This is a genomic window from Corynebacterium sp. p3-SID1194, assembly GCF_025144155.1.
Taxonomy (GTDB): Bacteria; Actinomycetota; Actinomycetes; order Mycobacteriales; family Mycobacteriaceae; genus Corynebacterium.
The window spans coordinates 1-43,634 of the sequence record NZ_JALXWY010000016.1; the positions used below are offsets into that span (position 1 = coordinate 1).

General features: G+C 64.3%; 40 protein-coding genes and 4 tRNA genes. 22 read left to right on the forward strand and 22 right to left on the reverse strand.

Annotation, left to right across the window (positions count from 1 at the left end; translation table 11 throughout):
- The coding region (locus M3G19_RS09495) for an HNH endonuclease signature motif containing protein (RefSeq protein ID WP_259902365.1) at positions 1 to 435 on the forward strand (435 nt) is incomplete at its 5' end.
- 80 nt (positions 436 to 515) lie between these two features.
- On the opposite strand, the gene M3G19_RS09500 is transcribed toward M3G19_RS09495, so the two are convergent.
- Genes M3G19_RS09500 through M3G19_RS09510 form a run of 3 tightly spaced genes read right to left on the reverse strand, consistent with a single transcriptional unit; the run spans position 516 to position 4,350 of the window.
- Positions 516 to 2,018 carry a succinic semialdehyde dehydrogenase gene (locus M3G19_RS09500; protein ID WP_259902366.1) on the reverse strand — a complete coding sequence of 501 codons (1,503 nt, stop codon included), beginning with the start codon at positions 2,016 to 2,018 and terminating at the stop codon, positions 516 to 518.
- 56 nt (positions 2,019 to 2,074) lie between these two features.
- Positions 2,075 to 3,433 (reverse strand): M20/M25/M40 family metallo-hydrolase, encoded by a 1,359-nt coding sequence (locus M3G19_RS09505; protein WP_259902367.1) that lies wholly within the window; start codon positions 3,431 to 3,433, stop codon positions 2,075 to 2,077.
- Positions 3,430 to 4,350, reverse strand: coding sequence for a hypothetical protein (locus M3G19_RS09510; RefSeq protein ID WP_259902368.1), 921 nt, complete (start codon positions 4,348 to 4,350; stop codon positions 3,430 to 3,432). The genes M3G19_RS09505 and M3G19_RS09510 overlap by 4 nt, the downstream gene beginning before the upstream one ends.
- Before the next feature lie 50 nt (positions 4,351 to 4,400).
- On the opposite strand from M3G19_RS09510, the gene amn reads away from it, so the two are divergent.
- From amn to M3G19_RS09525, 3 genes are read left to right on the forward strand one after another with little or no spacing between them, the layout of a single operon-like run.
- Positions 4,401 to 5,783 (forward strand): AMP nucleosidase, encoded by a 1,383-nt coding sequence (amn, locus tag M3G19_RS09515; protein WP_210573572.1) that lies wholly within the window; start codon positions 4,401 to 4,403, stop codon positions 5,781 to 5,783.
- Positions 5,780 to 6,748: a Sir2 family NAD-dependent protein deacetylase gene (locus M3G19_RS09520; protein WP_259902369.1), complete on the forward strand. Its 969-nt coding sequence runs from the start codon at positions 5,780 to 5,782 to the stop codon at positions 6,746 to 6,748. Before amn ends, M3G19_RS09520 begins: the two co-directional genes overlap by 4 nt.
- A 47-nt stretch (positions 6,749 to 6,795) precedes the next feature.
- Positions 6,796 to 8,061, forward strand: coding sequence for a glycosyltransferase 87 family protein (locus M3G19_RS09525; RefSeq protein ID WP_259902370.1), 1,266 nt, complete (start codon positions 6,796 to 6,798; stop codon positions 8,059 to 8,061).
- Between the two features lie 11 nt (positions 8,062 to 8,072).
- Here M3G19_RS09525 and M3G19_RS09530 read toward each other — a convergent pair whose 3' ends face one another.
- Complete coding sequence (locus tag M3G19_RS09530) at positions 8,073 to 9,152, reverse strand: ROK family transcriptional regulator (RefSeq protein WP_259902371.1); 1,080 nt, start codon at positions 9,150 to 9,152, stop codon at positions 8,073 to 8,075.
- Positions 9,153 to 9,299: 147 nt separating this feature from the next.
- Here M3G19_RS09530 and M3G19_RS09535 point away from each other — a divergent pair, with 147 nt between their 5' ends.
- The gene (locus M3G19_RS09535) at positions 9,300 to 10,952 is read left to right on the forward strand and encodes a DUF885 domain-containing protein (protein WP_259902372.1); all 1,653 of its coding nucleotides are present in this window, start codon (positions 9,300 to 9,302) and stop codon (positions 10,950 to 10,952) included.
- A 3-nt stretch (positions 10,953 to 10,955) separates the two neighbouring features.
- Here M3G19_RS09535 and M3G19_RS09540 read toward each other — a convergent pair whose 3' ends face one another.
- Positions 10,956 to 12,011: an AbrB family transcriptional regulator gene (locus M3G19_RS09540; protein ID WP_259902373.1), complete on the reverse strand. Its 1,056-nt coding sequence runs from the start codon at positions 12,009 to 12,011 to the stop codon at positions 10,956 to 10,958.
- A 26-nt stretch (positions 12,012 to 12,037) separates the two neighbouring features.
- Here M3G19_RS09540 and M3G19_RS09545 point away from each other — a divergent pair, with 26 nt between their 5' ends.
- Both M3G19_RS09545 and M3G19_RS09550 read left to right on the forward strand, forming a co-directional pair.
- On the forward strand, positions 12,038 to 12,787 hold the full coding sequence (locus M3G19_RS09545) for a TSUP family transporter (protein ID WP_259902374.1): 750 nt from the start codon (positions 12,038 to 12,040) through the stop codon (positions 12,785 to 12,787).
- Between the two features lie 76 nt (positions 12,788 to 12,863).
- Entirely contained in the window at positions 12,864 to 13,190 is a 327-nt protein-coding gene (locus M3G19_RS09550) for a hypothetical protein (RefSeq protein ID WP_259902375.1), read from the forward strand.
- Here the strand turns inward: M3G19_RS09550 and M3G19_RS09555 are convergent.
- Positions 13,165 to 14,646, reverse strand: coding sequence for an amino acid permease (locus M3G19_RS09555; RefSeq protein WP_259902376.1), 1,482 nt, complete (start codon positions 14,644 to 14,646; stop codon positions 13,165 to 13,167). The genes M3G19_RS09550 and M3G19_RS09555 overlap by 26 nt on opposite strands.
- A gap of 82 nt (positions 14,647 to 14,728) precedes the next feature.
- Here M3G19_RS09555 and M3G19_RS09560 point away from each other — a divergent pair, with 82 nt between their 5' ends.
- Entirely contained in the window at positions 14,729 to 14,998 is a 270-nt protein-coding gene (locus M3G19_RS09560; protein ID WP_259902377.1) for a ribbon-helix-helix domain-containing protein, read from the forward strand.
- Between the two features lie 53 nt (positions 14,999 to 15,051).
- On the opposite strand, the gene M3G19_RS09565 is transcribed toward M3G19_RS09560, so the two are convergent.
- Together M3G19_RS09565 and M3G19_RS09570 are read right to left on the reverse strand one after the other, a co-directional pair.
- Positions 15,052 to 17,313 carry an ATP-dependent RNA helicase gene (locus tag M3G19_RS09565; protein WP_259902378.1) on the reverse strand — a complete coding sequence of 754 codons (2,262 nt, stop codon included), beginning with the start codon at positions 17,311 to 17,313 and terminating at the stop codon, positions 15,052 to 15,054.
- A 17-nt stretch (positions 17,314 to 17,330) separates the two neighbouring features.
- Positions 17,331 to 17,924: a sugar O-acetyltransferase gene (locus tag M3G19_RS09570; protein ID WP_259902379.1), complete on the reverse strand. Its 594-nt coding sequence runs from the start codon at positions 17,922 to 17,924 to the stop codon at positions 17,331 to 17,333.
- Between the two features lie 62 nt (positions 17,925 to 17,986).
- Here M3G19_RS09570 and M3G19_RS09575 point away from each other — a divergent pair, with 62 nt between their 5' ends.
- From M3G19_RS09575 to M3G19_RS09595, 5 genes are all read left to right on the forward strand, one after another.
- Positions 17,987 to 18,697 carry an SDR family oxidoreductase gene (locus tag M3G19_RS09575; protein ID WP_259902380.1) on the forward strand — a complete coding sequence of 237 codons (711 nt, stop codon included), beginning with the start codon at positions 17,987 to 17,989 and terminating at the stop codon, positions 18,695 to 18,697.
- Between the two features lie 100 nt (positions 18,698 to 18,797).
- On the forward strand, positions 18,798 to 19,118 hold the full coding sequence (locus tag M3G19_RS09580) for a heavy metal-binding domain-containing protein (RefSeq protein WP_259902381.1): 321 nt from the start codon (positions 18,798 to 18,800) through the stop codon (positions 19,116 to 19,118).
- A 23-nt stretch (positions 19,119 to 19,141) separates the two neighbouring features.
- On the forward strand, positions 19,142 to 19,429 hold the full coding sequence (locus M3G19_RS09585; protein ID WP_259902382.1) for an RNA-binding S4 domain-containing protein: 288 nt from the start codon (positions 19,142 to 19,144) through the stop codon (positions 19,427 to 19,429).
- 3 nt (positions 19,430 to 19,432) lie between these two features.
- Positions 19,433 to 20,212: a VOC family protein gene (locus M3G19_RS09590; RefSeq protein WP_259902384.1), complete on the forward strand. Its 780-nt coding sequence runs from the start codon at positions 19,433 to 19,435 to the stop codon at positions 20,210 to 20,212.
- Between the two features lie 44 nt (positions 20,213 to 20,256).
- Positions 20,257 to 21,081 (forward strand): hypothetical protein, encoded by an 825-nt coding sequence (locus tag M3G19_RS09595; RefSeq protein ID WP_259902385.1) that lies wholly within the window; start codon positions 20,257 to 20,259, stop codon positions 21,079 to 21,081.
- A 22-nt stretch (positions 21,082 to 21,103) separates the two neighbouring features.
- Here M3G19_RS09595 and M3G19_RS09600 read toward each other — a convergent pair whose 3' ends face one another.
- The 7 genes from M3G19_RS09600 to M3G19_RS09630 form a co-directional block, all read right to left on the reverse strand.
- Positions 21,104 to 21,913: an alpha/beta hydrolase gene (locus M3G19_RS09600; protein ID WP_259902386.1), complete on the reverse strand. Its 810-nt coding sequence runs from the start codon at positions 21,911 to 21,913 to the stop codon at positions 21,104 to 21,106.
- Positions 21,910 to 23,838: a M13 family metallopeptidase gene (locus M3G19_RS09605; RefSeq protein ID WP_259902387.1), complete on the reverse strand. Its 1,929-nt coding sequence runs from the start codon at positions 23,836 to 23,838 to the stop codon at positions 21,910 to 21,912. Before M3G19_RS09605 ends, M3G19_RS09600 begins: the two co-directional genes overlap by 4 nt.
- Positions 23,839 to 23,906: 68 nt before the next feature.
- The gene (locus M3G19_RS09610; protein WP_259902406.1) at positions 23,907 to 27,311 is read right to left on the reverse strand and encodes an arabinosyltransferase domain-containing protein; all 3,405 of its coding nucleotides are present in this window, start codon (positions 27,309 to 27,311) and stop codon (positions 23,907 to 23,909) included.
- A 143-nt stretch (positions 27,312 to 27,454) separates the two neighbouring features.
- On the reverse strand, positions 27,455 to 29,458 hold the full coding sequence (locus M3G19_RS09615; RefSeq protein ID WP_259902388.1) for a galactan 5-O-arabinofuranosyltransferase: 2,004 nt from the start codon (positions 29,456 to 29,458) through the stop codon (positions 27,455 to 27,457).
- A gap of 38 nt (positions 29,459 to 29,496) precedes the next feature.
- The gene (locus tag M3G19_RS09620; RefSeq protein ID WP_259902389.1) at positions 29,497 to 30,261 is read right to left on the reverse strand and encodes a decaprenylphospho-beta-D-erythro-pentofuranosid-2-ulose 2-reductase; all 765 of its coding nucleotides are present in this window, start codon (positions 30,259 to 30,261) and stop codon (positions 29,497 to 29,499) included.
- 33 nt (positions 30,262 to 30,294) lie between these two features.
- Positions 30,295 to 31,710 carry an FAD-binding oxidoreductase gene (locus M3G19_RS09625; protein WP_259902390.1) on the reverse strand — a complete coding sequence of 472 codons (1,416 nt, stop codon included), beginning with the start codon at positions 31,708 to 31,710 and terminating at the stop codon, positions 30,295 to 30,297.
- Between the two features lie 114 nt (positions 31,711 to 31,824).
- A complete protein-coding gene (locus M3G19_RS09630; protein WP_259902391.1) occupies positions 31,825 to 32,046 on the reverse strand; it encodes a hypothetical protein in 222 nt (73 codons plus the stop codon).
- 44 nt (positions 32,047 to 32,090) lie between these two features.
- On the opposite strand from M3G19_RS09630, the gene M3G19_RS09635 reads away from it, so the two are divergent.
- From M3G19_RS09635 to M3G19_RS09645, 3 genes are read left to right on the forward strand one after another with little or no spacing between them, the layout of a single operon-like run.
- The gene (locus tag M3G19_RS09635; protein WP_259902392.1) at positions 32,091 to 32,576 is read left to right on the forward strand and encodes a hypothetical protein; all 486 of its coding nucleotides are present in this window, start codon (positions 32,091 to 32,093) and stop codon (positions 32,574 to 32,576) included.
- Positions 32,577 to 32,596: 20 nt separating this feature from the next.
- Positions 32,597 to 33,520 (forward strand): plasmid pRiA4b ORF-3 family protein, encoded by a 924-nt coding sequence (locus tag M3G19_RS09640; protein WP_259902393.1) that lies wholly within the window; start codon positions 32,597 to 32,599, stop codon positions 33,518 to 33,520.
- Positions 33,521 to 33,526: 6 nt separating this feature from the next.
- The gene (locus M3G19_RS09645) at positions 33,527 to 33,985 is read left to right on the forward strand and encodes a GtrA family protein (RefSeq protein WP_259902394.1); all 459 of its coding nucleotides are present in this window, start codon (positions 33,527 to 33,529) and stop codon (positions 33,983 to 33,985) included.
- Positions 33,986 to 33,993: 8 nt separating this feature from the next.
- Here the strand turns inward: M3G19_RS09645 and M3G19_RS09650 are convergent, their stop codons facing one another.
- From M3G19_RS09650 to M3G19_RS09660, 3 genes are all read right to left on the reverse strand, one after another.
- Entirely contained in the window at positions 33,994 to 34,956 is a 963-nt protein-coding gene (locus M3G19_RS09650) for a glycosyltransferase (RefSeq protein WP_259902395.1), read from the reverse strand.
- A 477-nt stretch (positions 34,957 to 35,433) separates the two neighbouring features.
- A complete protein-coding gene (locus M3G19_RS09655) occupies positions 35,434 to 36,237 on the reverse strand; it encodes an ABC transporter ATP-binding protein (RefSeq protein WP_259902396.1) in 804 nt (267 codons plus the stop codon).
- A gap of 17 nt (positions 36,238 to 36,254) precedes the next feature.
- Positions 36,255 to 37,103 carry an ABC transporter permease gene (locus tag M3G19_RS09660; protein WP_259902407.1) on the reverse strand — a complete coding sequence of 283 codons (849 nt, stop codon included), beginning with the start codon at positions 37,101 to 37,103 and terminating at the stop codon, positions 36,255 to 36,257.
- Positions 37,104 to 37,258: 155 nt separating this feature from the next.
- Between M3G19_RS09660 and M3G19_RS09665 the strand changes: the two genes are divergently transcribed.
- Both M3G19_RS09665 and M3G19_RS09670 read left to right on the forward strand, forming a co-directional pair.
- Positions 37,259 to 38,509 (forward strand): aminotransferase class V-fold PLP-dependent enzyme, encoded by a 1,251-nt coding sequence (locus tag M3G19_RS09665; RefSeq protein ID WP_259902397.1) that lies wholly within the window; start codon positions 37,259 to 37,261, stop codon positions 38,507 to 38,509.
- 78 nt (positions 38,510 to 38,587) lie between these two features.
- Positions 38,588 to 38,672, forward strand: a tRNA-Ser gene (locus M3G19_RS09670).
- A 9-nt stretch (positions 38,673 to 38,681) separates the two neighbouring features.
- On the opposite strand, the gene M3G19_RS09675 is transcribed toward M3G19_RS09670, so the two are convergent.
- The 4 genes from M3G19_RS09675 to hisC form a co-directional block, all read right to left on the reverse strand.
- Positions 38,682 to 39,593 (reverse strand): GDSL-type esterase/lipase family protein, encoded by a 912-nt coding sequence (locus tag M3G19_RS09675; protein WP_259902398.1) that lies wholly within the window; start codon positions 39,591 to 39,593, stop codon positions 38,682 to 38,684.
- Positions 39,594 to 39,808: 215 nt separating this feature from the next.
- A complete protein-coding gene (locus M3G19_RS09680; protein WP_259902399.1) occupies positions 39,809 to 40,192 on the reverse strand; it encodes a phage holin family protein in 384 nt (127 codons plus the stop codon).
- Between the two features lie 73 nt (positions 40,193 to 40,265).
- Positions 40,266 to 40,694, reverse strand: coding sequence for a hypothetical protein (locus M3G19_RS09685; protein WP_259902400.1), 429 nt, complete (start codon positions 40,692 to 40,694; stop codon positions 40,266 to 40,268).
- Between the two features lie 33 nt (positions 40,695 to 40,727).
- Positions 40,728 to 41,759: a histidinol-phosphate transaminase gene (hisC, locus tag M3G19_RS09690; protein ID WP_259902403.1), complete on the reverse strand. Its 1,032-nt coding sequence runs from the start codon at positions 41,757 to 41,759 to the stop codon at positions 40,728 to 40,730.
- A 79-nt stretch (positions 41,760 to 41,838) separates the two neighbouring features.
- Here hisC and M3G19_RS09695 point away from each other — a divergent pair.
- The 4 genes from M3G19_RS09695 (at position 41,839) to M3G19_RS09710 (ending at position 43,628) form a co-directional block, all read left to right on the forward strand.
- Positions 41,839 to 41,928: transfer RNA gene (locus tag M3G19_RS09695), tRNA-Ser, on the forward strand.
- A 1-nt stretch (position 41,929) separates the two neighbouring features.
- Positions 41,930 to 42,005: transfer RNA gene (locus M3G19_RS09700), tRNA-Arg, on the forward strand.
- A gap of 119 nt (positions 42,006 to 42,124) precedes the next feature.
- Entirely contained in the window at positions 42,125 to 43,486 is a 1,362-nt protein-coding gene (gene mgtE, locus M3G19_RS09705) for a magnesium transporter (protein ID WP_259902405.1), read from the forward strand.
- A 69-nt stretch (positions 43,487 to 43,555) separates the two neighbouring features.
- Positions 43,556 to 43,628: transfer RNA gene (locus tag M3G19_RS09710), tRNA-Arg, on the forward strand.
- The last annotated feature ends 6 nt before the right edge of the window (positions 43,629 to 43,634 follow it).

Genomic DNA, 43,634 nt, shown 5'->3' on the forward strand with positions numbered 1-43,634 from the left:
CTGTCGGATGGCACCACGATGACTGGTGCGGAGTACCTGGCCCACCATCACTCCAAAGACCTTGAGGTGGCACTCTTCCACCCGCAGGTAGGTCCGGTGAACCTGTACAGCACGAAACGGTTCGCTAATAAGAAACAACGCGACCTCGCCCGGGCAACACTGACGACGTGTCCGGTGCCGGATTGCCGGCATGCTGCTGATAACTGCGAGGTCCACCACATTGAACCGTGGGCCCGCGGTGGGCAGACGAACATGAACAACCTGTCGGTGTTGTGCAGGTATCACAACCGCACCAACGATGATGACCCCGACAGGCATAACAGGGGTCGAATACAGGTGCGCGATGGGACACCGACATGGGTTTCACCGCGCGGAACACCAGTACCGAACAGCACACACCAATACGGTGCGATGCACCTACTGTTCGGGAAATAGCGAAAAGGCCGCAGACACAGTCTGACCACGCTCATCGCGTGAATTAGGCATGTCCACGGCCACTTCGGCGCGCCCGAAAACTAGCGCATGAGGTCGCGGCCGTATTTGAGCGCGAAGGTCAGGGCCTGAGCCCACCGCTCGGGGGCAATGCCGTCGGGGCCGGCAATGGGAACGATGCGCTGTTCGGAAACCGTGCGGGACTCGGTGTACTTCAGCAGGCCGCCGTCGCCGTGGCGGCGCCCGACACCGGAACGCTTCCAGCCACCCATCGGCGCGCCGATGGAGGACCAGCCGGCACCGTAGCCTTCATTGATGTTCACGGTGCCCGCCTGGAGCTGGGACGCGATCTCGTGGGCGGTGGACGGCTTACCGAAGACGGAGGCGTTCAATCCGTACTCGGTGTCGTTCGCCTTGGCGATGGCTTCTTCGTGGGAGTCGACGACCTCGATGTAGACGACTGGACCGAAGACTTCTTCGCGGTACAGGCGCGCATCTTCGGGTACGTTGAGGAGAACGGTCGGGGCGTAGAACGCGGGCCCGAGGTCGGTGAGGCGCTTGCCGCCGGTGGCAACGGTCGCACCCTTGCTCACGGCATCGTCGACGAATTCAGCGACGGTGTCAGCCTGGTCTTCGTTGATGAGGGAGCCCATGTCGATGTCCCAGTCGTGGCCGCCGCCGATACGCATCTTTTCGACGCAGCGCACGAACGCCGGAATGAACTTGTCAGCCACGGCGCGATGAACGTACATGCGCTCAATGGAGATGCACAGCTGACCGGTGTTGGAGAAGCAGGCGTGGCGAACACCGCTGACGACCTTGTCCACATCGGCGTCGGCCGTGACGATCAGCGGGTTCTTGCCGCCGAGCTCGCCGGAGAATCCGATGAGACGTTCACCGGCCTGCGCAGCCAGTTTCGCGCCGGTGGCAGAGGAACCGGTGAACATCAGGTAGTCGGTCTCTTGCACGAGCAGCTGTCCGACTTCGCGGCCGGAGCCGGGCACGACGTTGAGAACGTCCTTCGGCAGGCCAGCCTCGGCGAACAGTTCAGCGGCGCGCAGCGCGGTCAGCGGGGTAGAGGAGTCGGGTTTGAGCACGACGGTGTTGCCGGCGAGGATCGCGGGGATAGCGTCGGAAAGGCTGAGCACGAGCGGGTAGTTCCACGGTGCGATGATGCCCACAACGCCGACGGGCGCATGCTCGACGCGGGTCTTCGTGGCGATCGGCAGGGCGACTTTCGCGCCCTCGCTCTTGAGCAGCTTGCCTGCGCGGTATGCGTAGTGGCGGGCGGTCAAGGCGCTGTCGAGAACTTCCTCGAAAGCGGAGCGGCGGTTCTTGCCGTTCTCGTCCTGGATGAGGTCGAGCAGTTCCTTCTGGTGCTTCAGCACGAGGTCGTGGTAGCGCAGCATGATCTTTTTGCGCTCTTTGACCGGGGTGGCGGCCCATTCGGGCTGTTTGGCGCGGGCGCGCTCGATGTACTCGCGGGCGGTGTCCGCGGAGTGGTAGTTCGTCGTGCCGACGATGGTGCCGTCAGCAGGGTTTTTGATGGTTTTGGTCGAATTGTCCTGGTTAAGCAGCGTCGTCATAGTCCCCAAAGATAATGCACGGGCACCACCCCGCACAGGTCCTTTGGTGAGAAAAATTAAACGCCCAGGAAGCGCCGCACAAGGCTGCGGTATGCGCGTGCGGTCAGTTCGACGTCCTCGACGTGGACATATTCGTCGTGGGAGTGGAGCTGGTCGAGCACTTCGCCGAATCCGCGTCCGGCGGCGTGGAGGGCGAAGCCGTAGCCGACACCACCGAGTCGTCGACCGAAGCGCAGGTCGGAGCCGCCGGCGGCAATGGTGGGCACGATATCGGCGGTGGGGAAAAATTCGCGGTAGGTGTCCACGATGGCGTCGTAAAGCGGGCCCGATGCGGGCGAGACGGTCGCTTCTTCGGTGATCAAATGCTCGATGTGGACGCGTTCGGCCAGGTCGCCCAGAGCTTCACGCAGCAGCTTATCGACGTCCTCCTGCCCCTGCCCCGGCAACGGCCTGATATCCAGCTCGACGTACGCCGTAGACGGGAGCACGTTGATCGCGCCGCCGGCACGCAGCACGGTGGGGGAGACGGTGAGGTGGCTCATGGCGTGCGAGTACCGCGCCAGCGGGCCGAATGCCTCGTAGTTCTCGCCCGCGATGAGCGCCGCCTCGGTCCCCGGGTCGAAGCGGAAGGAGCGGACGTAGCCCTGCCAGATATCGTCGGACACGACATCAGGTTCGATCGCCGCTAATCGACGCGCCACCTCACCGATCAACCCCACCGTGATCTCCCGGCCGTACGGCGCCGAGCCGTGCCCCGCGTCCCCGTGAATGGTGATGCGCCTTTGAGCTGCGCCTTTCTCACCGACGACGACCACAATCGCGTCGCCGCCGTCTGAACCCTGCACCGGGATATGCGATCCTCCCGTTTCCGAGAGGCAGTTGCGCCAGCTGAAGGCCTCAGGCTCATTCTTCGCGATCCAGCCCGCGCCGAGACCTCCGCGCGCCTCCTCGTCGGCGCAAGCGACGAAGGTGAGGGTGCCGCGCGGCGGATTTCCAGCCTGTGCCTCAAGTGCGACTTCCCTGGTCACAGCGGCCATCGACGCGGTGATGAAGAGCATATCGGTGGCGCCGCGTCCGTAGATCCGGGCACCGTCTTCAGCCTCGACGACCTTGGCCCCGAAGGGATCTTGAGTCCACTTTTCCTCGTCGACGGGAACGACATCGGTGTGGCCGAGCAGCGTCAACGGTTCGGCATCCGGGTCACTGCCGGGGACGGTGAAAGCGACGGAGACGCGGCCGGGGTGCGGTTCGAAGCGGCGCACCTCAACACTGTCGCCGGCGTCCGCGAAGAAATCCTCGAGGGTCTGCGCATTACGCACCTCATTGCCCGAATCCGCGGTGAGATCGTTGACGCAAGCGTTGCGGATGAGCTGTTTCAGCAGCTCGATCGTCGTGTGCTCTAACCCTGGTGTCATTCGTTCTCCTCGTTCTGAATCATCGGCATTTCTTTCATTCCTTCACCGAGTTGGGCCTGGTCGCCCTGCTCGCCTTCGGTGCCCTCTTTCAGATGAAGCTGGTCTGTCGACTCGGCGAGCAACGCAGCCAGCTGGTTCAGGGCCTCCTGGCAATCCTGCTCGGAACCGAGGACGGAGCGGGCGGCGATGGCGATGCCGTAATCGGTGCCGTCGATGGTGAAGAAGCCGAGCTGGCGGACGTGGAAAGAAGCGTCGTCGGCATCGGACCAGCCGCCCTTGAACGGAATGTCGGCGATGGTGCCCAGCCCGTAGCTGTGCTCGGGGTTGATCTTATGCATCTCTTGGATGACGGGGTTGTCGTCGGGCACAGACGCCAAGTATTGGGCGTAGCGGGCCTGAGCTGGGACGGGCCAAGTGGTCACGCCGAAAGCAGGTTCGACGTGGACAGACACGCCAGCCTTGGCGATCTCCTCGCCGACGAGCTGGCTCGCCTCCGCGTCGGTGCCGAGGCAGCGCCAGAGGTAGTAAGCGGCGTCATTATCCGACCACTCGATGGCGGCGGTGGTCTGCTCGAGGACGAAGTCCCTGTCGGGGCAGTGCTCTAAGGCGGTCAGGGCGATAGGGACCTTGATGGTGGACCAGGCGGGAAGGGCGCCGCCGGAGCCGGAATTGGTGGAGGAGGAGCCGTCGAAAAGCGAAAAGGTTGTTTGCGTGTTGGTGGCGGCCTCGATCTCGGCGACCTTTTCGTCGATGCCGTCGAGGTTCGGCCCGGTAGCCTCGGGCGCGGGTGCCTCGGCGGGGGCGGATGGCGGAGCGGGTGCAGCGGGTTCTGACGGCCCAGAGCACGAGGCGAGAACCAGTGGAAACAGGGCGAGCAGAGATGCCAAGCGGGGTTTCCTAGATGCGGTGTTGATCACAGCAAAGAACTTTAGCCCGTCAATTTCTGTGTTTCAGTAGGGTTGGGCGCATGGGAGCGTTAGAGGTTGTGGGAAGCGTTGACGGGGCCGTCGATAAGCTGATCGAGCTGTATGCCGCTGCCTGCGAACGCGCGCGTGGCGGCGGGGACTACGCGCAGGTGCTGTATCCCAAGATCGCGGTCGAGATCAAGGAATGGAAGCCGATCGACCGCTCCGAACCGTTCGGTTATGTCGACGAAGCGGGCGTGTACTCGGCGGCGTTGTCGCGGCCCGACCTCATGTCGAGCTACCTCCGCCATCAACTGCGGTGCCTGACAGATAATTACGACGCGGAGATCTCGGTCGGTTACTCCGACATCGGGATCGCGCCCGAGTACATCCGTGGCGCGAAGCGCGGGACCGACGCGACAATTCCGCGCCCCACGCTCGACGACGTCCACGACGCAATTATCGACGGCGACTGGGATGCCTTCCACGGCCCCGAGAAGCCCCTGTTCCACTTCGGGCCGCAACGTTTCGACATCGCCTGCGCGCGCATTGAGCATTACACCGGCATCGAGGTCGATTCGGTGCAGAAATTCATCCTTTTCACGAACTACGAGATGCACACGCGCGAGTTCGTGAAATTCGGGTTGAGCCAGCTTGCCGACGACGCCACGCGCTACAACGCCCTCATCCTCCCCAACGGCACGCGCATCGAGCGTGGCGACGTCGACGGCATCGACGCTTTGGCCATGAACCTCGCCTCGAAGTACCAGATGCCGCGCTTCGATCTCGTGGCCGACGGCAATAGCGGCGTGACCATGATCAATATCGGTGTCGGGCCGTCGAATGCCAAGACGATCACAGACTGCCTGGCTGTTCTGCGTCCCGAATGCTGGATCATGATCGGCCACTGCGCCGGCCTGGACGCCCGCATGCGCATCGGTGACCTCATCTTGGGCAACGCCTACGAGCGTCGCGACCACGTTCTGCACAGCCACATCGACCCCGAAACGCCCATTCCCGCCGTGCCGGAAATCCAGCGCACCCTGGAGAAATCCGTGAAGAGGATCTACGGCGAAGAAGAGCAGTCGCTCATGCGCACCGGCACGGTGCTGTCCACCGACGACCGCAACTGGGAGTGGCAAGCTCCGCGCGACCTGTGGGAGTGGCTGCGCAATTCGACGGCGGCGGCCGTGGACATGGAATCCTCCACCATCGCAGCGAACGGCTACCGCTACCGCGTCCCGTACGGCACCCTGCTCGCCGTGTCGGACCTGCCGCTGCACGCCGTGCCGAAACTGCCGGCAGCCGCCCAGGCCTTCTACTCCAACTCGAAGGAAGCGCACGTCATGTGCGCGGTGCGCGCCGTGGAGCGTTTGGCCAAGCACCCGGAGCGCCTGCGCACACGCAAACTACGCCGCGCCCAGGGCGAGGTCCCGTTCCGTTGACGCCCCGCAAGGAGGACGCCTCGTTCCCCGAGCCCGAATTCACGGACCCCGCGGTCGAGCTCGCGCACCGCAGCGCGATCCGCTCCATCGAACGCGTCGTGCACGAGACCGCCACACCGACGCCGCCGCAGCAGGCGCTCGACTTCGTCGCGGACCTGTTTCGGAACGGTCCGGCGCTGGTCGTCACGGGTGCAGGGGTGTCCACGGCGTCGGGGATCCCGGACTATCGCTCCCCGGGCGGGCGCTTGTCGAAAGGCCGCCCGATGACGTACCAGGAGTTCGCGCATTCGCGGGCGTCGGTGCGCCGCTATTGGGCACGCGCGTTCGTCGGCATCCGCCAGATGCGCGCGACCTCGCCGAACCGCGCGCATTTCGCGCTCGTGGAGCTGGAGCGAGCCGGGCTGATCAGCGGAATCATCACGCAGAACGTCGACGGACTCCACACCCAAGCCGGCTCGCGCAACGTCATCGCGCTCCACGGAGACATGGAACATGTCGTGTGTCTCGATTGCGGTTTCAAAGAAACACGCACGCTTTTCGACGCCCGCCTCAACCGCGCCAACCCCGGCTACCTGCAAACAGTCCTGGTGGATGACACCATGATCAACCCCGACGGCGACGTCGAGCTGCCCGAGGAAGCAGTCCGCGCCTTCACTATGGTGGAGTGCTCGCAGTGCGGGGGGTGGCGCATGAAACCGGACGTGGTGTATTTCGGGGAGAACGTGCCGAGGGGGCGTCGTCAAGCAGTCGGCGAGTGGCTGGATGCGTCGACGTCGCTGATCGCAGTGGGCACCTCCCTTGCTGTGATGAGCGGGTACCGGCTCGTGCTCGACGCGCGCGCCGCCGGCAAACCCGTCGCCGTCATCAACGGCGGGCCCGGACGCGCCGACACGAAAGCCGATGCCGTGTGGCGCACCGACGTCGGCGACGCCCTCGACGCGATTTTGGATGCCCTCGACATTTAGCGCGCCGTCGACCCATATCCCGGGCCTGCCGGGGTAGCGTTCAAAGAGTGAAACAGCTGGCAGGACGTATGACCGTGATCACAAGCCTAAGTGTGCTTGTGGTACTCATCGCGCTGCGCTACGCAGCCAACTTCGCTGTCCTCCAGAGCGTCTTCAAAACCGACGTGCCGCTCGACCTGTGGATCTACATGCGCGGCGGCGAACGCGTCACCGACGGCGTGAACCTCTACGAAGGCAATATCTTCAACGATCTCCCCTTCACGTACCCGCCGTTCGCCGGCATGATCTTCGCCTGGGTGAGCATGCTTGACGACGCCTCCGTCACCCTCATCTGGCACACCACCACCATCGCGTGCGTCATGGTCGTCATCTGGATGGTCCTGCGGCGCCTAAAAGTGGACATCAACCCACTGTCCTTCCTACTCATCATTCCGCTGCTCACCGCGTTTTTCCTGCTCGGCACCGAGCCGCTCCACGCCACCTTGTTCTGGGGCCAGGTCAACGTGGTGCTCATGCTGCTCGTCTGCCTCGACTTCCTGCCGTTGAAGTACCGCCTGCCCGGCATTGGTGTCGGACTCGCTGCCGGCGTGAAACTCACCCCTGCGTTTTTCGGCGTTCTCTTCCTCATCCAGCGCCGCTGGTGGGCTGCTGCCGGAAGCTTCATCACATTCCTCGTCACCGTCGGCCTCGGCTTCCTCGTCGTCCCCGACGCCAAAGCCTTCTGGACCGACGCCATCTTCAACTCCAGCCGCGTCGGCGACCACTTTAACTCCGGCGCCCAATCCCTGAAATCCGTGCTGGTGCGCAACCTCGGCATCGAATCCGACGACAAGTGGCTTCTCACAGTCCTGCTCACCATCGCCGTGGTCGTCATCGCCGCATGGTTGGCCGTCAAACTCGACTGCCTGCCCATCGCCGTCGGCATCACCGGCTTCGGCGCGTGCCTTGTCTCCCCGTTCACCTGGTACCACCACTGGGTGTGGATCGTGCCTATCGCCGTTAGCGTCTTCGTCGCCGCGAACCAGGCCGCAGCTCATTTCACCAGGGGAAACGCCGCGCGCTGGCAGTTCGCGGGGCTGCTGTCCGTCGGCGCCCTCGTCCTTGTCTGCTCGCCCTTCGTGGGTATTAGCGTCGCCGCGAACCTGCTGTGGGAATTCAACCCCGAGCGAGGCTTCTCCTGGATGTACGTGCCCGCCGCGCTGGCGTTTTTGGCGATCTTCATCATCTACGCCCTCGTGGAAAAGGCGCGGCGCAACCGCGCACGGACCCGCAGGTGGGCAGAGCTGCAGCGCGCTGAACTCGGCGTGGTCTAGGCAGCGCCGAATTACGGCAGCTGCACCTTCAAAGGCTCGCGAAGCACCAGATCGAGGGCGACGGCGCGGGCAATATCGCGCACCATCTCGCGGTGGGTGGGGATGAGACGCAGGCGGGCATTCTCGCCGTCCTGGAGGGTCTGGCGGACGGTGCGAGCGAAACGCGCGGGGGCTTTCTGGTCGTCGATGAAGGCGGAGCCGGCGACGACCAGCGTGGACGCACCGTACTGAGTCATCAGACTCGCGGCGACACCGCCGAGGTGTGAAGCGCGGCGGTCGAGGGCAGCGCGGATGTGGGGGTGGGTGTGGGAGAGCTGGATGGCGTCGATAAGCGAAAGCCCTTGTTTGCTGATGTTGCGGAGCAGACCGTTCGTGGTGAGGTCCTCGCGGTCGACGGCGATGGGCACGACGCGTTTGTCTTCGGTGACGGCCGCGCCGATGGAATCGTCGGCGAAGATCGCCATGATGGGCGCATCGCCGATGATTTCACCGGACTGGATTTCGGAGCCGATGATCGCGGCGACGGCCGACGAGACGGTGACGGGCACTGAGAATTGCTCGTTCAGCTGCGCGCCGATGTTGATGTCGCGCCACCCCAGGTTGGGCGCGTTGACGACGCCGTCGGGGCTGACGGCGCCGGATGTGGTCACGCCGACGGTCGCGAGCGGACGGTCGAGGTCCGCCATGAGGCGGTTGAGTCCGGCCATGATGTGCTGGATGAAGTCGTCCTGGCTGAGATGCGCGACGGGCAGTTCGACGTCGACGTCGCGGATGGTGCGTCCTTTGATGTCGAAGAGCGCGATGTAGGTAGCGGTCGTGCCCACGGAGATTCCGGCGAAGACGGGCTCTAATTCGGCGAGCTCGAGCGGGATGATGGGGCGGCCGCGGCCGGTTGATTTCGACAAGTCCATGCGCTCGTTGACGAAGCCGGCGGAGATGAGCGCGGCGATGGCGCGGGTGACCGTGGGTTGGGACAGACCGGTCGCTTCAACAAGCTCGCTTCTCGACGTCACCGTGTTCAGCCTCACCAAATGCAAGCACTTGGCGGCTGGGTTCTGGGGGCGTGAGAACGCAGACCACGAGGATTTCATGCATTCCATCTTAGAGGGAAACTAGACCATGTTGTCCATAAGGGTGCCTGAAACTCTGAACCAAGCGGACTATTAGCGGGGTTCTGGCAGCGCCGGACCCGCCTCCCGAATGCGGAAACACCCTCGACACGGTTAGACTCTGCACTCATGAGTGAACGCGCCCCATCGCTCCTTGACGCGACGTGCGAAGATTTCGTCTACGACCTCGCCGAGCTCTCGCCGACGCTCGCCACTGAGCTCGGCATCCCCGGCCACGACGACCAGCTGCAGGATTTCAGCCCGGAGCACTGGAACGACATCGCGGACCGGATCCGCGACCTCATCGCGGACGTCGACGCGCTTCACGACGGCACCGACGCCTCCGACGACGACGACGATTTCGACGAGGTGGACTACGTCACCGGCGCGATCCTGCGCGATCGCATGCTGGTGGAGTTGGAGCTGCACCACCGCGGCGAGAATCTGCGCATGCTCAATAACGTCACCTCTCCGGTGCAGGTCATCCGCAACGCGCTCACCGTCATGCCGAAGGAGACGGCAGAGGACCTGGACAACCTGGCGGAGCGCATGCTGCGGGTGCGTCGCTCGCTGGCCGGGTACCGGGAGTCGTTGGCAGAGGCGGCGGGGCAGGGCGATGTGGCGTCGCAACGTCAGATCGATGCTGTGATCAGCCAGTGCGAGGCGCTCGCGGAAGACGGCTCTTTGCTGGAGTCGATGGGGTTGGAATTCGATTCAGAGCCGGTGTCCCACGCGAAGGGCGCTTTCGCGGAGATGGCGGACTGGCTCTCGACGGAGCTCGCGCCGCTGGCCTCCCACGAGGATTCGGTCGGGCGCGACCGTTATGAACTGTTCTCGCAGTACTTCCTCGGCCGCGAGATCGACCTCGATGAGGCGTATGGCTGGTCGCTGGACGCGCTGGCACAGATCGTCGAGAAGCAGCAAAAGGTTGCGCACGAGCTGTTCGGCGAGGAGTGCACGGCGCGCGGCGCTTATCGACGCCTCGACGAAGACCCTGCCTACACCCTCACCGACAACGATCTGCTGGTGGAATGGATGCAGAAAGTCTCCGACCAGATGATCAGCCGCCTCGACGGCGAGATGTTCACCCTGCCGGAGGAGGTCAAGCACCTCGACTGCCGCGTTGACGCCGCCGGCACTGGCGGAATGATGTACACCGCCCCGTCCGAGGATCTGGCGCGCCCCGGCATTTTGTGGTGGTCCGTCCCGCAAGGTCAGGACGGCTTCCACGCCTGGCACGAGCTCGCCCGCATCTGCCACGAGGGCGTGCCGGGCCACCACGTGCAGCAGGGCATTGCGATGACGCAGCGCTCGACGTTGAACCTGTGGCGCCGCACCCTGAATTGGAATGCCGCCCACGGCGAGGGCTGGGCCGTGTACGCCGAGACTCTGATGGAGGACCTGGGCTTTTTCGATGACCCCGGTTACCGCATGGGCCTGCTCGATTCCCTGCGCATGCGTCTGGCGCGCGTGGCTGTCGATATCGGTGTCCACCTGGGCAAGAAGACCCCCGACGGCACCGGCCACTGGGACGCCTCCTACGCCAAGGCTTTCCTGCGCGACAACACCGCCATGAACGAGCAGAACTTAGGTTTTGAGCTCGACCGCTACATGGGGTGGCCGGGCCAGGCCACCTCCTATGCCCTCGGCTACCGCGACTGGATGGACCTGCGCGAAAAGGCCTGCGAGAAGGGCATGACCCTGCGCGAATTTCACGACAGGGCGCTGCGTCTCGGCTCTATGCCGATGGACATGCTGGCGCGCGAGGTACTCTGCCGCTAGCCGCTAGCGACTGTCGATCGCCCGGAGAATCTTCGGCAACGACCCTGCGAAAACCAGAATGCAGAGCAGGCGGATGAGCTGCAGCGACACCACGGCGGGGCCGCCTCCGCCCTCGGAGGATAGTGCCAGCACCGTTTCGATCGCGCCGGGGCTTGTGGCGAGGTAACCCTCGAAGAAAGTGATGTCCAGCCACGCCGACACAACGGCGCCCATCGCGGCGCACGACGCCATGACGACGACGATGAAGGTGACCGTGGCGGGCAGCAGCTTGGCAAAGCGCTTCAGCGCCGGCACGCTCAAACCGCCGCCGCAAGCCCAGCCGATGGACATGAACGCCACCACGGCGAGAGGCTCCGGCGGGGCGATGGGGACGGGGAGCAACGTCGCGATCACAGCGGTGAGGATCAACGGGCCGAAGACCGCCGGTGCGGGCAGGTGGACTTTCCGCGCAATGGGTTCGCCGATCACGGCGATCGCGATGACGAGCAGCCACATCCACCAGGTCACATCGAGTCCGGCGGAGTGGTTCTCGCCGGGACGAGGAAGAAATGACGCGACGAGCGGCAGAGTCATCGACACGGCGAGAAGACGCAGGTATTGGGTGAGGGCGACGTAGCGCATGTCGGCGCCGAGTTCGTCGGCAAGCGACATCATGACGGATGCGCCGCCCGACAGCATGGACAGGACGCCAGTTTCGCGGCTGACGGTCGGCTCGCCGGCGCGGGCCTTCCGCCCGGCATATTGCGCCAGCGAGAGTCCGCCGACGAAGCCGATTCCGATGATCACGCCAGCTGACGCGAGTCCAGGCAGCAGGTAGTGCACCAGCTCGGCGGGCGGCACGCCAGCCAAGGGGAGGGCGGCGAGCACGCCGATGATGCCGCGGCAGAAATTGTAGAACTTCGCGTTGACCTTCAGCTCGCGGCCGGTGCCCAGCGCGGAGAAGCCGGACACCACGATCGCGCCGAGGATCCACGCGGCGGGCACGTGGAGCCGGGCAAGCAGGTATCCGAGGAGCACCGAAAGGGGTGCGACGATCATCCACCGGCTGCGTTGTTCCACGGTTGGTCATAGTAGCGTGGGGGTCCATGTTCGCTATGTTGGTCGCCGCGGCAGCTCTCGCAGGCTGGGTCGATGCGGTGATCGGGGGAGGCGGGCTGGTGCTCATTCCGGTGCTCATGGCGGGCACGTCGATGCCGCCGGCGGCGATTCTGGCGACGAATAAGCTCGCGGCGGTCTCCGGCACGGCGTCGGCCGCGGTCACGCTCGTCCGCCGCGTGGGTGTGCCCCGCCAGACGTGGGGTTACGCGCTCATCGCAGGGGCACTGTCGGCAGCGGGTGCGCTTATCGCATCGCTTATCGACGCCTCCTTTCTCCGCCCCCTCATCCTCATCCTCCTCATTGCCGTGGGAGTGTTCGTGGCGTTGAAGCCGGAATTCGGGACGACACAGTCGGTGGACGATGCCCCGGTTATCACCCCGCGCCGGGTTCTCGCTGCCGCCGGATTGGTGGCCGCGATCGGGTTCTATGACGGGACGTTCGGGCCGGGGACCGGAATGTTCCTCATCATGGGGTTCACGGCGATCTTCGCCCAGAATTTCCTGCGGTCGGCAGCCATGGCGAAGGTGATCAACACCGCGACGAATCTCGGTGCTCTGGCTGTGTTCATCGCGGGTGGGTTCGTCGACTGGCCGCTCGCGATCGCGCTCGCCGTGGCCAATGTCGTAGGCGCGCAGATCGGAGCGCGCACGGTGCTCGGCGGCGGAGCGAAATTGGTGCGGTACGCGCTGCTCACACTGGTGATCGTGCTGTCGACGTATCTGGCGTTCCAGCTCTAAAGCCTGCACAAGCTCTCGGCGGAACCTACACCCGCCCACAGACTTTCCCCAGTCACTGGGATTAGAGTCTCCGGTCATGATCACAACTAAAACGGCTGTGGCGGTGACGGTGGCTGCGGATGAGGGGGATAACGCGGCGGCCGTCGATACGCAAAAAGCCGAAGAAATCGTGGAAGCTGCCCTGAAATTCGTCGGCGGCACCACCATCGAGCAGTTGCATATTGTCGCTGACTCGGACGCGTTGCCCGCGCTCGCTGTAGCCCTGGCGACCAGGGAGGATCTGCCCGATAACCTGACGCTCGTGGAGGCCGGTCACGAACTGGACAATGAGTTCGTGGTGGTGTCCGCTGAGTTCGTCTTGGCGATGGCGGGCAGCGCTACTCCAGAACCAGAGAGCCGTTGACAAGGCCCACGACCGCGGCGATCGCGCCGAGGACGACCAGGGCGACGACGACCCACTCGAAGGTGTTGAAAATCTTCTCTTTATTGGCGATGCGCGTCCACAGGTACGGGATCAGGCCCGGGATCACAGCGAGTGCGCCGAAGAGGACGTAGACGGGGTCGGCGGCGTAGATCAGCCACAGCGAGTAGATGAAGCCGACGATGCCGATGACCAGGTGTCGGCGGTTGTCGGAGGAGGAGATGGAGGGGCCGGAGTCGTCGAAACGCTCGCCCGCGTGCGGGTGCGTGAGGCCTTTGCCGCGCACGGTGAGGAGCAGAAGGTAGAGCGCCGAGAAGATGTACGGCAGCAGGTACATGATGGTGGCGAGCTGCACCATGGCGTTGTACGACGTCTCGTTGGCGAAGAAGAGAATGACGAAGAACTGCACAACGCTGGTGGAGACCAGCTGCGCCATCCACGGCGCGCCCGCTTCGTTCTTCGCGGCGAGGCGCTTGGGCAGCAGGCCGTCGGCGGCCATCATGACGATCGGTTCGGCGCAGAGCATCTGCCAGGAGATGTAGGCACCCAGCACCGACAGGCACAGACCGATGGAGATCAGCGCGCCGCCCCACGGCCCGACCGCGGCTTCGAGCACGGCGCCCATGGAGTTGTCCGGCAGTGCCGCCAGCTCCTCGCGGGTGAGCACGCCGTAGGACAGCGTCGATACGGCGACGAGCAGACCCAGCACCGACAGGAAACCGATGACGGTGGCGCGGCCGACGTCCTGGCGGGATCGCGCTTGCTTGGAGTACACCGACGCGCCCTCAACACCGATGAAGACCCAGACGGTGAACAGCATGATGCCCTGGATCTGGTCAGACAGGGAAATACCGGAGTTCTCGCCCCAGAAGTCGAGCGTGAATTTGTCCCAGCTGAACCCAATGAAGGCGATGAGCACGATGAACGCCAGAATCGGGACCAGCTTCGCGATGGTGGTGACCAGGTTCATCAACGCCGCCTGCTTCACGCCCCGGGTCAGCGCGAAGAAGATCCCCCAGGTGAGCACGGAGACCGTTAGCGCCATGACCCACGGGTTGTCCTGGTCGAAGAAGGGGAGGTAGTGGCCGAGCGTGCCGAAGAACAGCGTCGCGTAGCCCACCTGCGCCATCACGGAGCCGAGCCAGTAGCCCCAGCCGGAGGTAAACCCGATGAAATCGCCGAGCCCGGCACGCACGTACGAGTACACGCCGGAGTCCAGGTGGGGCTTGCGTCGCGCGAGGATTTGGAAGATGAACGCGATGGACAGCATGCCGACGCCCGCGATCGCCCAACCGATCAGCATCGCGCCTGGGCTGGCCACAGATGCGATGTTCTGCGGGAGGGCGAAGATGCCGGATCCGACGGTGGAGCCGATGATCAAGGACACCAGTGTCCAAATGGTCACCGAGTGCGTGCGTTGGCTTTGGGCTGTGCTCATAGGGGTTTAACTTACTGGGTAAAAGCCAAAAGTTGCGAAAACAGGGTAGTTTTATCTGTTTAATTCCGTATACGATAAGGCCATGACCAAGCGGACGATCAAGGGAAAAGAGATCACGGACGCACAGATTCAAGCCTGGGCGGACGAAGCGGAAGTGGGATATGACCCAGCGACACTTCCTCCTGCCCGCCCTGGTCGCCCTTCTATTGGGGATGGGCCTGGTTCCGTTGTTCCGGTTCGGCTTGATGCAGCGACGATCGCAGCTGTGATGGAAAAAGCAAAAGCAGAGGGTTTCGCTACTCGTTCTGATGCTATTAGGGAAGCGATCAGGAAGTGGATCAGTGCCGCTTGAGATACACGTATCTGCCCGGAAGAAGTACACCGACGAGCTTCGCTTTTGAGTGATTACATCCGTTTTTTGGTCTTCGCGGTGGCTTGCGCACTCCAGGGATCTTCGGGCCAGGGGTGCTTGGGGTAGCGGCCGCGCATTTCTTTGCGGACATCGACGTAGGGCCCGTCCCAGAAACTCTTCAAATCGTCGGTGACGGCGAGCTCGCGGCCGGCGGGCGACAACAGGTGGAACAGCACGCGCATGCCGCTGACCTCGGGGGAGGCGGCGAGGCCGAAGCATTCCTGGAGTTTGACACGCACGACGGGGCGCCCGGTCGAATAATCGACGCGCGGGTGGGAACCGGAGGGCACTTCGAGGCGCTCCGGCGCGAGCACATCCATCTCCGCAGCCTCGGGCCACGGCAGTTGCCGCATGAATGCGGCGTGAAAATCGAGCTTGCTTATCGACGCCCCCTCCGCCAGTTCCCCCACCTCCGGCGAATAGTCGCCGGCGGTCACGTCGGGCCACGGTTCACCGTGGCGCTCGCGCAGGAAATCGAGCCTGTCTTTGAGGCGCTGCGCTTTCTCCTCCAGCGACACGGCGTCGAAGTCGAAGCGGAAATCGGCGAGAGCTTCCTGTGCCTCGGCGGGGGAGAGCTTGATGGGAGTAGAGGTCAGCTCGATGGCGCCGAGGGAGGTGATGAGGCGGGAGCGGAGGCGGCCGTCGATAAGCGATGCTGTTGTTGTTTCTGAAATGCGGTGCGCGGGCAGTTCGGTGGCGGCGGCTGCGCGGATGACGGCGCCTTTCGCGGTGAGCTGGATTTCGGCGGCGGCGATCCAGTCGGATGGCGGGATCGTGGTGTCGAGCCGTGCGCGCGTGCCGCTGGCCAGCAGATATTCGCGGTCGCCGAGGTGCTTTCCCACCCACTCCGGGTACGCGGCAGCGACGACCTCACCAGCGGGGACATCGCCGGTGCGCGGCACCATGCGCGCGAATCGCTCGACCTGCTTGCGGGGCGCCTGCGCGCGTGCGAGATCCCCGCTTGTGCCTTCCGCGAGCGCCGCGACCGTGCGCGCGGCGCCGGAACCGTGCTGAAGAAGCGCGGTGCCCAGACGCGGGTCGAGCGGCATGGCGGCGAGCTTCTCGCCGAGCGCCGTGATGTCATCGTCGTCGAGTGCGCCCAAGTCGCGGAGCGTGCGCTGCGCGTCATCCAGCGCTTTCGCGGGCGGCTGGGTGAGAAGCGGCAGGTCGGGCGAGCCCCACGCGGCGATGGTGAGCGCCGCGGATGTGAGGTCCGCAGTGGTGATCTCCGGGGCGATATCCGCGTTGAAATGCTGGTAGTCGGACTGCGAATACGCGCGCAGCACCTCGCCGGGACCGAGACGCCCCGCACGGCCCGCGCGTTGGTCCGCACTCGTCTTCGCGCTCGAGACCGTGACCAGGCCCGTCATCGCGCGGGCGGCCTCGCGGCGCGGCACGCGGGACAGTCCGGCATCCACAACGCGGTTCACACCCGGCACCGTGATCGAGCTTTCCGCGATGGATGTAGCCACGACGACCTGCGCGTTCCCGTTCAGGGCATCGTCCTGCTCGGCGTTGGTCAGCCGGCCGTGGAGCGGCGCAGCGCTGGGCAACTGCGCGCACACGGCGTCGACCTCGCGTGCGCCGGGCACGAAAACGAGGGTGCGCCCGTCGTGCGGGGTGCCCGCGAGCTGCGCGACGTGGGAGTAGAACTCCCGCGAACCCTCCGCGCGGCCCGGGTGCGGGTGGTAGCTGACATCCAGCGGGTGGGTGACGGCCTCCGTGGACAGGATTTCCGCGCCCATGTGGGTGGCGAGGGCCTTCGCGTCGAGGGTGGCGGACATGGCGGCTAGATAAAGGTCGTCGCGCAGAAAAGCGACTTCCATCGCCATGGCCAGCATTAGGTCGGTGTCGAGCTGGCGTTCGTGGACCTCGTCGATCACTACCGCGCCGACGCCGGACAGTTCCGGGTCTTTGAGCAGGCGATTGAGCAGCACGCCCGGCGTGACGAACTGCACCAGCGACCCGTCCTTGTGTTCTCCGCGGATGGAGTAGCCGACGCGGTCGCCTAAGGGGGAGCCGTCGAGAAGCGCTAAGCGCCGTGCTGCGGCACGCACCGCAACGCGCCTGGGTGCGGTGACGAGTGTGACGCCGCCGTCGGTGGTGAGGTTGCTGATCGCAGGTGGCAGCAGCGTCGTCTTGCCTGTGCCCGGGGGAGCTTCGACCACCAGCGGGCCACGCGCAGGAAGGTCGCCGATGACATCTGCGACGGGAAGGCCAGCGCCGATGGTGGAAAGGTCGAACCTGTCGGTCATAGTGCCAGTGTGTCAGGCTAGTCCTGCGGTTTCAGCGAGCGGATCAGCTTGGCCGGCACACCGCCGACGAGGCTGTCATCCGGGACGTCCTTAGCCACGACAGCACCGGCGGCGATGACGCAGCGGTCACCGATGGTCACACCAGGTAGGACGATCGCGCCGGCACCGAACCAGCAGTCGTCGCCGATGTTGATGGGGCGGCCGCGCTCCCAGCCGTCGGCACGCTCTTTCGCATCATTAACCGGGTGCTCGACGGTGATGAGCTGGCAACCTGGACCAAACAGGGTGCGCTTGCCCACGTTCACCTCAGCTACGTCCAAGATCACGCAGTTGTAATTGAGGAAGCAGCCTTCGCCAAAGGTGGTGTGCGCACCGAATTCGACCTGTAGCGGTGCGAAAACTTCAGGGATGGCGGAATCAGGGGCGAGGATGCCTTTCAAGAGCTCTTCCGCACGCTCAGAATTCAAATTGCCTAAAGAATTCAGTTCGCGGATGCGTTCCCACGCGGCGTGGCGGACAGTTTCCAGCTCGTCGGAATCCGGCTTGTACCAGCGGGAGGCGCGGAGGTCGGCGAGGTTGGGGTGTTCTGTCGCATCATCAAGCGTGGTCATATGCGCAAGGGTACGCGTTAAAAAACCAGTGCCCGCCGAGGGGCACGCCTACACTGCACCCCATGAGCGAGAAGAAGATTGCAGTAGTCACCGGCGGTTCCGCAGGCATCGGTGAGGCCGCCGCGAGGGCATTAGCGGGCGACGGCTACACCGTCTACGTCTGCGCGCGCCGTAAGGAGCTGTGCGATGACATCGCCGCAGAGATCGGCGGCGTGGGAGTGGAGTTGGATGTGACGGATCAGGGGAGCGTCGATAAGCTTGCCGCACAGCTTGAGCGCGTCGACGTGCTGGTCAACAACGCGGGCGGCGCGAAGGGGCTCGACCCGCTGCGTGAGGCCAAGCCCGAGGATTGGGACTGGATGTACCAGACGAACGTGCTGGGCACCGTGCGCGTGACCAAGGCGCTGTACCCGGCGCTCGTCGCGGCGGAAGGCTTGGTCATCAACGTCGGCTCCGTCGCCGGGTGGGACGCCTACGTCGGCGGGTCCGGCTACAACGCCGCGAAATTCGGGCTGCGCGCGCTCACGCGTGCTTTCCGGCGCGAGGAGGTCGACACCCCCATCCGCATCACCGAGATCGATCCCGGCCGCGTGAAGACGGACTTCGCTTTCAACCGCTTCGGCGATAAGGCGCGCGCGGCGGAGGTCTACGACGGCAAGCTCAACCTCACGGCTGAGGACATCGCGGAGGCGATCCGGTGGGTGGCGTCGCTGCCGCCGCACGTGAATATCGACACGATGAATATCATGCCGCGCGACCAGGCGGAACGTTAAACGCGGCGTGGAAAGCTCGTCGTGTGGATGCTCGTAGAGGGCGCTACGAGTCTGCTTTGAGTCGAAGACACCGACGGTGTGCCGCGCTAGCATTGCGTTCATGATCCTCACTACCACGCAGTCAGTTGAAGGCCGGACAATCACCGAGTACATGCGCATCATCGGTGGCGAAACGATCACCGGCATGAACATGTTCAAAGACATCGGCGCGGGCTTCCGCAATATGGTCGGTGGCCGCGCGAGCTCCTGGGAGCAGGAGCTGATCCAGGCGCGCGACAGTGCGCTCAACGAGCTGTGGGAGCGCGCACGCCAGATCGGGGCGGACGCGGTCATTGGTGTTGAGCTGGACTATTCGCCGATGGGTGCGGATGGTTCGATGATGCTCGTCGCAGCGACGGGCACCGCGGTTCGGCTCGACTAGCGGCGAGCTGCTTACATAGAGGCATGGATGTAAGCATCAGCGGCGGCAGCATCAAGCTGGGCCAGTTCCTCAAGCTCGCGAATCTCGCGGAAACAGGCGGCCACGCGAAAGAGCTCATTTCTTCGGGGGAGGTCGCGGTCAATGGCGAGGTCGTCACCTCTCGGGGGCATGAGCTTATCGACGGCGACGTGGTCTCCATTCCCTCCGCCTCCCTCAATGCCACTGTGGTGGCGGACGGCGGCGGGGATGATTATTTCGACGAGCGCACCGCCAACGACGATTTCGACCCGGAGAAGTGGAGGAATCTCTAACCCATGCCCGCTTTCGAAGCCCGCGAGGGCATGCCGTACTGGATTGACCTACTCACCTCGGAGGCGAGGAAGTCGGCGTATTTCTACTCCCGGATTCTCGGCTGGGATGTCGCAGAGGGCGATTACCGCATCGCACGGCTGCAGAATATGCCGGTGGCAGGCATGGTGCCGCAAGAGGACATGCCGGACGCGTGGGTGACGTATTTCTTGTCCACCGATATCGAACGCGACGCCCAGCGCGTGGGCGAGCTCGGTGGCCGGGTGCTGGCGCAGCCGCAGCAAGTGTCCTTGGGCACGATGGCGCTGTGCGCGGATAATCAAGGCGGCTGGTTCGGCCTGTACCAGCCGGAAGGGGAAGATTCCTTCGTCGCGGCCGGTGAGCCGGGGACGCCGGTGTGGCATGAATATACGTGTACGGGGGACGTCGATAAGCTTGCGCGTTTTTATGGCGAGCTGTTCGACTGGGACATCGTGGAAAACGACGGCTACCTGCTGGCCATGCAGGACGGCGCGGCATTCGCCGGGATCTGGGACGCGCGCGAGCAGATTCCCGCGGATGTGCCGAGTTTTTGGCGCTCATATCTGGGCGTGGCCAATATCGCGGAGACGCGCAGCCGCATCGAAGGATTCGGTGGCGAGGTGCTGCGCGGCCCGGAGAATTCGCCGTTCGGGCTGCTGCTGACCGCCGCGGATTCGACCGGCGCGGTGGTGACGTTGTGCGAGGTCGACGAACCCGTCGACGAAGAGACCCTCGACGAAGGCGATTCGATCCTGCACCTGTAGCTTGGATTCCGCAGTGTGTGAATTGCGGTGCATAATGAGCCATTGTGAAACGATTCCTCGCCGCCGCGACAACGACCGCGTGCCTGCTCACCGCGCTTGCCGTGCCGCAGGCTGACGCCGTCGACGTCATTCCCGGCGACCCCGGGGAACGAACTGATCTGGCGGTCTACCACGCCGACGGCCACTGGACCGGTTCGCCGAATGCGCGCGAGTCCCGCCCGGCGCTGTCGTTGGCGAAGCTGTACCTCGGCTACTACGTCCTGGCGAACGGCACCCCTGAGGAGCGGGGCAAAGTTCTGCGGATGATCCGCGTGTCCGACGACCTGCTCGCCGTCGAGCTCGATGAGAAATACCCCGATGCGATCAACGACGTTGCCGAGGATTTTGAGCTTTCGGGAACCTACAGCGCCGGTTACTGGGGAAAATCGGAGACCACGCCGTACGACCTGGCGAAATTCGTCATGGCGATCATGGACGATCCCGTCGCTGAGCCCCTGATTCGCGGCATGGCGAATCACGCCCCGTATGCCCAAGACGGGTTGAAACAGGACTTCGGCACGGACCAGATAGATGGGGCAATCGGATCGAAATTCGGGTGGGCCGACGACCGGGAGTCCGCATTCGGGTCGGTCTCCTTCGGCCCAGACTGGGTTGTTGCTGCGATGAGCTACGGCGATATCGACGAGCACACCGACGACGTGCACGCCTGGATCGACCAGTCCGAGAAGGATCGTCTGTCCTTCGGCGTCGACCGCGACACGATCGATGCGCTCGATATCGCGAATGGCGCTGAATCGTTGACCGTGTGGTCATCGGAACGGGTGCGTTGGGGCCTCCACACCGTCGGACAACCGTTCGTGGAGCGGTGACCGTAAGGCGCGGAGGCGTGGATCATGCCCGGAGGCGGTCTGCGATATCGCGGACGATCTGCCGGTACTCCTCCGGCGTGGCGATGATCCCGCAGGTTCCCGGGTGCCCGATGGCGGCCGCGGAATAATCGGGGGAGGGCTCGACGAGCGCAGCCGCGCTGATCAGCGCATTCCCGTCCGGCGCCTCGTGGTGTGTCGCGATGATCGCGGTGGTTGCCGGCTGCTGCTTTGCGACGACATCCAGTACCGCAGCGACATCACCGTCCCGCTGTGGGCCGGGAAGGTCGATGATGGTGGTGTCCGACAGTTGGGCGATCGCCGCGATAAGCGGGCGCCAGTGGTGCTCGACGGCGCGGGGCCCGAAGCCGGGGTTCAGCGACACAGCCCAACGGCCGGCGCTGGTGTCCGTGGGCACGAACACGCGGGCACCCAGCTCGGGCAACTCGGGTAGCTCGCGTACGTCGACATCCATGCCGTAGGCGACACCGGGCATCGTGTGGTCCAAGCCTGAGCCGAGCATGAGCATCGCTGCGTGCGTGAGGCGGTCAGGCAGCGCGGCGAGGTATCGGTCCATGGCTTCTTCGTCGGCGCCTGCTGGAACGGGGTAGCTGTTCTCCATGTAGGAGACGAGCTGCGCCAATTGCTCCGCCGGCGGGAGCGAGCGTTCCACACCGCCGACCTGGAAGTCCTCGAGGTGCTGCTCGTTGACCGGGTAGGCGGCGTCGGTGTCGCCGGCAGGAAGGGGAGCGTCAGGTTCGACGGGCTCCGGGACGTGGCGCATGCGCGCCTGCGCGGCAGCGAAATCGGAAGAGTGGCCGGGGGAATCTGTCACCAGATCACCACGCGGTCATCCGGGGCGACCCACATTGCAGAGTCTTCGTCCACACCGGGGAATGCCTCGTAGAACTCGGCGATATTGCCGGCGATGACATTGCAGCGGAACTCGGCGGGCGAGTGCGGGTCGATGGCCAAGTACTGTTCCGCCATCTCAGGGCGGATCGCGGTGCGCCAGATGCGGGACCAGGACAAAAACAGGCGCTGCAGGCCGGTGAACTCTTTCCCGTCCAGTTCCTCCGAGGAGCCGTCGGCCTCGAAGGGGAGGGCGGGGCCGTCGTCAAGCTGCTTGTCTTTGAGGTAATTCTTGTACGCGACGACGGCGATGCCGAGTCCGCCCAGGTCACCGATATTCTCGCCCAGGGTGAATTCGCCGTTGACGCCGGCGGTCTCGCGGCCTTCGAGGACGTGCGGGACGAGCCCGTTGTACTGGTCGACCAGCTTGCTCGTCAGCTCTTCGAAGCGGGCGCGGTCGTCGTCGGTCCACCAGGAGTTGAGGTTGCCGGCGCCGTCGTAACGCGAACCCTGGTCGTCGAAGCCGTGGCCGATCTCGTGGCCGATGACGGCACCGATCGCCCCGAAATTCTCCGCGGGGTCGGCGTCGATGTCGAAGAACGGCGGGCGCAGGATCGCGGCGGGGAACGTGATGTCGTTGACCACCGGGTTGTAGAACGCGTTGACGGTCTGCGGGGTGGTCACCCACTCGTCGCGGTCGGCGGGCTTGCCGATCTTGGCCACCTGGTAGTCGTGTTCGAATTCAGCGCCCGCGCGCACGTTGGCGACGAGATCGGCGCCGCTGCGGGAGAAGTCGAGGCCGTCGAACGAACGCCAGGTGTCCGGGTAGCCGATTTTCGCGCGGAATTGCGAGAGCTTCTCCAGCGCGCGCTCGCGGGTGGCGGGTGACATCCACGCAAGCTCGCTGATGCGCTCGCGGTAGGCGGCGACAAGGTAGTCGACGAGCTTCAGCATTTCGTCCTTGGCTTGCGGGGAGAAGTGCTTATCGACGAACGCCTTGCCCATATCTTCCCCCACCAGCGATTCTGCGAGGGCGATGCCGCGCTTCCACCTGTCGCGCTGCTGCGTCGCGCCGGACAGCGCGGTGCCGTAGAACTCGAAATTCGCGGCGCCGACCTCCTCCGGCAGCACGCCAGCGCGGGAGATGAGGATGTGCCATGTCGCCCACAGCTGCCAGTCCGGCAGGGTCTCGGGGCGGAGCATCGCCGCCAGCTCCTCGGTGTAGGAGGGCATCATGTCGATGACGCGGCCGTCGGAAAGCCCGGAGCCGCGCAGCAGCGTCTGGATGATGGCGGGCAGGTCGCTTAGCTGCTTCGTGTTGTACGTCTTCACTGCGTCGCGGCTGGCCACGACATCCCAGTGGCTGTGCGCGATCTGCTTCTCTGTCTCGACGATGCGCTCGGCGGCGGTGGCCGCGCTGAGTCCGAACAGGCGCGACGGGTCGAGGAAGCCGAGCATGCGCTCGACGTGGGCGCGGTACTTCTTCAGTGTCTCGGCGTGCGCCGGGTCGCGGTAGTACGCCTCGTCCGGCAGGCCAAGGCCCGACTGGACCAGGTACGGGACTGCTTCGTCTCCCTCGGAATCCTTTTCCACCCAGTAGGCCAACGGGCCGGAGATGCCGCGGCGGTCGAGCTTGCCCAGGTTCTGGGCGAGTTCTTCGATGTCGGCGACGCTGAGGAGCGCGAAGTCGTCGTCAAGCGGGCTCATTCCTGCTGCGTTGATCGCCTCAGTGTCCATGAACGCCGCGTACAGGTCACTCGCGCGGCCCGTACCTTCCTTGACGAGTTCGTGCACATCCTCCTCGGCCCTGTCGCGCAGGCCGTGGAAGGTGCCGTCTACACCGCGGTCATCGGGGATGACGTGGCTTTCCAGCCAGGGTCCGTTCACAAGTCGGTAAAGGTCCTTCATAGGACCCCACTGTAGTGAAAGGCCGGGAACCGAATACGCGGTTCCCGGCCTTTGAATGTGTTAGCGCCCTAGTCCTTCTTCTCGTACGGGTCGCGAATCTTCATGTCGGACTGCTTCCACAAGCCGGAGCGGGTGATCTCCTCGTGGTTGATCTCAGCCTCCGCGGGCGCCTCGCCCTTCGAATTGGTGCGCAGCACGTAGCGGTAAGCCGAACCCCAGTCGCGGTGCCAGTCCTGGTCGAGGTAGCCCGGCATCTCGTAGGCAGAGTTCACGGCCTCGGCGGTAGACATTGCGCCGCCGCCCATGAAGTCCTGGAAGCCGCTGAGCTGCTCCTTGCCCGGGGCATCCGGAGCCACGCGGAACTGCGGGATCTCCGTGACACCGGCGTAGTGGTTGAACGTGCGGTGGCACGGGAATTGCAGCGCGACCGGCCAGTCGAGCAGACCCGGGGTGTCCGAATCGAAGACGTCGGTGATGTGCTCGAGCTTCGGGTTGCGCAGCGGGGTCAGCGCCATCCACTCGTACGGGTCGAGGTTCAAGTCCTCGCCCACCAGGCGCACCACGTTCGCGCCCTCCGGCAAGTCCGAGATGGGGTAGCGGAGGTTGCGCCACTTCACTCTCGGGCCCGGATCCATCATCTCCACCTCGCCGATGTCGGTGACGGAGCCGCCCTCATTGCGGGTGCCGTACTCGAGCTTGATGGTCTGGCCTTCCTTCTCCTCGCCGTTGATGTCGTGGTGCGCCAGACGGCCGGCGACGGAGGTGACCAGCAGCGGCGCTTCCTCGGTGGCTTCCGGCAGCTCGAACCAGGACGTGGTGATCTCGGAGGAGGACTGCGCCTCTTCATCGAAGGTGCCCAGCACCGGGATGCGGTTGTAGTCCAGGTTGAACGGAAGGCGCACCGTGGAGCCGTTGATGCCGATCTGGTCCTCGGAGCGGTTGCCCTGGGTGCCGGCGCGGCTGGTGGACTGGACGGTGTCGGAGGTGACGTCGTCGCCCTTGGTGTTCGAGCCGGTGGCGGTGCCCGTGCTGGTGTTGGCGCTTGCGTTCGAGTCTGAACTGTCGGCATTCGCCGCATTCGCCGAGCCCGTAGCAGTGCCTGCACCCGTGTCGGCGTTCGCGGCCGGGTCGTTGCCGATGGCACCGACGCTTGCCGAGCCTTCGTTGGCCGAGTCGATGTAGGCGGGCACACCTTCGGGGTGGAAGCCGCGGACGGTGCCGGATTCGAGCGAGGATCCGAGTGGGACGCCGTCGACGGGAGTGAGGAAGGAGTCGTTGGTGTTGGTCTCCAGCAGAACATCACTGCTGAGCTGGCAGGTATTGCCCTTCAGGGAGCGGACGTTGCCCATGCCGACGGAGTAGGCGGGTGCCTGGTCGATGAAAGACTTGGTGAAGGTCAGGCAGGAAAACGCCACGATCAAGATGGAAGCCACGGCAATGGGCGCGGTCATGGCGGTGCGGAAGCGGGAGCCTTCCGCGGCCTCGGCAGCTTCGAATTCCTCGACTCGGCCGGCTTCCTCGGCTTCGGCACGGCGTTGGTTGTAGCGCAGGGACTGGACAACACCGACGATGACGGTGATCAAGCACAGCGCCAGCATGACCGAGCTGGCTTCGATGCCCTTGAGTTGGACGGTCTTGTCCCACCATGGGACGGCGAACGAGGAGACGTACCACCATGCGTTCCAACCGGCCAGCGAGAGCGCCATGAGGAACATCACGGCTGCGAGCGCGAAAGTGCGCGCGCGGGCGGACTGCGCGGCGATCTGGGCCAGCACGACAGCGCCGAGAGCAGCTGCGGCGCCGGCGAGGCCCGCGTAAATGCCGAAGTGGTGGGTCCACTTCGTCGGGGTGAACATGAGGAAGAACATCGACAGCGCGAAGATCGCGAGCATGCGCTTCGTCGGGGCCTTTTCCGCGTCCTGCACGCTGCCGAAGCGGGACATGCTCCACAGCACCAAGCCCAGGCAGAACAGCAACGTGAACATTGCGTATCGACGAGTCAGCGACCCGTCCACCGCCGCCTCGAAAAGCGTGGAGTAGCGGACGTACTCGTTGAACCACTCCAGTGCAGGGCCGACTTCCGAACGGACAGAGGTGGCCTCCAGCACCGCCGCGAGTGTCTGGTCGTGGAAGACCGGGATCATCACCGCGAAGCCCAAGCCGAGGAACGGCAGGACGAATGCGGCTCGCGGTGCGCTCGCAGTGCGCTCGCGCACGATGCGCAGCAGATGCGGCAGGCACACCAGGAACACGCCCACAGCAGTCAGGCCGGTGGGGCCGCAGGCCAGGGTGAACGCCGCGAAGACAGTGCCGAACGCGGCGGGCAACAGGCGTCGCGAAGCGATGGCGCTTTCAAAGGATGCCCAGGTGACAATCGTGCCGAGAGCGATGACCGGCTCCGGGCGCAGACCGTTATCGTACGGCATCCAGAACGCCAGGAACATGAACGCAGCGGTCCAGTACGCCACGCGCCGGGTGGCAATGGATCTGCCCAGCCGCGGCAGGATCTCGCGGGAGAGCACCCACCAGATGGCGATGCCGGACAGCAGCGTCGGAATGCGCATCCACGCCGAGGCGGTGCTGACCTTCGCCAGCAGCGACAGCAGGTTGTAGAACGGAGCGCCGAACGGCGATTCAGGAACGCCGTACCAGCGGTAGTAATTGGCCATGTAGTCCGAGTCGTTGGCCACGCGCGCCATGGTGAGCAAGAAGCCGTCGTCGGAGGTGTTCGCACCGAAGAAGTGCCAGAACAGCAGCAGACCGACGACCACTGCGTCGAGAGGCTTGAAAGAACGCCATTCCGGACGCAGCGGACGCAGACGCTTGCTGTCCAGCAGGTCGAGGCGCGCCAAGGACCACAGAGCCACGATCGCGGACAAGGTGCCGCCGATCATGGCCAGCCACTTCACTGCGGTGGGCTCAGAGGTGAAGCGGGAATTGATGTCGACGTGGGCGGTGAGGCCGGCGTCGATAAGCTCTTGCGCCTGCTCTTCCGAAAGCTCGCTGTAGATGCCTGTGAGCTGGGGACGCATGTCTTCGTCGGTCTCTTCCGCGAAGTCCGTGCCCGGCACCTCGACCGTAATGCCGTCGCCCGTGGCAGAAAGGTGCAGCGCCGCATCCTCGGTCTTGCGAGCTTTGTCCAGCTCAGCGGGGGTGAGCTCGAAGATGACCTCGTTGAGCGAGGAGACCGTCAGCCCGCCGTCCTCCGGGACCGTGATGAACAGGCCGCGGTCCAATGCCTCCGTCGAATCCTGCGGCAAGGTGGACAAGATATTCGTCTGATTCGGGTTCAGCGCATCCGTCACGCTCAGCGGAATAGTCAGGTCCATCGACTCCGGCGCCAGCGAAATCAGCGGCGCGTTCACCGAATTGAGCGACCCGTTCTGCGGCCAATCGAAAGACGACTGAACCTGCTTCACCGGCAGAAGTGGCGTGAGAACGAAGAACAGGAACGCCAAGATGCCCGACAGCATCGCCGTCCGGCTCAACCAGCGGGGGCTCCTTTTCGACGTGGCCGCGACGCGGGTGCTGCCCGCGGTGCGCGCGTCTGTCTGGTTTGTTTCTTCCACCTTGCTCACCTTGTTCACGGCGGGTGATTCTACTTTCTGCTTCTTGCTCACTTGTTACGGACCACCACCACGAACGGGCCGAATTGCTCGACCGTCCAGTCGTCGGAATCGAATGCCTTCGGATTGAAGAACAACGCCTCATAGTGGACATTCGGCTGACTGGGGAAGATGTCGTGGGCGATGTGGGTCTTCCACGGTTCGTCCGGGTCGTCCTCGCTGCCGCGCAGCAGGAAGACGTCGGGTGCGCGCCAGCGCTCGTTCGTCTCATCGACGGCGGCGGTGAAGGCAGCGGGATCCGACAGCTCGCCAAACGAGCCGCGGGCCCACGACGCGATGTGTTCGTTGCGGGCGTCGAATTCCCCGAGCGGATTCGCATAGTGGCTGGTGAAGGCGTTGAACCCGTGGTACGGGTGGTAGGCCATGAAGTTGATCTCGTCGGTGAACATCACGGTGTCTGCGGGGGTGTAACCCTGCTGTTGGATGAAGTCGTGGATCTGGATGTAGTAGCGCCCCACATCGGATTCGCGCAGGTCAGCGCGTTCGCCATTGCCGTCGGTGCTGGTGTAGGCCTCGTCGATGAAGCTCTCGTTCTCGTCCGGAATCTGTTGGACATAGGCCAGCGTTCCGGCGCCGAGCAGAACGACGAAGACAGCCGTGACAATGCGGTTGGCACGCTCTCCGAGCCTATCCGGGTAGAGCAAGTCCACGCCGACGAGCCGCAGGTCCGCGATCGCGAAAATGCCGGCCGTGGACAACAGCAGCGCGATGAGCACCTCCACGCGGAAGCCGAGCAGGGTCGTGCCGGTCAACGCGACGACCATGGAACCGAAGACCCAGGCGTAGCAGACGCTCACCGCCGTGGCGAGGTAGGTGATCTCCGGTTCACGGAAGCGCACGATGATGTAGATGAGACCGATCAGGCTGAGCGCGCCGATGGCGGTCAACGAGAAGAACGGCAGCGGGATCGTGGTGCCCTCAGACGGCAGGAAGTGCTGCGCGGTCGACTTCACTGCCTCCGGGCTGCGGATCAGCCCCAGCAGGTACGGAGCCCACGCAATAAGCGCGATCGCGATGGAACCGAAGCCGATCACGGCCAGCTGCCGCACCGGCACCCACCAGCGCTGCCAGCTGGAGCCGGAGGCGATGGCGGTGACGGTGAAGGTGGTCATCATCAGCGCCAGGATGCCGGTGAAAAGGGTGTAGAAGCAGGCGGAAATGCCCAGATACACCATCAGCCCGATCGTGGAGGCCCACGAGCCGCGCATTGCGCGGAAGCCCATCACGGCGGCAGCGGGGACGCCCATGGCCACGACGGCGGCGTATGGCTCGTCCGGCACCATCGTCAGGCAGATTGCCGTGGTGGTGATAGCGATGCACGTGGCGATCGGCAGAGACCCGAGCAGTTTGCGCCACACCGGCACCAGGGCGGAACCGGCAGCGGCGATGGAGACCAGAGCCCATGGCTGGTACACCTCCCACCCAGGCATGCCGAGCAGGTTGGACAGCCGCCCGCCAAGCCAGAACCACCCGAGCGGGTAGAACGACGGCAGGTCCACGTAATTCATGTCCTGGTTCGCGGCGGTCTCCGCCATGCGCGTGAGGAACTGGGTGCGGAAGCCCTGGTCGACCTGGATGCCGTCGAGGTACAGCTTTGTCGCGGAAAGCGGAATGCCGAGCGCGGATACGACGAGGCCAGCGGGGGCGAGGGTGCACACGATCTCCGTCAGCACCGTGCGCCAGCGGGGCCGCGGGTTCTCGCCGTCACGCAACCACAGCCAGATCAGCACACCGACGGCGACGACGACCAAAAGGGAGCACGCCGTGGAAAGCGCGCGGGTGACCATGGAGACGTTGAATGCGGCGAGCGATACTGAGTGCAGCACGTACCAGCAGGCCAGCGTGAAAACGGCACCGCCGAGCAGGGCGCAGACAAAACGCACCAGGGCGGTTGGCGTCGATAAGCCGTCTGGTGCGTACGCGGAAACGCGCCTGCGCTCCGCAATTGTCGATCCTGACTGCCGTTCGCGCTGCTCGGTGAGGTGCTCTGTCATACCTGACAGTCTCCCACAGCGCGGGGCAGTTCCCGGTATTAGAAGCTCAAGCGGCGCATGATCGGCGCCGGGATGTGCTGCAGAACGAGCGAGATCGGCCCGAAGAGCTTGTGCACGAACACATTCGGCTTGCCAGCAAGCGCAGCGTTCACAGCAGCTTTCGCCACATCTTGCTTATCGACGGTCAACGGCGCCTCATCCAGCCCCTGCGTCATCTTCGTGCGGACCTGACCCGGACGGACGACGGTGACCGTCACACCCGAATCGCGCAGCGCTTCGCCGAGCTGGGTGTAAAAGCCGTCCATGCCCGCCTTGGTCGCGCCGTAGACGAAATTCGAGCGGCGCACTTTCATGCCCGCCACCGAGCTCATCGCGATGATGCGGCCGTGGCCCTGCTCCTTGAGCTTCTGGCCCAGCAGCACGCCAACCGAGACCGGAGCGGTGAAGTTCGTCTGCGCGGAGGCGACCGCCGCCTCCTGGTTCTGCCAGAGTTCTTCCTGGTCGCCCAGGGTGCCGAATGCCACGATGGCTACATCCACGTCGCCGTGCGCGAAGGCCTCCTCGATCACGGCCGGGTGGGACGCGGTGTCGAATGCGTCGAAGTCGATCACGCGCACCTCGCCGGCGCCGTGGCTGGTGACCTCTTCCACGGCGGCGTCGATACGCGGGCTGTTCTTGCGTGCCGCGAGCGTGACTGCCGGGGAGCCGCCGCGCGATGCGATCTCGTCGACAATCGCGAGACCGATCTCGCTCGTGCCGCCGAGAAGAAGAATGTTCTGTGCCTGTCCAACTGCGTTGAGCATTGTGTTTCCTCTTTTTCTTCAGGTAGGGCGGGGCTAGGAGAGTTCCAAGCGGCGGGACATATCGGAGGCGAAGACCCCGGTCGGGTCGATGGCGCGGCGGGTGTGAAGCCAACTGTCCATCTCCGGGTACATCTTGTGGAAGTTCTCGGCGGAGGTGCGGGACTCCTTAGCCAGGTAGAGGCGTCCGCCGAATTCCATGACCTGCTCGTCGAGGCGGTCGAGGAAGGCGTGCAGGCCGTCGCGGATCGGGAAGTCCACGCACACATTCCAGCCGCGCATCGGATAGGACAGTGGCGCGCGGTTGCCCTCGCCGAACAGCTTGAACACGTTTAGCGCGGTGTAGTGGCCCGACGACTGGATGTCGTAGATGATCTGCTTGAACGGCTCGACCGCGTCCGTGGGCACCACGAACTGGTACTGCAGGAAGCCTGCCTTGCCGTAGCCGCGGTTCCACTCCGCGATCATGTCGAGCGGCTGATAGAACTGGGTCAGGTTCAAAATATCGTTCTGGCTGGGCGAACCCATCATGTAGTACGCCTCGCCGATCGCCGACAGCGTCAGCTTGTTCATGGTCCAGGACGGGAAGATGTCCGGCACCGTCATCAGCTGCGGGGCGGAGAATTTCAGCGGGTTCTTCGCCAGTTTCGGCGCGTACTCCTCCAGCTGCGCCAGCGTCGCCAGCGAGCCGCGGGAAATCGTGGAGCGGCCGGTCTTCGGCGGCGCAGAGATCGCGTCGAACCACGCCGAGGAGTAGGTGTAGCCCTCCTCCTGGCCGTGGGAGTGCTCCTCGATCGTCTCATCGAGAGTCGTGGTGCGCACCGTGTCGGAGATGAAGTAGGCGGTCTCCGTGAAGGTCATTTGGATCCGTGCGCGCAAGATGATGCCGGTCAGGCCCATGCCGCCGACAGTCGCCCAGAACAGGGAGCCGTCCGGGTCGTCGGTGGAGCCTTCCGGCTCCAGATGCAGCACGCGGCCGTCGGCGACGAGCAGCTCCATGGACAGGACATGGTCGCCAAACGAGCCGGCGGAGTGGTGGTTCTTGCCGTGAATATCTGGGCCGATCGCACCGCCGATGGTGACCTGGCGGGTGCCCGGCAGCACCGGAACCCACAGGCCGTACGGCAGGGCCGCCTTCATCAGCTGGTCGAGGGTCACGCCCGAGTCGACGTCGACAATGCCCGTGGACGGGTCAATGTCGTGGATTTTGTTCAGCGCCTGGATGTCGACGACCAAGCCGCCGCCGTTTTGCGCCGGGTCGCCGTAGGAGCGGCCCATGCCGCGCGCGATGACGCCGCGGCGACGGTTCACCGGCAGCGTCGCATTGTCCTCAGCGACCTGGCGGACTGCTTCCTTGATCACATCCACATCCGGCGTGGACAGGACGTGAGCGGTGGTCGGAGCCGTGCGGCCCCAGCCGTAGAGCGATTTCGTGGTGGTGTGAAGTTCCATCTCTTCCATCCCCATAGGTTGTGGTTGCCCATTTGGGCACTGGGGGCCAGCCTACTCCCGGAACTTGGCGTGCCCGGGGGTCAAAATGCCTCGAGGAGGGGACAGCGAGAAGAATCACAGCTCCATGATCTCGCGGATCCGCTCCGGCAGTTCCTCCTGGCTCGTGATCGTCGGCTTGCCCGATTGCTGGTATTCGCGCAGTTCTTCGTAGACGATGCCGCGGCTCGTGCTATCTAAAAGCGGCAGTTCCTGCGCCACCAAACGGGTCATGAAATCATCCAGCGGCAGGTCGGTGAGCTGGGCGGCGATGTGCGGGGAATCATCATGATTGGCCATGTGAGCCATCTTACGGCGGGCCTTCACCCCGGTAGGATGGCGGCATGATGGAGCAGACAAAGCAGCAGACAGCCCAAGAGCAGACGGGCGAGGAGCGCATCGACTACAACGCCCTGGACAACACCACCGGCGGCCGGTTGATCCAGGCCGCGTTCGCGGTCGCGTTCACGGCGGTGCCGGACTACGTGCGTTCGACTCCGGGACGCGTGGCGGCCTGGGTGGGCATCGCTGCGGCGTTCGGCGGCACGGTCGCCGCGTTCAACGCCTTCGACGAGGACCCGCGCAATGACCTCACCGCGCGCGTCGAGAACACGCCCGAGACGGGCAGCCCGGCTAAGACATGGGGCCTTCTCCTCGGCGGTCTCGCACTGCTCGTCGGCAGTACGCGCCTGAGCATCGCGGTGCAGAGCAAGCTTGCCGACGCCCTGCGCCGCCGCGGCGCAAAGCGCCCGAACACGGTGCTCGGCCTCATCGGCGGTACCCTAATTTTCGCTGGCTCGGAGGCCGAGGCTCGCGCCACTGCACGTTAATCGGCACTAGGGTGGGGCCTATGCCGAGTACGTTGTATCGACCGCGACGCCGCCAGCAGGTGGCGTCTGTTGTCGACCTCGACGCAGCTCGCGCCCGCCTCCGCGGCATCCGTCGCAGCCGCACGTTGCTCGTGCGTTGCGGCACATCGCTTGCCGACGAAGAGATCATCCGCCACATCGGCCTTTGCTCCGACAGTTCTCTCGAGGATGTCCAGCGCGCCCTCCACATCGCCTTCGCGGTGCCGGGGGACACGCCCACCCCGAGCCGCTTCACCCTCGCTCCCGCTGATTCCGGCCGGCTCGAACTTACCGCCACCCTCGGCGAATTCCTGCGCGACGGTGGCGACGAATTGTTCTTCCACTGGGGATTGTGGTGCTTCAGGCTAACCCTGCTCGATACCTATCCCCGCGACACCGCCACTCCGCGTGCACTCTGCGTCGCCGGTGCCGGCGATTTCGCGGGCTCGCCTTTCGACGTCTCCGCCATCAACGCCCAGCTCCTCGGCCCCTTGGCCGTCGAGAACGTCATGGCTAGCGTCCGCCCCGAAGTCGTCGATGTCGTCTCGCGCTCCAAAGCGATGGATTTCATCCCGCTGCTCCAGGCCCTCGACCTGTCCCGGCCCGCATACCTCACCCCTTACGTCGACGACATCTTGCAGACACTGCCGCGGGAGAAAACCCCCCAAGCCCGCGACGCCTTCTGGTGCACGCTCCTCGCCCTGTCCTGCCTTGTCGACGACGCCACCACCGATGACGTCACCGAATCCGCCATGGCGGCCCTCGGCTGGTCCGCCGCCGACGGCAGTCCTCTGTGCGCCAGCCAGATCCAGCAACTCTGCGCTGGCTCCCTGGTGCGACTCGCATCCGTGGGGGGATATGGGGCAGGGGGACGGTCGGCCGTCGATAAGCTTGATCTATATCGCGCCCTGCTTCGGGTAAAGTAATCCGGCGTGTCATCCAAGGTTGAAGTGAGCCGGCCCGCGAACGCGAAGAAACAGCTGGTCAGATTCATCGTTGTCGGCGTGTTCTGCGCCGTGCTCGATTTCGGGCTGACGCACACGCTCACCCGCGTCGTCGGCTACGACCGCCTCGTGGCCAAAGTCTTCGGCTGGTGCCTGGGCACGCTCGTCGCGTACCTGCTGAACTCCAAGTACACCTTCCAGGCGAAGGTCACCGGCAAGCGCGCCCTCGCTGTCTTCATCCTCTACGCCTCCACCTTCGGCGTGCAATGGGTGCTCTTCGCCGTGACCAACGCCCCGCTGCGCGCCCTCGGCTTTGTTGATCCGTGGAAGGATGCCGTCTCTTTCGTCATCGCTCAAGGCGTGGCCACCATCACCAATTTCGTGCTTCAGCGCGTGCTCATCTTCCGCGAGCCCTCGCGCGTCGTCATCGAGGAGGAGCCGCGGTAGGTCGCGGTTTAGGGGCGCTGGAAGTCTTCCCGCGCGCCCATGCGCAACAGCCCTAGCCACTCTTTGAACTCCTGCGGGCTGCGGCGCTGAACGAGGAAGAACCAGCCGAAGCGCACGAGCTCCTGCAGCTTCATCTTCTGCATCCCGCGCTGATTGATGATGTACCCGCGGTTGCGGTACGTGAAATAGCGCTTCGTGTTGTTATCCGGCCACTGCGCGTGCGCGCGTCCGCCCATGATCGGGTGGAACTCCGCCGACCCGTCCGGGTGCAGATATGCCGTGGTCAGCGCCGTGCCGTACTTCAACCCCGACTGCGCCAGACGGCGGTGGTACTCCACCTCGTCGCCCCGGATGAACAGGCGGTAATCCGGCACGCCGATCCGCTCCATCGCCTTCGCGCTGATCAGCGCGCCATTGAACAAGCTCGCGTACTGCGGCAGAAAATCCCCCTCCAGCTCGTTGCGGCGGCGGTGCCAGGTCAGGCCTTGTCTTAGCGGAAAAGCGAGGCGGTTCGGGTCGTCGATATTGCACACCACCGGGGAGACCTCTGCCAGGCCTTCTCTTTGGGCGACTGCGTAGAGGGTTTCCAGAACGCTCGCGTCCGCCGGGCGGCCGTCGTCGTCCGCGCACCAGATCGCGTCCGCCCCCAGTGCCAGTGCCTGCAGGAAGCCGTACGCGAAGCCGCCCGCGCCGCCCAGGTTCGTCCGCGACGGCAGGTAAACGGCTTTCTCGCCTGCCATTTCATTGACCAGGTCCTGGACTTCAGATTCGCAGCCGTTGTCGACCACGACCACCCAGTTCACCGGGTGCGTCTGGTTCACGACCTGCTCCAACGAGTGCCGCAGCAGCTCCACCCGCTTATGCGTCACGATCACCGCAGCCGTCGTGCCTTGCGGATTCAGCGTTGCATCGGCGTTGGCTGCGGCTTTCGCTTCGGCGTTGTCGCGAGGGCTCTCAGCGGGGGTCTTCATGCGCCCCATTTTGCCACGCTGCCCCTCCGGGGCCGGGGATCGCGCGCTGGTCTGGTTGAGGCTCTCGGGAACCGCGGGCCGGGAATCGTTCGAGGAATCCTGCGCAAAAGGAACTGGGGAACATTCTCTCTTCCAGTGGTTAGTTCTATCCCCGCGCTTCGGTTCGGTCATCTGCGATTATGCGCCATAGGGAGCTGATGATGACTGCGGTAATTAAGTAACCGCTGACCACGTAATTGGAAAGGCCGCTACTCATCCCATTGTTAAGCACGTCGTAGATCAGGAAAACGGGCGCTAGTAAAACCATCACGACTAAAAAGCGGTATGGAGATAGCACCTTTCGTTTGATCGAAACGTGGATTAGACACCCCACTGCCACTATGCATAAGGAGACGAATAGCGCGACCACTGCGCCAAGAACGACATAGATCATGATTCTCTCTGAACTCTTTGGGGATCGTCACCACGTCCGTTGCGTTAGGCCTCTTCTTCGTCCTCCTCGTCGAAGCGGGTGAGAAGGTCGCGGACGTAGTCGCCGGCTTCGGGGCCTTCGTAGGCTTCGACGACTTCGTCGACGAGGCCGGCTTGCTTGATCTCGCCCTTGTCCACCCAGAGGGCGGTGTTGCAGAGCTGGGCCAAAAAGTCATTCGAGTGGGAGGCAAACACGAGGATGCCCGAACGCTTGACCAGTTCGGCGAGGCGGACACGGGCTTTGGCCATGAAGGCGGCGTCGACGGCGCCGATGCCCTCATCCAACAAGAGGATCTCGGGCTCGATGGACGTCACGACACCGAGGGCGAGGCGCACGCGCATGCCCGTGGAGTAGGTGCGCAGGGGCATGGAGAGGTAGTCGCCGAGTTCGGAGAATTCGGCGATCTCGTCCATTTTGTCTTTCATCTGCTTGCGGGTCTGGCCGAGGAAGAGTCCGCGGATGATGATGTTCTCGTAGCCGGAGATCTCCGGGTCCATGCCGACGCCGAGGTCGAACACCGGTGCGACCCGGCCGCGGACATCGGCGACGCCGCGGGTGGGCTCGTAAATGCCGCTGAGCAGGCGGAGCAGCGTGGATTTGCCTGCGCCGTTGTGGCCGACCAGTCCCACGCGGTCGCCTTCGCGCAGGTGCAGGTTGATATCGCGGAGCGCCTCGACAACGACAGTGTTCGAGTCGTTTTTCCCGATGGCGCCGCCGGCCGACGACATGACCGCTTTCTTCAGGGAGCGGGACTTGGCGTCGAAGATGGGGAAGTCGACGCAGGCGTTGTAGGTGTCAATGGAAACCATGGTGTGAACTCCTTGATTTACACCCAGTACGGGACGCGGAAGCGCCATTGGCGCATGGCGATCATGGCGAGGAAAAGGCCGATGACGGTGCCAGCCAGGACGATGCCCCAGTGGTAGGCGGCCACAGGTTCGCCGATGAGAGGGGCGCGGACGACTTCGAGGTAGTGGTAGAGCGGGTTGAGCTCGGCAATGCGGGCGCGCTGGGCGACTTCGCCACCCTGTTCGCGCAGGGTCTTGGTGGTCCAGACGATGGGGGTGACGTAGAACAGCAGCTGGACGAGGGCTTCGAGCAGGGGAGCGACGTCGCGGAAGCGGGTGGCGATGATGCCGAAGAGCATGGTCACCCACACGCCGTTGATGACCATGAGGGCGAGCGCCGGGATGAACAAGAACAGGTTCCACCCGAGAGGAATCCGGAACACCAGCACGAGGATCAGCCAGATCACCATGTTGTGGGCGAAGAACAGCAGTTGGCGCCACACCAGGCGGTAGACGTGCACAGACAGGGCTGACGGAAGTTGTTTGATTAAGCCTTCGTTCTCGATGAAGACGTTCGCGCCGTCTTTGATGCAACCGGAGATGAAGCCCCAGACGATGAAGCCGACGGTGACGTGCGGGAGGAATTCGCGCACAGAAATCTGGAACAACATGGAGTACAGCAGGCCGAGCGCGAGGGACATGACACCGGTGGCGATGGTGATCCACAGTGGTCCGAGCGTCGATCGGCGGTAGCGCTGTTTGATGTCCTGCCAGCCGAGTTGGAGCCAGAGCTCGTGTTGGCCCCAGCCGCGTGCGAGGTCGGAAGCGGCAGCGCCCAGGGTGGTGGACGTGGACGGTGGGGTGTGGTCGTGGGCCGCCGAGGTCATGCGGGAGACGTCGGCAAGCAGCTGTTCGTTGTCCTGCACTTGTCCCACCCTAGTGCCCTGCGGGGGCCAAGTTGTGCAGGCATACTTGTTGCTTGTGGCGTGGGTGGTGTTCAATAGCCACACACTGTGATTTCGTCCGGGAAGGGAGCGTCGGCGTGGCGTACGATGTGGCCAGCGTGCGCGGGCTTTATACCGCGCTTTCGGATGGTTGGACGTATTTGAATGCGCATGATTGCCCGCAGGTGCCGGAGCGTGTGTCGGCGGCGGTGTCGCGGTCGTTCCGAATGGCTACGGCGGTGCCTGCCCCGGAGGTGAATGCGGGATCGCATTCGCGTCAGGCGTTGGGGCGTCCGGAGGGGGAGACGTTCGTGGCGTCGGCACGCCATGCGGTCGCGGATCTCGTGGGGGCGTCGGCGGAGCGTGTGGTGCTGGGCCCGAGTTTGCCTGTGCTCTATGCGTCGTTGGTGACGGGGATGAAGCCGTTGTTCCGGCATGGTTCGTCGCTGGTGACCAGTCCGCTCGACAGGCCGGAGATCACCGCGGCTGTGCATCGCGCCCCGGCCAAGGTCCGCACGGCTCACGCGGATTTGGGTACGGGCGAGCTTCCTGCGTGGCAATACGCGGAGCTTATCGACGGCTCAACTCGCCTCGTCTCCCTCCCCGCCGCCCACGCGACGCTGGGAACGGTGAGCCCTGTTTCCGCGATTGTCGATCAGGTGCGGGAACGCTCTCGCGCCTGGGTTGTCGTGGATGCCTCTTCTTATGTGCCGTACCACGGGATCGATTTCGATGAGTGGGGTGCCGATGTCGTCGGCATCGATCTCGGTGCGTTGGGCGGGCCGCACATGGCTGCGCTCGTGGTGCGCGATACCGCGATGTTCAAGCGGATGGAATCGCTCAGCGGTGATGAGCGTGTCACGGGCGCGGAGAAGCTGCAGCTCGATGTTTCGCCGGGTCTCGCCGGCGGCGCGACCGCGCTCGTCGACCACCTGGCGGACCTCGTGCCTGATCAGGGCGGCCGCGCCACGCGCCGGGCGCGCTTGACGCGGTCGATGGGGCAGATGACCGCCTATTTGGATGGGCTGCGCGATGATTTGTACACGTTCCTGGGCACCTTGCCCGCCGTCCACATTCTCGGTGTGACGGGCGAGGCTGCCTCCGAGGCAAGCACCGACCGCACTCCGCGCCTTTCCTTCGGCGTCCGGGGAGTGCCCGCGGCGACGGTGTACGAGCGGCTCTTCGACAACGGCATCGTCACCACGCTGACCACGCCGGATCAGGCGACACCCCTGCTCACCGAGATGGGCATCGAGGAAATGGGCGGTGCCGTCACCGTCGGCCTGGGCCCGTTCAACACGGAGGCCGACGTGGAGCAGCTGATCCGCGTCGTGGCGTCACTGGCATAGAAGGCAGGCATTCCGCCGTTGGCGGAGCCCGCCGGGCCGTGTTGTAAAGTGGGTGAGTCGCAATTGCTTTGCGACGAAGGAGACGTGGCAGAGCGGCCGAATGCACTGGTCTTGAAAACCAGCGAGGGTCACACCTCCGGGGGTTCAAATCCCCCCGTCTCCGCAGGTACAACTACAGGTGGCGGGAAATCTCCTCTGCCATGAACCGCGAGCCAGCCGGCGTCGGGTGCAGGCCCATATTGTGCTGTGCGTGGGGGTCGATCACGCCGGCGACCCAGCGCTGGGAGTCCCGTGCGCAGGTGCTGTGGTGGCGCGACGGGTGCATCATCTCCACGTAGGTCGCGCCGGAGGCGGCGGCTGCTGCGCGCTGGTGGCCGCGGTTGGTGTGCTCGATCTGGTGCAGGGTGGGCATCGGCACGCCGAGCGGTGCATCGGGCACCACGTTGATGAAGCACAGGCTGTTGAGGCGGTCCGGTTCAGTGACGGACAAGGAGCCGCTGAGGAGAATCTTGGCGTTCGGTGCGGCAGCGCGTGCCTTGGAGACGCCTCGGCGGATGTTGTTGATGTAGTCGCTGCGCATTTTGGCGGCGTTGAACGGCTGCGCGCCGCGCTGGATGCCGTAGGGGCCGAAGTCGTTGATGCCGACGGCGATGACGATTGCGCGGGTGCCGCGGTGAATGTCTCCGGCGGCGATGGCTTTGTCGATCTTGCCGGGGATGACGTGCGAGGACTCCGCGGTGCAGGAATAGTCCGAGATGGGTGCGCGGGCGATCGAGCCGAGCTGGCGGGGCCAGTTATTGGGGGCTTGCAGGCAGCCGAGGCGGCTGGGGTAGGTGCCCCACACGAAGTGGTGGACGTCGGGGATTGGGACCTTCTTCAAGGTGTTGCGGAGCTCGTCGGGGTTAGAGGTGTAGGAATCGCCGAAGGTGACGATATTGCCGTTCGGTGCGGAATTCGCTTCGGGAACGCCAGCGCCGACGGCGCCGATGCCTGCTACCGCCAGGACGGCGGTTGTGAGCAGGCGGGTCAAGCCGAAGCGGCAGTGCGTGCGACGGGGTGCGCGGCGGGTACGGGAGGTAGACATGAATCCTCGGTTTCTTCGTTGGGGTGTGTGCGCCCGAATTGGTCGCATCAGCCACATGCGTCACACATGCTAGTTGATTTGGTGGTCAAAGTGTTTGGGAAGCCTTGAGAAACTAAATAACTCTGGCACCTTACTGGGCGTAGTTACGCACGAAAAATCCCGCCTCCACGGTGGGGTCCGTGGAAGCGGGGTGGTGCCGCGCGGAGCGGGTTGGTTTAGGTCGTGGCCTTGTCTCCGGACAGGCCGGTGGCATTGAAGATGGCCTCGACGATCCAGCTGGCGATCGCCATGACGATCGCGCCGAAGAAAGCTGCCCAGAAGCCGCTGATATCCAGTCCGTTGCCCAGCCCGTCGGAAATCCAGCCGACGATGGAGAACAGCAGCGTGTTCACCAGCAGGGAGAACAGGCCCAAGGTGATGATGGTCAGCGGGAGGCTGATCGTCTTCACGATCGGGGAGATGAAGGCGTTGACGAACATGAAAACCAGCGCGACCCAAATGAAGGCGCCGACACCGCCAAGAATTTCGACGCCCGGGACGATCAGGGTGACCAGCCACAGTGCGATGGCGGTCATGACGACATCAACGAGAAAACGCATGACGGACTCTCCTACGTAATTTCTAGGTTAAAACTCTTATTACTTACGCTTTCAAATTTACGCGATAAGTCAATCACTGTTCAAAGAGCTCGTGGATGATGTGGAATTGGCGGTCGCCGGGGACGTCGATAAGCGCGTTTTGTGCTTTTCGACGCGCGGGGCCGCTCTTTGCCGCAACCACGCGCACCGCGTCGAGGCTGATCGGGCGACGCGTCTCGACGGTCGCGCTCGCGTCGCTGGCGTAGGAAAGCTGCTGCGGATCGAGTGTGGTGTCGATGTCGATGCCCGCTTCGCCGACCGGGACACCGAGCAGGAGAGTGTCCTCGGTGAGCTGCGGGATTGCTCGCGGAGTCAGATACAAAGTAGTGCCGAGCGTGGTGTCCGCGGTGAAGTCTGCGGATGAAACCGGAGCCCAGGCGATCCATGAGGAGACGTTGTCCCGGGTCGGCGTAGCGCCGTCGCCCGAGGCGAAACCAGTGTTGAGAGAGTAATTCAGCTTCATGCCTGCAATCCTAGTGATTTCTATATTTCGGCATCATTTCGTTGTTGAATGAATCGCTTTCCATGCCGAGAGGAATTCTTCAGCTTCATCACGGTTCGTCACCGTGACGCGCAGGCCCTCGGGGAAGGCGCGGACAAGGATTCCACGGGTAGCCAACTGGCGGGCGAGAGCAGCGGAGTCCACATCCGGCAGCCACACGAAATTGGCCTGGGAACGCAGGGCACCAATGCCGTCGGCGACCTCGTCGCGTGCCTCGATCGTGTCCTCGACGCGGGCGAGGAGCTCCTCGGAATGCTGCAGTGACGCTATCGCGCCGGCTTGCGCGACAGCGCTGACCTGGAAGGGGATGCCCATCTTGTCCAGTGCCTCGATGAGGTCCGGAGCGCCGAATGCGTAGCCGACGCGTGCGCCGGCCAAGCCGTAGGCCTTGGAGAAGGTGCGCAGGCACACCAGGTTCGGGTAGTCGCGGAACACGCTAGTGCCCTCGACTGCGTCTGGATCGCGGTTGTACTCCACATACGCCTCATCCAGCGCCACGGTCACGTGCTCGGGCACGCGGTCCATGAACGCGGCGAACTCGGAGCGGGTGATTACCTGACCACTCGGATTGTTGGGGGAGCAGAGGAAGATCAGGGAGGTGGAATCGTCGATAAGCGAAAGCATGCCCTTAAGGTCGTGCTTGCCGTTGGAAAGCAGCGGGACCGGGCGTGCCTGTGTGCCCACGACCTGGCAAAAGATCGGGTACGCCTCGAAGCTGCGCCACGGGAAGATCACGTTGTTTTGCGGTGTCGACGTCGCTTGCACGAGCTGCTGGCACAGCGCGGACGAGCCGCAGCCGGCCGTGACATTCTCCGGCTCGACACCCAGGTGGCGGGCGAGTGCCCGGCGCAATGACACCGCACCCATATCCGGGTATCTGTTCGCTCCGCGCACCGCGGCGACCATCGCGTCGACCGCTGATGGCAACGGACCCTGCGGGGCCTCATTCGAGGACAGCTTGAGCGCGTCCGGGTCGCTCTTGCCCGGGACGTAGGACGGAATGTCGGCGAGGTCACGGCGAATCATGCTTTAAGAGTCTATTCCCACGCGCACCCAAATTTTTTGGTCCGGCTGCACCGTTGTGGGTAGTGTGTAACAAGGCTATGGAGATGTGCCAGAGTGGCCGATTGGGGCTCCCTGCTAAGGAGTTGACCTTTCACGAGGTCCGCAGGTTCAAATCCTGTCATCTCCGCCATGCGCCCGTAGCTCAACGGATAGAGCATCTGACTACGGATCAGAAGGTTGGGGGTTCGAATCCCTCCGGGCGCACCACTTATTTTTGCCGGTCAGAGGCTTCTCTGGCCGGTTTTTGCGTCTTGCGGCGAGTGTTCCTGCGCGGTGAAGTAGATTCGGTGGGCGGACAACGCCCGCGGTGAAGAAAAGAGGACGCCATGGCCACGACGCAGGAGCGTGATGCTTTGCGCGAGCTAGAAAAGCTCGTGGAAACGCGGTTGCGCGGTGACCGAGCCGAGGAGATTTCGGGGCTGCTCGCAGAGGCGAAGTTGAGCGAGATCATCCGGCTCATCGAGCATTCGCCGATCAGGCGTGGTGCGGTTCTTTTCCGCCTTCTGCCGCCGGAGCGCGCGGGTGCCGTATTCGATGCGCTCGATCCGCGACACCAGGCGGATATGGTGCACGCGCTGGGCAGCGACAGCGTCGGCGAGTTCTTTGAGGACATGGGCGCGGAAGACCGCGTCATGCTTCTCGACGAGCTCCCCGGGTCCGTCGCCGAGCGTCTCCTCAAAGAGCTGGGCGAAAAGGACAAAGAGAATACTGACGCGGTCCTGGGATACGAGAAGGCGACTGTCGGCCGCGTGATGTCCCCGGAGATCCCGGAGATTTACGGGTCGATGACGGCGCACGAGGTGCGTGAGCTGCTGCGCCAAGAGCACGAGGATCTGGAGACTCTGTACACCCTGCCGGTGATCGACCGAGACCGGCAGCTGACCGGTATCGTGAAGATGCGCCGGCTCTTCCTCGCCGACGGTGATACGCAGATTGCGGAATTGCTGGAGGAATCGCCGTCCGTGGTTGCCACTGCGAATGCGGAGGAGACTGCCCGCTGGTTCCTTCCGCTGGCGCTGCTTGCTCTGCCTGTGGTGGATTCCGGCAACCGCCTGGTGGGCATCTTCACCTTCGACGAGGCACAGCATGTCGTGGAGAGCGAGGACTCCGAGGACAGCGCACGCCAGGGTGGTTCTGAGGCCCTCAAACAGCCGTACCTGTCCACCCCGCTGACCAACCTGGTGAAGTCGCGCATCGTGTGGCTTCTCGTACTTGCGGTCTCCGCGATTCTCACCGTCCAGGTCCTCGACGTCTTCGAGGAGAAGATGGAGCAGGCCGTGGTGCTCTCCTTGTTCATTCCGTTGCTCACAGGCACGGGCGGCAACACCGGCAACCAGGCGGCGACGACAGTGACGAGGGCATTGGCGCTTGGCGACGTCAAGAAATCCGACGTCCTCAAAGTCATGTGGCGCGAAGTCCGAGTGGGCTTGATGCTCGGCGCTGTCCTCGGCACGTTGGGCTTTACCCTGGCTACCTTGGTCTACGGACTGGACATGGGCATGGTGATCGGCCTGACCCTGTTGTCTATCTGCACCATGTCGGCGACGGTGGGCGGCGCTATGCCGATCGTGGCAAAGACCGTCGGCGCGGATCCGGCAGTGTTTTCTAACCCGTTCATCTCCACCTTCTGCGACGCGACGGGCTTGGTCATTTACTTCCTGATCGCGACGTCGATTCTTGGCTTATAATGCCCCAGTGACCAGCGGATTTTGCCTGATGTTCACCGTGGTGTACCGTTACATCTCGTTGCAAAACACGCGCCCGTAGCTCAACGGATAGAGCATCTGACTACGGATCAGAAGGTTGGGGGTTCGAATCCCTCCGGGCGCACGCTTT

Bases quoted from the DNA above. Each gene is read 5' to 3' on its own strand.
- M3G19_RS09500 (WP_259902366.1), bottom strand. From the start codon at position 2,018: ATGACGACGCTGCTTAACCAGGACAATTCGACCAAAACCATCAAAAAC.
- M3G19_RS09505 (WP_259902367.1), bottom strand. From the start codon at position 3,433: ATGACACCAGGGTTAGAGCACACGACGATCGAGCTGCTGAAACAGCTC.
- amn (WP_210573572.1), top strand. From the start codon at position 4,401: ATGGGAGCGTTAGAGGTTGTGGGAAGCGTTGACGGGGCCGTCGATAAG.
- M3G19_RS09530 (WP_259902371.1), bottom strand. From the start codon at position 9,152: ATGAAATCCTCGTGGTCTGCGTTCTCACGCCCCCAGAACCCAGCCGCC.
- M3G19_RS09535 (WP_259902372.1), top strand. From the start codon at position 9,300: ATGAGTGAACGCGCCCCATCGCTCCTTGACGCGACGTGCGAAGATTTC.
- M3G19_RS09545 (WP_259902374.1), top strand. From the start codon at position 12,038: ATGTTCGCTATGTTGGTCGCCGCGGCAGCTCTCGCAGGCTGGGTCGAT.
- M3G19_RS09550 (WP_259902375.1), top strand. From the start codon at position 12,864: ATGATCACAACTAAAACGGCTGTGGCGGTGACGGTGGCTGCGGATGAG.
- M3G19_RS09555 (WP_259902376.1), bottom strand. From the start codon at position 14,646: ATGAGCACAGCCCAAAGCCAACGCACGCACTCGGTGACCATTTGGACA.
- M3G19_RS09560 (WP_259902377.1), top strand. From the start codon at position 14,729: ATGACCAAGCGGACGATCAAGGGAAAAGAGATCACGGACGCACAGATT.
- M3G19_RS09565 (WP_259902378.1), bottom strand. From the start codon at position 17,313: ATGACCGACAGGTTCGACCTTTCCACCATCGGCGCTGGCCTTCCCGTC.
- M3G19_RS09570 (WP_259902379.1), bottom strand. From the start codon at position 17,924: ATGACCACGCTTGATGATGCGACAGAACACCCCAACCTCGCCGACCTC.
- M3G19_RS09575 (WP_259902380.1), top strand. From the start codon at position 17,987: ATGAGCGAGAAGAAGATTGCAGTAGTCACCGGCGGTTCCGCAGGCATC.
- M3G19_RS09580 (WP_259902381.1), top strand. From the start codon at position 18,798: ATGATCCTCACTACCACGCAGTCAGTTGAAGGCCGGACAATCACCGAG.
- M3G19_RS09585 (WP_259902382.1), top strand. From the start codon at position 19,142: ATGGATGTAAGCATCAGCGGCGGCAGCATCAAGCTGGGCCAGTTCCTC.
- M3G19_RS09590 (WP_259902384.1), top strand. From the start codon at position 19,433: ATGCCCGCTTTCGAAGCCCGCGAGGGCATGCCGTACTGGATTGACCTA.
- M3G19_RS09605 (WP_259902387.1), bottom strand. From the start codon at position 23,838: ATGAAGGACCTTTACCGACTTGTGAACGGACCCTGGCTGGAAAGCCAC.
- M3G19_RS09610 (WP_259902406.1), bottom strand. From the start codon at position 27,311: ATGCTGTCGGGCATCTTGGCGTTCCTGTTCTTCGTTCTCACGCCACTT.
- M3G19_RS09615 (WP_259902388.1), bottom strand. From the start codon at position 29,458: ATGACAGAGCACCTCACCGAGCAGCGCGAACGGCAGTCAGGATCGACA.
- M3G19_RS09620 (WP_259902389.1), bottom strand. From the start codon at position 30,261: ATGCTCAACGCAGTTGGACAGGCACAGAACATTCTTCTTCTCGGCGGC.
- M3G19_RS09625 (WP_259902390.1), bottom strand. From the start codon at position 31,710: ATGGAACTTCACACCACCACGAAATCGCTCTACGGCTGGGGCCGCACG.
- M3G19_RS09630 (WP_259902391.1), bottom strand. From the start codon at position 32,046: ATGGCCAATCATGATGATTCCCCGCACATCGCCGCCCAGCTCACCGAC.
- M3G19_RS09635 (WP_259902392.1), top strand. From the start codon at position 32,091: ATGATGGAGCAGACAAAGCAGCAGACAGCCCAAGAGCAGACGGGCGAG.
- M3G19_RS09640 (WP_259902393.1), top strand. From the start codon at position 32,597: ATGCCGAGTACGTTGTATCGACCGCGACGCCGCCAGCAGGTGGCGTCT.
- M3G19_RS09650 (WP_259902395.1), bottom strand. From the start codon at position 34,956: ATGAAGACCCCCGCTGAGAGCCCTCGCGACAACGCCGAAGCGAAAGCC.
- M3G19_RS09655 (WP_259902396.1), bottom strand. From the start codon at position 36,237: ATGGTTTCCATTGACACCTACAACGCCTGCGTCGACTTCCCCATCTTC.
- M3G19_RS09660 (WP_259902407.1), bottom strand. From the start codon at position 37,103: ATGACCTCGGCGGCCCACGACCACACCCCACCGTCCACGTCCACCACC.
- M3G19_RS09675 (WP_259902398.1), bottom strand. From the start codon at position 39,593: ATGTCTACCTCCCGTACCCGCCGCGCACCCCGTCGCACGCACTGCCGC.
- M3G19_RS09680 (WP_259902399.1), bottom strand. From the start codon at position 40,192: ATGCGTTTTCTCGTTGATGTCGTCATGACCGCCATCGCACTGTGGCTG.
- M3G19_RS09685 (WP_259902400.1), bottom strand. From the start codon at position 40,694: ATGAAGCTGAATTACTCTCTCAACACTGGTTTCGCCTCGGGCGACGGC.
- hisC (WP_259902403.1), bottom strand. From the start codon at position 41,759: ATGATTCGCCGTGACCTCGCCGACATTCCGTCCTACGTCCCGGGCAAG.
- mgtE (WP_259902405.1), top strand. From the start codon at position 42,125: ATGGCCACGACGCAGGAGCGTGATGCTTTGCGCGAGCTAGAAAAGCTC.